Here is a 56573-nt window from a genome sequence, read left to right on the forward strand (position 1 = left end):
CGCATCTCGGCGGGGGCCTTCCAGTGGTTGGTCGGGCCCGCGTCCTCTTCCTTCTCGGAGCAGATGAACGTCCGGTCCTCGACCCGCGCGACATCGGTCGGGTCGGAAGCGGCGTAGTACGAGTTGGGGCGCTTGATCGGGTCGAGCTTCTTGAAGGTGCCCTTGCGGACGAGCTCCTCGCTCAGTCGCTCGTACTCGGCCTCGGATCCGTCACACCAGACCACGCTGTCCGGCTGGGTCAGTTCGGCGATCTCGTTGACCCACGAGATCAGGTCCTTGTGGTTGGTCGGGACGGGAGCCGCGATGTCGCGCGCCACGATTGCTCCTAAATGAGGGTTTTTGTTTTGGTGCCCCGTGGGGGCTGCGACCCGGATGCTTCACGGTGATGGAACCCCTGGCGCTCATCCGGTGCCGACCGCACTCATTTGATGATCCGACTGAGCCGCGCATATGTCCAGAGGGCCTCACACCTGAGCGGAGTGAGCATCGCCACTTGCCGGCAGGTTTCCCCCGCTCGCTCCGGGTTCACCGCGAGTACCCCCGCGACACCCGGCCACCCGCGTGAGATCATGGCCACTATTGCGGTTCACTTATGCGGGATTGACACGTAACTTACGGTTCCGTAGGTACGATTCGGCCCATGACTGCGTCCGTCCCCGACGCGCCCACGGACACGCCGGCCGCCGGCCCCGCGTCTGTCGCGCACTCCCTGTCGGAAGAGATCAAGCCCAAGCTCCGCGGCTGGCTGCACCTCGGCATGTTCCCGGCCGCCCTCGTCTCCGGACTGATCCTCACCGCGCTGGCGACCTCGACCCGCGGCCGCATCGCCTGCGGAATCTTCGCCCTGACGGCCTGCCTTCTGTTCGGGGTGAGCGCTCTCTACCACCGCGGCAACTGGAGCCCGCGGATGGACGGCGTCCTGCGCCGGCTCGACCACGCGAACATCTTCCTGATCATCGCCGGCACCTACACGCCGCTGACCATGCTGCTGCTGCCCGAGGCCAAGGGGCAGTGGCTCCTGTGGAGCATCTGGGCCGCCGCGGCGGCGGGCATCATCTTCCGGGTGTTCTGGGTCGGCGCCCCGCGCTGGCTCTACACCCCCTGCTACATCGCGATGGGCTGGGCGGCCGTCTTCTTCCTGCCCGACTTCATGCGGACCGGAGGCATCGCCGTCCTCGTCCTGGTGATCGTCGGCGGTCTGCTCTACAGCGCGGGCGGAGTGATCTACGGGATCAAGCGCCCCAACCCGTCACCGCGCTGGTTCGGATTCCACGAGGTCTTCCACTCCCTGACCCTCGCGGCGTTCATCGTGCACTACGTCGGCATCTCGCTGGTGGCCTACCAGCACGGCTGATCCCCCTCCTCCTCTTCTTCAGTGGCCGCGGCTCCCAAGCCGCGGCCACTGAGCGTTTCCGGGCACGACGAAGCACCCCTCCCCCGCTCCCCTCCCGCGCTCCGGTACTCCCGCGCCCCCTTCAAAGGAACTGAGAGCCCCTTTGGATTGACAGTACCCATCTTTTGAGAGTTACTCTCAATTCATGGAGACTTCCACGCACGACGACGCCGTACGGCTCGACCCACGCCGCTGGTGGGCCCTCGGGGCCCTGGTCGCGAGCATGCTCGTCCTCGGCTTCGACATGACGATCCTCAATGTGGCGCTGCCGACGATGGCCCGGGACCTGGGCGCGTCCACCGGGGAGCAGCAGTGGATGGCGGACGCGTACGTCGTCGTCTTCGCCTCGCTGATGCTCCCGGCGGGCCTGCTCGGCGACCGCTTCGGACGGCGCCGCATGCTCATCACCGGCCTCGGCGTCTTCCTCGCCGGCTCCCTGGTGGGCGCCCTCGTCGACGACGTCACCTGGGTGATCGCCGCCCGCGCCCTGATGGGGGTCGGCGGCGCGCTGGTGATGCCGCTCGCGCTCGCCGTCCTTCCCTCGCTGTTCGGACCCGACGAGCGCACCAAGGCGGTCGGAGCCGTCTCCGCCGCCTCGGCGCTCGGCCTGCCGCTGGGCCCGATCATCGGCGGCTGGCTGCTGGACCACTTCTGGTGGGGCTCGGTCTTCCTGGTCAACGTGCCGATGGCCGCCATCGGCGTCACCGCCTGCGTCTTCCTGCTCCCCGAGACCCGGGACCCCGCGTCTCCCAAGGTCGACGCCGTCTCCACCGCGCTCACCGCGGTCGGCCTCAGCGTCCTGATCTACGCCATCATCGAGGCCCCGACCCGCGGCTGGGGCGACCCGCTCGTCCTCGGCTGCTTCGCCGCCGCCGTCGCCCTGATCGCGCTGCTCGTCGTCCGCGAACGCCGCAGCCCCCGCCCGATGCTGGATCTCTCCCTGCTCGCCCAGCGCGGCTTCCTGCTCAACACGCTCGCCGCGACGCTCGTCATGTTCGTCCTGTCCGGCCTGATGTTCGTGCTGCCGCAGTACCTCCAGGCGGTGCTCGGACACGACGCGCTCGCGACCGGCGTACGGATGCTGCCGATGATGGGCGGGCTGCTGATCGCCTCCAGGGGCGCTCAGCCGCTGCTCGCCCGGTTCGGGGCGCGCGCGGTGATCAGCGCGGGTCTCGTCGTCCTCTCCTTCGCCGCGTTCCTCGGCAGCCGTACGACCGTCGACGACGGGTACGGCGTCACCGCACTGTGGCTGTCCATCGCCGGGCTCGGCTTCGGCTTCGCCGTGGTGCCCGCGATGTCCGCCGCCCTCGGCGCGCTCCCCCGCGACCGGGCCGGCAGCGGCTCCGGACTGCTGATGACGGTGCGCCAGGTGGGCAGCGCGATCGGCATCGCCCTGCTCGGCTCCCTGCTGGCGAGCACCTACGCCGACCGCCTCGACACCTCCGCGCTGCCGCACGCCGCCGCGGACGTCGCCACCGACTCGGTGGTCGGCGCCCAGGTCGTCGCCGGCCGGCTCGGCGACCCCGCCCTCGCCGCCTCCGCGAACGCCGCCTACATCCACGGCATGGACCTGGTCCTGCTGGTCAGCGGGATCGCGGCCCTGGTCACCGCCCTGCTGGCGGCGGCCCTGCTGCCGAGCCCCCGGCAATCCGCCCCCGCACCGGAGGAGGACACCGACATGGCCCCGGCCCCGGCGGATGCCGGACAATGAGGACCATGGCCGCCACCGCACAGAGTTCCACTCCCGCCGCGGAGCCCCAGCCCGGGCTCCGCGAGCGGAAGAAGATCAAGACCCGCATCGCGATCCGCGAGGCCACGTACCGGCTGATCGGGGAGCAGGGGTACGACGCGACGACGATCGAGCAGATCGCGGAGGCGGCCGAGGTCTCCCCGTCCACGGTGTTCCGCTACTTCCCGACCAAGGAGGACATCGTCCTCACGGACGAGTACGACCCGCTCCTGGAACAGGAACTGCGGGAGCGCCCCGCGGACGAGCCGTGGTTCGACTCCCTGCGCCATGTGCTCGGCAAGGCCATCGGCCTCAACGACTCCGAGGACCCCGAGGTCAGCCGGCTCCGGACACGGCTGATGGTCGAGGTCCCCGCGGTGCGTTCCCGGATGATGGAGAGCGCGTCCGTCACGGGGCGGCTGCTGAGCCGGGCCATCGGGGAGCGCGTCGGCCGGGACCCGGACAGCCTGGAGGTCCGCGTCTTCGCGATGTCCCTGATCGGCGGGCTGATGGAGACCTCCCTGTACTGGGCCGAGAACGGCCACCAGGACGACTTCGCCGGCCTTGTCGAGCGCGCCGTGAACGTCCTGGAGCACGGCCTCCCGCCGGGAAACCCGGAGGCCCCGGGTGCGCCCCGCGTGACATCCTGACCGCGTGAACGGACCGGAGATCCACATCGAATTCGCCCCCGAACTGGGGCTGTTCGTCCCGCACGCCCGCCGCGCGGGAGTCACCCCCGTCGGCACCGACGGCTCCTCCACGCTCGGTCATGTCGTCGAGTCGCTCGGCGTTCCGCTGACCGAGGTCGGCGCCCTGGTCGTGGACGGGCGTGAGGTGCCCTTCTCGCACATCCCGGCCGCGGGCGAGTCCGTGCGGGTCCGCCCGGTCGAACGCCCGCAACGGGTCCTCGGCGCACCGCTGCGCTTCCTCCTCGACGTCCATCTCGGCACCCTCGCCCGCCGTATGCGCCTGCTCGGCGTGGACACGGCGTACGAGTCCACCGACATCGGCGACCCGGCTCTCGCCGCCCGTTCGGCGGCCGAGCGGCGCGTGCTGCTCAGCCGCGACCGCGGACTGCTGCGACGCCGTGAACTGTGGGCGGGCGGCTTCGTCTACAGCACCCACCCCGACGACCAACTCCGCGACATACTGGGCCGGTTCGCACCCGAGCTGAAACCCTGGACGCGCTGCACCGCGTGCAACGGTCTGCTCGGGAAGGCCACCAAGGAGCAGGTCGCGGACCAGCTGGAGAGCGGCACCGAGCGGTCGTACGACGTCTTCGCCCAGTGCGCGGAGTGCGGGCGCGCCTACTGGAAGGGCGCGCACCACGACCGGCTGGAAGCCGTCGTGGAGCGCGCCCTCGCGGAGTTCGGGACCTGACGGGCCGCCGGCCGGGGTTCGCTCGCCCCCGGCCCACAGCCCGACTCCGGACCTAACGCTTGATCAGATCCTTTTTGCCGCAGGCCAGTCCGTCCTTGCTGGGATCGAGTCCGAGCGGATCGTCCTTTCCGTTGATCCGCAGCCGCCCGTAGTCGTTCTTCTTCAGCCACGCGCAGCGGGAGGCCGTCGTCTTCTTCACCCCGTCCGGGAAGACCGTCGGCACACAGACGTTGATCGTGCCGTAGTGGCGGTCGCAGCCGGAGATGGTGGTGGACACCTTCTGGGAGGCCCGCTTCTTGCCCGGTTCCGTGACGGTGCCCTCCAGGGAGTCGGCGAAGGAGTGGACATGTGCCGAGGCGGTGTCCCCGGCGAGCGCGGACGGCCCCTGGAGATGCACCCACTTGGCCACCGAGGGAACGCCGTTGGCGTCGACCGCGAAGAGCATGTACCAGCCGGGCGGCGCCATGTTGGGGTTGCTGGTCACATTGAGGTCGACGTTGTTGCCGTCCACGCTCAGCGGCAGGTCCACGAACCGCTGATTGGGGTCGGACGAGTGCGTCACCGCGGCGGGCCGGATCAACTCCGCCTTCACGATGGGCCGGTCGACCGTGATGCGCTGCGTGTCCCCATACACCCACTCGTTGTCGATCACCGAAGTGATCGTCGGACGGGTGCCCTTGAGGAGGTACGGCGGGGTGTAGATGGACACGTTGTGGTTCCAGGTGCCGTTGCCCGGGTTGTCACCGGTGGCCATCACCCGGCCGTCGGGCAGCAGGAACGCGGAGGAGTGATAGCCACGCGCCTGCGGGTCGGCGGTCACCGGGTCGAAGGTCGAGGTCGCGGGGTCGAAGATCGACGCCTCGTAGACGGGATCGGCGCGGTTGTGCAGTCCGCCGCCCGTCTCCAGGACCTTGCCGTCGGGCAGCAGTACGGCGGAGACGTACATCTTCCCCTGGGCCCCGGTCTGCGCCACCTTGCCGTTGCCGAGGTCCACCGTGCCCTGCGGGATCTGCGGGCCCACCGTGTACGCCGGGTTGGCGGCCTTGAGGTCGATGATGTCGGTGAGCCGGTTCGCGGCCGGGTTCGAGTCGATGTTGCCGCCGCCGATGGTCAGGACCTTCTGGTCCTGCGCGGGAGGCAGCAGCACGCTCGCGGACTGGTCGCGTTCGTCCTTGTTCTGCAGGCCGGGGACCGCGGTCGTGGTGTTGGCGTCGTAGTCGTAGATCGCCGAGCCGGTGCCCGGGGTGCCGTTGCCGAAGACATGGCTGCCCGAGTAGAAGAGCCGGCCGTCCTGCATGAGGATCATCGACGGGTACAGACCCCAGAACGACCACGTCTGGTTGACCTGCCACAGCGGCAGCCACTGCTGCTGGGCGTTCGACCACCGCTCGGCGGTCACCGAACCCGACGAGTCCTCGCGCAGACCGCCGAACGAGATGATGTCACCGTTGCCCAGCTCGGTGGCCGAGGGATACCAGTGACCGTCGTTCAGGTCGTTCGTCTTGCTGTACGTCTCGGTGACCGGGTCGAAGATGTACGAGTCCTTGTACCCCTCGTACCCGTGCCCGCCCGCGACCGGGAAGGCCTTGTTGCCGCTCATCACCAGCACCCGCCCGTCGGCGAGCTGGACGTGCCCGGCACAGAACATGTCCTTGGGCGTGGGGATCACCTTGTACGAGCCGGTCGCCGGGTTGTAGACCGCCGACGTGAACGTGCCCGCGTCGAAGTTCTCCTCGCTGTTCCCGGAACCCGCGATCAGCAGCACCTTGCCGTTCTTGAGGACGACGGAGTGCATGGAGCGCACCGGGTTCTGCGTCGGCAGGACCGTCCACTTCCCGTTCGCGCACTCCTCGGCCGTGCCCGTGCAGGTGGCCGGCGGAACGGGGTCGGCGACCTGCTCCATCGTGTAGTCGTCGGTGGTCGCGGAGCCCGTGCCGTACACGGAGACGCCCCAGGTGATGCGGTCGGTGCCCGCCGGGACGGCCGGAGTGCGCACCGTCGCCTGCGTCCAGGCCGCCGCCATGTCCAGGGTCTTGAGGTCGGTCCAGTACTGCCAGCCCGCCGTGGTGTCGTGCCGGAAGAGCGTGATGGCCGCGTCGGGGGTCGTCGTCTTGTAGTAGAGCCCGAGGTCGTACTGCTTGCCCACGGTGACCACCGGGGCGCACGCGGCGGACTCGGTGATCAGCGCCTTGCGGTCGCCGTCGACCCGGCGGGTCAGCGTCACCTTCATGGCCTTGGAGCCGGAATGGGCGTCGGTCACGGTGGCGAAGCTGAAGTCGTTGTCGCCCCAGCCGGACTTCTCCCAGCAGGACGGCATCCCGTCCGTACCACCGGTCTCGAAGCCCGGGTTCGTGATCAGGTTGACGGCCGACGCGGGCTGCGGCGATACGAGCAGCAGCCCGGCGGCCAGGCCCGTCACGGCCATCAGTGCGGTTCTCCGACGTGGTCTCACCCGGAATTTCACGCGGTTCTCCTCGCTGTGCGGCTCCCGCGCCCGCTCTGGCTGCTGCGGCGCGGCAGATAGACCAGCGCTTCGGTCCCGACGAAGCGCAGTACGAAGGTCGTCACCAGGGCCAGTGCCGTGGCGGACAGGGCACCCATGCCGAAGCGGTGGACGAAGAGCGCGATCAGCGGGATGCGCAGCACCAGATCGGCGTTGGCGAGCAGCGCGAACCGGCCCACGCGGTCCCACCGGCTGCGGTGCTTGCGGCGCTCGCGGAACAGCAGATGCTCGATGAGCAGGAAGTTCCAGGCCACGCCCAGCTGGTTGGCGAGGATCTCCGCCGGGACGTAGTGCACTCCGGCGGCGGTGAGCGCGTACAGGCCGAGCAGGTTCGGCACGAAGCCGGTGGCGCCGATCAGCCCGAAGACCACCATGCGGGCGACCGGCGAGGCGGTGCGCAGCCCGACGAGGTGGCGCAGGAACCGGAAGCCCTCCTGCGCGGTCGACTTGGACTCGCCCGCGAAACGGTCCTGGAAGACGAAGGGCACCTCGGTGACCTGGCGGGGACGGCTGCGCACGGCCAGTTCGAGCAGGATCTTGTAGCCGAGCGGCTGCAGGACCTCGGCCGTGACCGCGCTGCGGCGGATCGCGAAGAACCCGCTCATCGGGTCGCTGATGCCGCGCAGCCTGCGCGGGAAGAGCGTCTTGGTCAGCCAGGTCGCGCCCCGTGACACGGCGATGCGGTAGCCGCCCGCGAGTCCTTCCCGGCTGCCGCCCTTGATGTACCGGCTGGCGACCACGAGGCCCGCGTTCGCCCGCTCGCCCGAGGCGACCAACTCCGGTATCAGGGACGGCGGATGCTGGCAGTCCCCGTCCATCACGACGATCCACTGGGAGCTCGCCGCCTTGAGCCCCTCGACGACCGCGCCGCCGAGCCCGCCCTCGGGCACCTCGCGGTGCAGCACGGTCACCGGGAACGGGCAGTCCCGCGCGGCCTGGCGGATCACCTCGGGGGTGTCGTCCGTGGAGTCGTCCACGAAGACGACCTCGCAGGGCAGCCGCGCCGGCACCGACTCGGTGATCTGGTGCAGCAACTCCCGTATGTTCGCCGACTCATTGAAGGTCGGTACGACGATGGTGACGGCACCGGGCTCCGGGACCTCGGTGGCGCGTACCGCCGGGTCGCCGAGTTCGTCGGGGACAGTGCTCTCGAAGCTGCTCATCGACTGCCTCCGGAACGGGCCGTGGTGGTGGTCTCGGTGCTGACGGTGGTGTCGTCGATCCGCCGGATCTCGATGCGGTCCTCGCCCCTGCCGAAGGTGGCGACCGCCGTGGAGTGCTCGATCGCGGCCTTCACATTGGGCAGGTCCACCGCGTCGCGCCGTACCGTCGGGGAGGCGACCACGTAGTCGAGGTCCTTCCAGCCGTGCGGCATCGTCTTGGTGACCGCGGGGTCGAGGTCTGCCTTGTAGAACCAGATGGCGCCGAGGCCCGGCCGGTAGCCGTTGTGCACGAGGTCGAGCCAGAGCGCGTCGTCGACCAGGACCCGGGTGTCCTCCGGGTTCTTCACCTCGGTCTTCAGCCATGAAGAGGCCGCCCGGTAGGGGGCGTTGGCGTCGGCGGTCACGGCGGTGCGATCACCGTCGTACCAGTGGGGCACCACGTAGGCGCCGGCGGCCACCACGAGCACCGCCGCCAGCCCGCGGCGCCCCCACGTCACATACGTCCTCTCCTGGTCGGTCCGCCGTCTGCGCAGCACCGCGTGGGCGACGCTCGCGGTGCCTCCGGCGAGGACGAGGGCGAGGAAGGGGAGGGCCTGGATGACGTACATCGCGGGCAGGTAGCCGTTCGGGCGCAGGGCCACCACGGCGAGGATCGCCACGGTGAGCGCGGGTCCGGCCAGGGCGCGCGCGGTCACCGACCAGCGGAAGGTGACCAGGAGGAGCAGGGCGCCCGCGAGTCCGCCGAGCGGCAGGACCCGGTCGTAGTACAGCCAGGACTGCAGCACGCCGTACGAGCCGGTGCCCGACTCCAGGATGAACCCGGAGCCGGGGCGGCTCATCTGGTAGGTGATGCCCTCCCAGAGCGAGACGTGTCCGCCGCCCGGGAACAACTCACCCTTCAGCAGGGCGAAGAGCGGGTACGCCGTGCCGATCAGGACGCACGCGGTGACGGCGCCGGTGATCGCGAACTTGCGCGTGTCCCGATGGCTGTGCCGCCACATCGTGATGAACAGCGCGGGCAGGATGACCAGCATCGTCTCCTTGGTCAGCACCGCGGTGGCGGCCGCGAGGCCCGCGCCGAAGTGGTGCCAGAGATGACGGCTCGGCGAGGCGGCCAGGCAGAACGCGAGCAGCGTCCACATCACCGCGATGTTGTCGAGGAAGATCTCCCGCTGGAGCACGACCGAGAGCGGGGAGAGCCCGAAGAGGACCATCGCGAGGCCGGCCGCCCAGCGCGGCAGCGACAGCCGGCGCGCGAGGACGTACAGCAGGACCGCGCTCACCGCGCTGACCACGAGCATCGCGAAGCGCATCGAGCCGACGGTCATCAGCGAGGGGCTGATGTGCGCGGGTATCCAGGTCAGCATGGCTATCTGGATCCAGCCGAGCGGCGGATGGTCGTACCAGTACGTGTAGTGGGCCAGGCCCTTGCCCTGCTGGACGGCCCAGGCCTGGGCGAGGTAGGTGCCCTCGTCGTCGCTGAGGGTCGGGTAGGCGGCGATGTTCCAGCCCTGCACGACGAGGATCGCCGCGAGCAGCACCGCGCACAGGATCAGATCGGAGCGCGAGCTGCGAAAGCGTGAGGCCGGAGGGGACGTCGGGACGATTTTGGGCGCAGGAGGCCGCTGCGCGGGGACCGTGGGTGTGGTCGCCGCGGGAAGGGTGGAGGTCACGCAGGAACGTCCTCTCGGATCACTTCGGTGAGATGCGCGCCGACATGACTGGTCAACTCCCAGTCATTGCGCCCCCGTTGCTCGCGCCAGACGGCGCGTACGGCGGCACCCGCGAGCAGCACCTGATAGAAGGGACCGCCGACGACGAGCTTCAGGTAGTGCACGAAGCGGACGCGAAGCCCGTACTGCTTACCGAAGTCGTGCAGTCCGACGAGCTCGAAGACGAAGGTGACCAGAGCGGTCACGGCCGGCAGGAACGTGATGAAGGCGATCCCGACGGGCACGTCGAGGAAGAGCGCGACCGCCACGTTGAGCGGGATGATCACACCGGAGACCGCCTGGAGATACGGCGTCATCAGCGTGTAGCGGGCGAGCAACCGCTGCCCGAAGCCCGGCAGTTGCTTCCAGTCGCGCTTGCGGTAGACCTGCAGGAAGCCCTGGTTCCACCGGGTGCGCTGCTTGAGCAGCGACATCAGGGAGCCGGGCGTCTCCTCCTTGGTCACCATGTCGGAGTCGTACGCGACGACGACCTTCTTGCCGACACTGGACAGCCGGACGCCCAGATCGCAGTCCTCCGCGAGGCAGTTGGGGTCCCAGCCGTCGGCTTCCCGCAGGACCGCCGTCCTTACGAAGACGGTGTTGCCGCCGAGCGGGATGAACCCTTTCTGCGCGTGCAGATGAAGGCGCGAGCGGAACCAGAAGAAGTACTCCAGGCAGTTGCGCAGGCTGTACCAGCTGGAGTGGAAGTTGATGAGCTGCACCCCGCCCTGGACGACGTCCGCCTCCGTCGTGCGGAACGCGTGGTCGACGTGGGCGAGCAGCTCCGGATGCACCTGGTCCTCGGCGTCGAAGACCCCGACCACATCGCCGCGGCAGTGCGGCAGGGCCGTGTTCATGGCCTTCGGCTTGTTCTTCTTCTCGTGATGGTCGACGACGACACGCACGCGCGGATCGCGCGCCTCGGCACTCCGGGCCACCGCGGTGGTCTCCGGGTCGTCGTGCCCCACGATCACGATGATCTCGAAGTCGGTGTGGCTGGATTCCAGCAGCCGCTGGATGGTGTGGTCGAGCACCGCCTGCTCGTGCCGTGCGGGCAGCAGCAGCGAGAAGGACAGGCTCTCACCCCCGTCCGGACTGCTGAAGCGGGTGGAAGCGAGCACTTCGGGCGTACGCCACGCGTGCATCTGCCACCACAAGGTGAAGGCCGCCATCCAGAAGAGCGCCAGAGAAACGGCAGCGATGAAGACAGACGTGAGCAACAGATCCCCCCAGATCCCCAAAAACCCCCAGTCGCGACAGCGCGTCACTGCTGTCGCGTCACCGTGGCGAGACTATGGGCGATCTGTGAAGTGCACAGGTTGTTCTGGTGAAGAGCGTGTTTCATCACACTCGGTCGAGTTCCTGAACAATCCGCACGCTAGGGGCGTTTGGGCCGGTTGGGAATCACACGTTTCGGCCGTTCAGAGCCGTGCGAAGCCGGTCAGGATCGGTCGTCGGGGCGTCGCACGCGAAGTTACGGCAGACGTACGCGGCCGGCTTGCCGTCCACCAGCGGTCGGCCGGAAAGCAGCGGCAGCTCGTCACTCTCCGGAACCCCCACCGCCACGACGGCACCCGGCGCGGTCCCCAGAAGGGCCGCGCGCCGCAAGGCCGTTGTGGCCGGATCACTCCCCTCCCCCACCACCGCGACCTCCCGCGGACCGTCGAGCAGCGCCTCGGCCACCGCGAGCCCCCACCCGATGAAGCGGGGAGCCCGCGGCCCCAGCGCCTTCACGACACCCAACGCCCTTTCCGCCGCGGTGCGATGGGGTTCCGCACCGGTCTGCGCGGCATACGACAGCAGCGCTCCGGCCGCCGCGCTCCACCCCGAGGGCGTGGCGTTGTCGGTGGGGTCCTGCGGGCGGCGGATCAACCGCTCGGCGTCGGCGGCCGTGTCGTACAGCGCACCCGACTCGGAGTCCGTGAACTGCGCCAGGACGTGGTCGAGCAGGAACCCGGCGAATTCCAGCCAGACCCCTTCCCCGGTGACGGAGGTCAGCGCGAGGAAGCCCTCGGCGACGTCCGCGTAGTCCTCCAGCACCCCGGCGTGGGCGCCGACCCGGCCGTCCTTGCTGGTACGGGCCAGCCGCGCCCGGTCGTCCATGTGCAGCCGTACGAGGAGGTCGGCGGCGCCGATCGCGGCCTCCACCAGATCGGGGCGGTCGAAATAGGCGCCGGTCTCCGCGAGGGCGGCCACCGCGAGCCCGTTCCAGGCGGCGACCACCTTGTCGTCGCGTCCCGGGGCAGGCCGCCCGGCCCGCGCCGCGAGCAGCCGCTCCCGCAGGGAGGCGACCTTCTCGGCGTCGAACACCCCCTCCTGCTGAGGAAGTTGGAGTACCGAAGCCCCCTCCTCGAAGGTGCCCTCCTCGGTGACCCCGAAGTACTGGACCGCGAGTTCGGCGTCCGCGTCCCCGAGCACCTCGCGCAGCTGCGCGGGCGTCCACACGTAGTACGCGCCCTCGACATGCCGCCCGGTGCCGTCATCGCTGTCCGCGTCGAGAGCGGAGGCGAACCCGCCCTCGTTCGTACGGAGTTCGCGCACCAAGAAGTCGGCGGTCTCCAGAGCGACCCGCCGGGCGAGCTCGGATCCGGTGGAACGCCAGAGATGGGCGTAGACGCGGCAGAGGAGGGCGTTGTCATAGAGCATTTTCTCGAAATGCGGGACGACCCACTCGCGGTCGACGGAGTACCGGGCGAAGCCGCCGCCGAGCTGGTCGTAGAGGCCACCGCGCGCCATCCGCTCGCAGGTGTCGACCGCCATCTGCAGCGCGCCCTCGGCGCCGGTCCTCGCGTGGTGGCGCAGCAGGAACTCGATCACCATGGACGGCGGGAACTTGGGCGCTCCGCCGAATCCGCCGCGCGCTGCGTCGTAGTCCCGGGTGAGCCCGAGCAGCGCTCCGGCCAGCTCCTCCTCGCCCGGCACCTGGCTGTCCCCGAAGGACATCTCCCGCTCGGCCAGATCCCGCGTGATCTTCCCCGCGACCTCGGCGACCTCGTCCCGCCGGTCGGTCCAAGCGCTGGACACGCCCTCCAGAACCTGCCGGAAGGACGGCATGCCATGACGGGGCTCGGGCGGGAAATAGGTCCCGAAATAGAAGGGCTCAGCATCCGGAGTGAGGAACACGGTCATCGGCCAGCCACCCTGACCGGTCGCCGCCTGCACCGCCTCCATGTAGACGGCGTCGACGTCGGGCCGTTCCTCCCGGTCGACCTTGATGCTGACGAAGCGCTCGTTCAGATACGCGGCCGTCGCGTCGTCCTCGAAGGATTCGTGCGCCATGACATGGCACCAGTGACAACTGCTGTACCCGACGCTCAGCAGGACGGGTCTGTTGCTCGCCCGGGCCTCGTCGAAGGCCTCGGCCGACCAGGGCCACCACTGGACGGGGTTGTCGGCGTGCTGGAGCAGATACGGGGACGTCTCATGGGCCAGTCGGTTCACCCTTCCACTCTCCCACGCCCTCCGGGACGGCGAAGAAGCGCAGATGCATCGGGCGTGCCCCTTCGGGGGCATCTTCACGAGGGTGGCCGTACCGGTCGAGGAGCGCCCGGTATTCCCGTACGAAGTCCAGGAGTTCGTCCTTGGTCATCCAGTTGCCGGATCGCTGGACCTGGGCCCACCCCTCGGGACCCGCGTACTCCTTGTGGGCCCGGAGGTACAGCCCGGTGTCCATCTCGATCTTCAGGCGCGCCACGCCCTCGACGGCGGCGAACTCCTCGGGGGTCATCGTGGCCGGATCGGGCGTGGTGTGACGGAACGGCAGCGCTCGCCACCAGCGTTCACGGCCGCCCGACTTCTCCGCGATCTCCTCGATGAGGCGCTGGTCCGCCAGCTTGCGCAGGTGATAGCTGGTCGTGCCGGAACTCTCGCCGAGTTCCCTGGCGAGCACGGTCGAGTTCGCCTCGCCGTGCCGGCCGAGGTAGTCGAGGATGCGGCGGCGCAGCGGGTTGCCGAGGGACTTGTACAGGGCGGTGCGTTCGAGGCTGGTCAGCTCGGGGTCGGGCATACGACCACGGTATCCCCGGCCCGCTTCCCCCTGCAGAACAAATTCTGCAGAATTTTCTTTGCAGAACTTCCTCTGCGGTTCTATCGTGGAGGCATGCGGACGAATCGTGCTGTCATGCAAAGCAACTGGGCTCTCGTGCTGCTCGGCGTCACCGCCGTGGCGCTCGTGCCATGGACGGTGCTCCTCGTGCGTACGCTCCCGGCGAGCACCGAGGTGCGGAACTGGCAGGTGGCCTGGGTGGGACTCGACGTGCTGATGGCGGCGGGCTGCGCGGCCACCGCCGTGCTGGGGCTGCGCGGCGATCCGCACGCCCGGCTGACCGCTTCGGCGACGGCCGCGGTCGCGGTGCTCGACGCCTGGTTCGACATAACCACCGCGCAGCCGGGCGCTCCTCTCGTCCAAGCCCTGGCCTGCGCGGTGGCGGAGGCCGCGCTCGCCTGCGCCTGTGTCTTCCTCGCCCTCTCCAAGGGGCGTGCCCCGCGCGAAGTAAAGGACGAGTCCCGTGCCTCGGAAAGCGCGGGCTCCGGGACCGGTCGGCGGACGTGACCGTCGGGGATTGATCGTCGGCCCTCTCGCGTTCGCGTCCTCCCCGAAGGACACTCATAGGCCAGGGAGTTGCTGCCGGAGGGGGACGTGACATGCGGGACAGCCATCGGGCGGAGGCCGAGCGGCTGTTGGCCCGGGCCGTCGAGGAGGAGGTGCGTCGCTCCGGAGGGCGGGTGGACGGCGGTGTGCTGCTGTCGCGGGCGCGGGCCGCGCTCGACACGATGGCGGAGACCGCCGCCGAGGAGTACACGGCGTACACCCGGGCTCTGGACGAGTCGGAGGAGGGCCGGCAGACCTTCGGGCAGCGCTACGCGCGCGAGGGAGCCGGAACTCCCCTGCTGGTGGCGGCCGTCGGCGCGCTCGCGGCCGTCGTCGCCGACCTGGCCCTCGGCACCGGCGCCGGCACGGCCGTCGGCACCGGCGCGACGGTGGCCGTGGCGGGCGCCGCGGCCACCGTCCTGAAGGTGACGGCCTCGCACGTGCCCGCCGCGAGCCGCCGGGCCGGCGCCCTGGGGCAGCCCGGCGGCCCCGAGCAGCTGCGTCTGCAGTGGCTGACGGCCCTGGAGGTACGGGGCATCCGTCCCTTCCTCGACCAGCAGCGCGTCCTCAACGCCTCCACCGGCGCCAAGCAGGGTGCGCCCCAGCTGCGGCGCACCGACAAGAGCGCGGCGGCCCGCCGGCGCAGTGTCCTCGAGCAGTCCTTCGGTCAACTGCCGGAACCGGACGGCCCGTTCACCGGGCGGAGAACCGAGCTGTCGCGGGTGGCGCAGTGGGTGCACGCGGCCCGGGCGAGCACCGAGACGAAGCCGACGGTCGTGGTGCTGCACGGCGCGCCCGGCTCCGGCCGCAGCACGCTCGCGGTCCGGGCGGCGCACGCGCTCAAGGACCAGTTCCGCGGCGCGTGCGTGGTGGACCTGCGCGGCGACAGCCCGGACGACCCGCCGCTCACCACCCGTGACGCGCTGCTCCACCTGCTGAACCGGCTCGGCGCCCCCCGCGAACAGCTCCTCTTCCGCGAGCGCTCCTCGCAGGACCAGCAGGTCAGACGGTTGAGCGAGCTGTATCACCAGCATCTGACGGGCCTGCCGGTGACGATCGTGCTGGACGACGCGAGCGACGTCGATCAGGTGCGCACCCTGGTCCCCGAGCGCTCGGAGAGCCTGGTCCTGGTCACCGCGCGGAAGCCCCTCGAACTGCCCGCCGACCTCGCCGCCTGGGTGCACCAGCTCCCCGTCGAGGCGCTGGACCCGGCGGGTTCCGAGGAGCTGCTCACCGCGGCGGCGCAGGACGCGTCCGGCCCGTACGACGCCGAATCCACGGACCAGGTCCGGGAGTTGTGCGGCGGCCTGCCACTGGCGCTGCGCGTCGCGGGCTCCTCGCTCGGCCCCCGCACCCCCCGTCAGCTGGCCACCGACCTCGCGGCGTACGGTCCGGTGGAACCCGTGGAGCGGGTGCTGTGGCTGCGCTACACGGACCAGTCGGACATGGCACGCCGGCTGCTCCGCCGGCTGGCGCTGGCCGGCCGTGCCTCGCTGGGCGCGGCCGCGGCGGCGTCCCTGCTCGCGACGGACGAGCCCGAGGCCGTCCGTCATCTGACCGAGCTCTCCCGGGCGGGCCTGATCGACCACGTGCGCGGCAGCCGCTACCGCCTGCACGATCTCGTGCGGGCCTTCGCCTCGGCCCGCCTCCTCGACGAGGAGGAGCCCTCGGAGCGCACAGCGGCGCAGGAACGCCTGATCGTGAACTACGCGGAGCTCGCCGACTCGGTGATCCGTCTGGTGGACGGCAAGACGTCGACGCGCGCCGACCAGTTCGGACCGCACGGCTTCACCTCCCTGGACGCGGCGCTCCGCTGGCTGGACGACGAGTCGAGCTTCATCACGGCGGCCCTGCGGCACGCGGAGGGGGTGGACCAGGCGGCGGTGCTGCACCTCCTGGGCGCTCTGTGCGACTACTGCCTGCTGCGCGGCGACCTCTACCGCCTGGGCGAGATCAGCGAGTTGACGCAGGCCGTCGACCAGGGCCTCCTGGTCCGCTCGGTGCAGTGGCGTACCGGCATCGCGGCCCGCCAGCTGGGCGAGCTGGACAAGGCGCGGACGACCCTGACCTCGGTGGTCGACCTCTACTTCGAGGCCCACCACGACGCGGGGGCGGCCAGGGCGCTCTGCTCCCTCGGCATCACGCTGCACCATCAGGGCAACCTCGTCGAGGCCGCGGCCAAGCTCCAGGAGGCGATGGACCTCCAGGCCTCTCCCGAGCTGGCGGCCGACCGTGCCTGGACGATGCACGCGCTGGCGGCGGTCGAGCGCGACAGGTCCCGGCTCGCCCACGCCCTCGACCTCCTCACCCGGTCGCTGGTCCTGCACCGCGAGAGCGGCTCGGTGCACGGCGAGGCCTGGGCCCACTTCCAGCTCGGTCAGCTGGGCCTGCGGATGGGCGACGTGCCGCGCGCCGAGCGCGAGCTGCGCGAGGCACTCGACCTGTACGGCCGTACGCGCGACGCCCGGGGCGAGGCGTGGGCGCTCACCCAGCTGGCCCGCGCCCGGCTCGTCGAGGGCGACCCGTCCTCGGCGGTCGACGGGCTGCGCCAGGCGTCCTCCCGCCACCGCGAGAACGAGGACGCGCGCGGCGAGGCCTGGACGGTCTACTACCTGGGGCAGTCGCTGGAGGAGACCGGCAATCTGAACCAGGCGGTGCGCGAGCTGGAGCGCTCCCGGACGATGTTCTCCCGCATGCGGGACGTCTACGGCCTGGCCTGTGCCCGCCACCACTCGGCCCGCGTGACCCGCGACCAGCGCGCCGCGCAGACGGGCTCGCTGCGGAATTCGGGCTTCGCCCGTCAGCTCCTCGTGGATGCCCGCGCGGACTTCCAGCGCATCGGGGTGGCCCACGGCGAGGCGTGGACGTGTCTGGAGCTCGCCGTGGTCGACGCGGGAAACGCCCGTACCCAGCAGGCCCTGTCCCTGTGCGACGAGGCCGCCGGGCTGTTCGCCTCGTACGGCGACCGGCGTGGGGAGGACTGGGCCCGTTTTCTGCGCTGCACCCTGCTCCCGTACGCGGCCCCGGGTGGTTACGAGGTGGGCGCCGCGGTGGCCCAGGAGGAACTGTCGCAGCTCTCCCGCACCGGCCACTCGACCCGCGACGGCAGGCTCGACGACTTCATCGAGGCGTATCAGCTGCTGCTGGAGCGGGGAGTGGACCTGGACGCCGGGTGGCAGGCCTGGCGCCTGGGCATGGTGCCGGGACGCCACGCGCGCGACGTGATGGGCGTGCCGGTGGTGGCGTGAGGACGGCGGAGCAGCGGGCGCAGTGGGGGGCAGCGGGGGCTCTCACGCCGGGCCGCCGGCCACGGCTGGAAACGCCGCAGGGGCCGAGCACGGCTGCAGCACCCGCACGAGCGGGCCACGGCTGTGTTACTCGGAGGGGGCCAACCGCTGCCGTAGCTCCGGCAGAGGCAGGACACGGCTGAAGCGCCCGCGGAGGCCAGCCACGGGCTGAAGCTGTAGCACCTGCGGAGGCAGGCCACGGTTGGAGATCCCGCGCAGGCCCGCCACGGCTGAAGCACCCGCAGGGGCAGACCACGGCTGAAGCTCATGCCGGGGCAGACCACGGCTGAAGCTCCCGCGGGGTCCGATGCCCCCGCGGGTGCGCGCTCAGCCCTTCGCGGGTGCGGCCTTCCCGCCGGAGCCGGAGCCGGTCCGCTCCGCTCCGCCGGAGGCCGCGGTCCTGTCCTCGGGGTCCTGCTCGAAGGTGACCTTGCCCATGTGGCGGTTCATGGACTTCATCAGACCCCAGACGGCCAGGGCCATCACCGCGAAGACGATGAAGCCGAGGACGCCGGGGGTGACCTTGTTCTCGTCGACCTCCTTGGCGAGGGGGACGAGGTGCGTCAGTGCCAGGCTTGCGCTCATGTCAGGCATTGTCGCGGATGCCCGCAAAGAGGTCGTCCTCGGGGAGGGATGTATCGACGAGGGACTTGGCGAGCTCGTACTCCTCGGTCGGCCAGACCTCCCGCTGGATGTCCATGGGGACCTTGAACCAGCCGCCGTCGGGGTCGATCTGCGTGGCGTGCGCGATCAGCGCCTTGTCGCGGATCTCGAAGAAGTCCGCGCACGGAACGTGCGTGGTCAGCGTGCGCTCGGCGCGCTCGAACTCGCTCCAGCGCTTCAGCCAGTCCCCGTACGGAGACTCCATGCCGCGGTCCAGAAGCGCGTTGTGCAGCGCCTCGGTGCGTGGGCGGTTGAAGCCCTGGTTGTAGTAGAGCTTCTGCGGCTCGAACGCGGGACCGAATTCCGACTCCGGGTACTTCTCGGTGTCCGTCGCGCCCTCGAACGCCACCATCGAGATCTTGTGGGTCATGATGTGGTCGGGGTGCGGGTAACCACCGTTCTCGTCGTACGTGGTGATCACCTGCGGGCGGAACGAGCGGATCTGCTTGACCAGCTCACCGGCCGCCTTGTCGACGTCCTCCAGGGCGAAGCAGCCCTCGGGGAGCGGCGGCAGCGGGTCACCCTCGGGCAGGCCCGAGTCGACGAAGCCGAGCCACTCCTGCTTGACGCCGAGGATCTCGCGGGCCTCGTCCATCTCCTTCTTGCGTACCTCGTGGATGTGCTCCTCGATGTACTTGTCGCCCTGAAGCTTGGGATTGAGGATGGAGCCGCGCTCCCCGCCCGTGCAGGTCACGACCAGCACGTCCACCCCCTCGGACACGTACTTCGCCATGGTGGCCGCGCCCTTGCTCGACTCGTCGTCGGGGTGGGCGTGCACGGCCATCAGTCGCAGCTGGTCAGTCAAGACTCAATCCTCGGTCAGTCGGCTGTCGCCTGAGTAAGTCGGCTGTCGGCGCCCGGCGTGAATCAGCGCTGTGGGCGGCTTCTATAGTGACGGAATCGGGGGGCGAATAATTCCGGGGTCCCCCTCACGGACCTCAGCCGAGAGGACGATCATGAGCACGGCGAGCACGCAGCTGCCCGAGGGCCGGTACGGCCGCTCCGCGGACGAGCGCGCCGACCGGAAGCTCAAGATCATCGGTGGTGTCCTGGGCGTCGCCCTCATCGGCCTGGTCGGCTGGTTCGGCTACGACTACATCGGCGGGACCGAGATCAGCGCCCAGGTGATCAGCTTCAAGCCGGTCTCGGACAGCGCGGTCGAGGCCCACCTGGAAGTGCGCAAGGACGCGGGCGCGAGCGGCTACTGCACGCTGCGTTCACAGAGCGCCGACGGCGTCGAGGTGGGCCGCGCCGACTTCCGCTTCGACCAGGACTCCTCACGCGTCGACAAGGTGGTTACCCTGCGTACGACGGCCCGGGGCTCCACGGCGGAACTCCTCGGCTGTCACTCGGGCTGAGCGACACCGCCCACCCGCACCGACTGCGTCGAAACAGGTCGGCACCATTCTCGGCAACCCGTGACTGACCTGCATTGATGTAATTCTGATGTCTTATGTCCTCCCCTCCGAGCCACTGAATTGTTAGGCTCGTGGTTTCGCCCACCCGTGAGAGAACATGCTTCTGGGTAGGGCGATGCTTTGTATTCCCAGTACCTACGAGGAGCACCTGTGACCCAGACCAGCGAGAACGTCACCTGGCTGACCCAGGAGGCGTACAACCAGCTCAGGGCCGAGCTGGAGTACCTGTCTGGTCCTGCGCGCACGGAGATCGCCGCCAAGATCGCGGCCGCGCGCGAGGAGGGCGACCTGCGCGAGAACGGCGGGTACCACGCGGCCAAGGAAGAGCAGGGCAAGCAGGAGCTCCGTGTGCGCCAGCTGACCCAGCTCCTGGAGAACGCCAAGGTCGGCGAGGCTCCCGCGGCGGACGGCGTGGTCGCACCGGGCATGGTCGTCACCATCGCCTTCGACGGCGACGAGGACGACACCCTGGACTTCCTGCTCGGCTCGCGGGAGTACGCGAACTCCGACATCGAGACGTACTCTCCGCAGTCCCCGCTGGGCTCCGGCGTGAACGGCAAGAAGGTCGGCGAGGACGCCCGGTACGAGCTGCCGAACGGCAAGCCCGCCTCGGTGAAGATCCTCAAGGCCGTGCCGTACCAGGGCTGAGCCCAGGACCAGCGACGACGACGATGCCCCCGGCCGAGGCCGGGGGCATCGTCATGTCTGCGCCTGCTTCTACGTCCGCGTCTGTGTCCGCGTCTGCGTCTGTGTCCGCGTCTGTGTCCGCGTCCGCGTCACGCCGTCGCCGAGCGGTACTTGCGGACCGCGAGCGTCCGGAAGATCAGCACGATCAGGACGGAGTAGATCACCGAGGCCCAGATCGAGTGCCGCATGGGCCAGGCCTCGGACTCCGACACCCCCGGGTTGGCGAACAGCACACGGCAGGCCTGCACGGTGGCGCTGAACGGGTTCCAGTCCGCGACATGCCGCAGCCAGGGCGTCATGTTGGCGGTGTCCACGAACGCGTTCGAGATGAACGTGACCGGGAAGAGCCAGATCAGCCCGCCGGAGGTGGCCGCCTCGGGCGTCCGCACGGACAGGCCGATGAGCGCGCCGATCCAGGTGAACGCGTACCCCAGCAGGAGCAGCAGCCCGAAGGCGCCGAGGACGCGGAACGCGTCGGTGCTGCCGGTCGTGCCGACCCGCCAGCCGACCATCAGGGCGACGATCGCGAGGACGAGCAGGGTCAGCGCGGTCTGCACGAGGTCGGCCAGGGTGCGGCCGGTCAGCACCGCTCCACGCGCCATGGGCAGCGACCGGAAGCGGTCGATGAGGCCCTTGTGCATGTCGTCGGCGATGCCCGCGCCGGCGCCCGCGGTGGCGAAGGTGACCGTCTGCGCGAAGATGCCCGCCATCAGGAAGTTGGTGTACGCCTCGGCGCTGGTGCTGCCGCCGATCTTCATGGATCCGCCGAAGACGTAGGTGAACAGCACCACGAACATGATCGGCTGGATCAGTCCGAAGATCACCATCTCGGGGATGCGGGACATCCTGATCAGGTTCCGCTTGGCGATGACCAGGGAATCCCGGATGGACTGGGTGATCGGGTTCGAGGGCGCCGTGACCGGCACGGCGTCGCTGACGGCGCTCACTTGGCGGCCTCCTTCTTGCTCTTGCCGGTCCGGGCGTCCGCCACCCGGCCGTCCTCCTCGGCCTTCTCCTCGGCCACGTGGCCGGTGAGGGAGAGGAAGACGTCGTCGAGGGTGGGGCGGCGCAGGCCGATGTCGTCGATCTCGATGCCCCGGGTGTCCAGCTCGCGGATGACCTCCGCGAGGAGCTTCGCGCCGCCGGTGACGGGCACGGTGAGCTTGCGGGTGTGCTCCTCGACCGTGGTCTCGCCCTTGCCGAAGCCGCGCAGCACCTCGGAGGCGGTCTCGATGTGCTCGCGCTCGTGCACGACGACCTCGACGCGCTCGCCGCCGGTCTGCGCCTTGAGCTCGTCGGCGGTGCCGCGGGCGATGACACGGCCGTGGTCGACCACGCAGATGTCGTGCGCGAGGTGGTCGGCCTCTTCGAGGTACTGGGTGGTCAGCAGCAGCGTCGTACCGCCGGAGACCAGCTGCTTGATGACGTCCCACAGCTGCTGGCGGTTGCGCGGGTCGAGGCCGGTCGTCGGCTCGTCCATGAACATCACCGGGGGTGACACGACCAGGGCCGCCGCCAGGTCGAGGCGTCGGCGCATACCGCCCGAGTACGTCTTCGCGGTGCGGTCGGCGGCGTCGGTGAGGTTGAACTGCTCCAGGAGCTCGCCGGCGCGGACCTTCGCGGCCTTCGCCTTCATCTGGTAGAGCTGACCGACCATCTGAAGGTTCTCGCGGCCGGTCAGGTACTCGTCGACCGCCGCGAACTGCCCGGAGAGGCCGACCCTGCGCCGTACCGCGTCGGGGTCCTTGAGCACGTCGATGCCCGCGACGACGGCTTTGCCGCTGTCGGGGCGGAGCAGAGTGGTGAGACAGCGGACCGCGGTCGTCTTGCCCGCGCCGTTCGGCCCGAGCAGGCCGAGCACGGTGCCTTCCGGAACATCGAGGTCGACGCCGTCCAGAGCCCTTACGTCACCGAAGGTCTTCACCAGGCCTTCGGCGTAGATGGCGCCCGGCATGAGAGTTCTCCACGTCGTTGGGGATTTTCGGTCTTTACGCAATGAGCATATTTTTCCGGTTCGACCCCACTCGGGCGCCGACCGAGACGCGCACACCCTAACGCGATGTATCGCGTCGCTCAATGGATTTTCCCTGCCCGGGACGACCGGGGCTGTGACGACGGCTCCGACCTCAGCCGATGACCGTGTACCCCGCCTCGCGCAGCGCCAGATTCACCTCGGCGCAGTGCTCGGGCCCCTTCGTCTCCAGGTGCAGCTCGACCTCCACCTCCGTGAGCCCGAGCCGTGGATCGGTCCGTACGTGGCTCACATCGAGGACGTTAGCGTCCGCCACTGACAACACCCCGAGAAGTGTGGCCAGGGCGCCGGGCCGGTCGGTGAGCCGCAGCGTGACCGCCAGATAGCGGCCGCCCGCCGCCATGCCGTGCCGCAGGATGCGCTGCATCAGCAGCGGATCCACGTTGCCGCCCGACAGCAGCGCCACCACCGGGCCCTCGAAGGTCCCGGGAGCGCGCAGCAGCGCCGCGACGGAGCTCGCGCCGGCCGGCTCGACGACCAGCTTGGCGCGCTCCAGGCACAGCAGCAGCGCGCTGGAGAGGTTGTTCTCGGAGACCGTACGGACCTCGTCGACCAGCTCCTCGACGAGGCGGAACGGCACGTCACCGGGGCGGCCGACCTTGATGCCGTCGGCCATCGTGGCCGGGTTCTCGATCGCCACCGGCCGTCCGGCCGCCAGCGAGGGCGGGTACGCCGCCGCGCCCTCCGCCTGCACCCCGATGATCCGTACGTCCGGACGCAGCGCCTTCACCGCGAGGGCGACGCCCGCCGCCAGCCCGCCGCCGCCGACCCCCAGCACGATCGTGCGCACCTCGGGGCACTGCTCCAGGATCTCCAGACCGACCGTGCCCTGGCCCGCGATGATGTCGGGGTGGTCGAAGGGATGGATGAACACCGCGCCCGTCCTCGCCGCGTACTCCTGCGCGGCGGCCAGGGTCTCGTCGACCACCTGCCCGTGCAGCCTCACCTCGGCGCCGTAGTCACGGGTGGCCGCGACCTTCGGCAGCGGGGCGCCGGTCGGCATGAACACCGTGGACCGCACGCCGAGCAGCGAGGACGCGAGCGCGACGCCCTGCGCGTGGTTGCCGGCACTCGCGGCGACGACACCCGCGGCGCGCTCCTCCGGAAGCAGGCCCGCGATCCGCACGTACGCGCCACGCAGCTTGAACGATCCGGTCCGCTGCAGGTTCTCGCACTTGAACTGCACCGGCGCGCCCACCAGCTGGGACAGGTACCTGCTGCCCTCCATCGCGGTCACCCGCGACACACCCGTGAGCATCTTCTGCGCGCCGCGTACGTCGTCGAGGGTCACGCTGGGAAAGGAGTCAGCCGTGCTGTAGCTCATGACCACCAGTCTCGCAGTTCACGCGGGCGCACTCCCGTGGTGACCACGCTCCGAGACCAGGTTTGCGCAGCGCCGGTACGGCCCGCGCCCCGGCCGCGTAACCTGTCCCCCAACCCAGCTCCCCACGCATGAATTGAGCCCCCGGCCATGCCCACAACACCAGAAATGTCGATGGACATGACGACCGTCGGTGACACCGGTCTTCTCGAAGCCCTGCAGCACGAGGTCGCGGTCTTCGCGCGCCGTGCGGAACAGACCCGGCTCGGCGGGGTGGGGCAGGTGCGCAACTCCATGGACCGTGCCGCGTACCTGCTGCTCAACCGCCTCGACAAGGAAGGCCCCATGGGCGTCAAGGCGCTCGCGGCGAGCATGGGGATCGACTCCTCGACCGTCACCCGGCAGGTCGCCCCGCTGGTCGACACCGGGCTCGTCAAGCGCACCTCGCACCCCGAGGACGGGCGCGCCGTGGTGCTCCAGCTGTCCCCGCGCGGCCAGTCCCGCCTGGACGAAGTGCGCACTTCCCGGCGTCAGTTGATGGCCGAGCTGACACACGAATGGGCGCCGGAGGAGCGCGAGGCGTTCTGCGCGCTCCTGACGCGCTTCAACAGCGCTCTCTCCGCCCGCCAGGCGGCCCAGGGCATGCCGGCGCCGGAGTCCGAACCCGCCTCCTGAACCACGCGGGAACTCCGCGCCGGACCCGGTGTCCTTTGGCCTCCGTGCCCTCCACGTCCTTCCCCGCGCGCGTGCATGTGCGCCGGGCTCTTGACCGGAAGGCGGCACCTGGCCTCATATGAGACCGGGTCCTCGTCGTACGCGGTGCGACGGGCCGCACGCGGCCGCGGGCCCGTTTCCTCAGGGTCACCCTCAGGGGGGAGGCGTGGTGCGAGAACGGCGTGCGTCCCAAGACATCCGCCGGGCCCGGGAGTTCAAGGCGTTCGTCGCGGGCGCGGCCGGGCGGCTGCTGCACGCCGCCACGCTGCTCACGGCGGAACCCCGGGACGCCAACCCGCGCGCGCGGAAGCTGCTGACGCTGGCCCTGGCCCATACGTACGCCTCCTGGGACCGGCTGCACGGCGAGGACCCCTACGACAGCGCCCGACGGCAGCTGGCGGTGCGCTTCCAGCGCACCGCCTGGCATCAGTACGGCGGCTTCGGGCGGCTGCGCCCCTCCCCGGACAGCGTCCTGGCCCGCCTCACCCCCCAGGAACGCCTGGTCCTCGTCCTCAGGCTGTACGAGGGGGTCGCCGAGGAGCAGACGGCGGCCCTGCTCGGCCTTCCCACGGAACGTGTCCGGGTGATCTGCGCCCGGGCCATGGCGACGCTGCTGCACCCGCCGAGCGGCCCGGCGCCCACCAGGGTGGAGGTGGCATCGTCATGAACCTGCCGGACCGCGAGGCGACGGTACGACGGCTGCTGGAGCAGGCCCCGCCCCCGGTGCCGCCCGACCTGTACGGCGAGGCCGTACGCCGCGGAGGGCGCATGCTGCGCCGCCGGACGGCGGCCCGGCGGCTGCTGTGGCTGGTGCTGTTCGCCGCGGCCGTGGCCTTCGTCGTCTGGGCGACGATGGCCCGTCCCTGGGTGGAGCCGCCGTCCGAGACGACTCCACCGCTGACGGGCTGGTGACCGGCCGGACGGACGGTCGCCTCGCCTAGCCCAGGGCCTGCTGAAGGTCCTCGAGCAGGTCGTCGATGTTCTCGATGCCCACGGAGATACGGACGAGGTCGCCGGGAACCTCCAGCGCCGAACCGGCCACCGAGGCGTGCGTCATGCGTCCCGGGTGCTCGATCAGCGACTCCACACCGCCCAGCGACTCACCGAGCGTGAACACCTTGGCGCGGTTGCAGACCTCGACGGCCGCCTCCTCGCCGCCCGCGACCTGGAACGAGACCATGCCGCCGAACGCCCGCATCTGCTTCGCGGCGGTCTCGTGACCGGGGTGCTCCGGGAGGCCCGGGTACAGAACCCGCGTCACGCGCGCGTGCCGGGTGAGCATCTCGGCGACCCGGCCCGCGTTCTCGCTGTGCCGGTCCATGCGCACGGAGAGCGTCTTGGTGCCGCGCAGCACCAGCCAGGAGTCGAAGGGCCCGGCGACCGCGCCCATCGCGTTCTGGTGGTACGCCAGCTCCTCGCCGAGTTCCTGGTCACCGGTGATCAGGGCGCCGCCCACGACGTCCGAGTGGCCGCCCATGTACTTGGTCAGGGAGTGCACGACGACGTCCGCGCCGAGCGCCAGCGGCTGCTGGAGGTAGGGCGTCGCGAAGGTGTTGTCGACGACCAGCCGGGCGCCCGCCTCGCGCGCGATCTGCGCGACCGCGGCGATGTCCGTGATGCCGAGGAGCGGGTTGGACGGCGTCTCGACCCAGATGACCTTCGTCTTCGGGGTGAGGGCGGCCCGCACCGACTCGAGGTCGCTGGTGTCGGCGACCGACCACTCCACGCCCCACCGGGAGACGACCTTCGCGAAGAGCCGGAAGGTCCCGCCGTACGCGTCGTTCGGGATGACCACGTGGTCGCCGGGGCTCAGCAGCGTACGCAACAGGCAGTCCTCGGCCGCCAGTCCGGACGCGAACGCGAGGCCGCGGCGACCGCCCTCCAGGGCGGCGAGGTTCTCTTCCAGGGCGGTCCTGGTGGGGTTGGCGCTGCGGCTGTACTCGTAACCGCCGCGCAGCCCGCCGACGCCGTCCTGCTTGTAGGTCGAGACCTGGTAGATCGGCGGGACGACCGCGCCGGTGAGGGGATCGGCGGTGTTGCCCGCGTGGATCGCGAGTGTCTCGAAATGCTGACTGATGTGCCTGTCGCTCATGAGTCCCGAGCGTAGTGCTCCCCAGGCGTTCATGACGGCGCACACCCTCCCCGGCGACACCGCGCCCCGCCGGGAACCGGCCACGGGCGGCGTCGGACGACCGGTGCCGAGGCCGTGACGGGAGTACGGAGTGGTGAGAGGGGTGGTGGGAGGAGCGGCGGGAGGAGTGGTGAGGGACCGCTGCCGGGGCCGCGACGGGAACGGCTGCAGACCGATACCGAGGACGTGGTGGGAGAGGAGGACGTGGTGGGAGCGGTTGTGGGCCCGGTCTGGGACCGGTTGTGGGAAGGGTCTGGGACCGGTTGTGGGCCCGGTCTGGGACCGGTTGTGGGACCGGTTGGCCAATTGTCGGACCCGTCTGGTTCGCTTGAGGCATGGAGATTCTCTGGGTCCTGATGGCGCTGGCCATGTTCAGCCTGGTCCTGCTGCCGGTGTTCCGGCGCAGGCGCACCGGTGTACAGCTGGTCTCGCCCGGGGACCCGGACGCCGCGGACCCGGCGAACTACGGGTTCCTGCGGCAGGAGGAGCTGGACATCCGCATGCCGGGCCCGGACGCGGATCTGCTGAACGTCCTGGACGTGGTGCAGCAGACCCAGGACTACCGCGCGGCCTCGCAGCTGCTGGCCGGCACGGAGACCGAGGGAGAGACCCGCTGGCAGCGGGTCCAGGCCTTCGCGGGGGCCGCGTCGCTGGAGCTTCAGCAGCGCCCCGGCGGGGTCAGCGAGACACCCGGCGGGCAGTGGCTGCGGGTGTGGCGCGCCGAGGCCCCCAAGGACGCGGGCGGCGCGGCGGTGCACGCCGAGTTCCTGGTGCAGCAGGCCTGGCGGACGTCGACGCCGGGGACCGACGACTTCCGGATCATCATGGAGGAGGCGCGGGCCGCGTGCGGCGAGGCGGCGCTGCTGTCCCCCGGTGACCCGATCCCGTACATCGTCGAACTGTCGGTGGCCCGTGGACTGGCCTACTCCCAGCCGGAGTTCGAGAAGCTCTGGCTGAAGATCCTGGACCGCGCGCCCTCCCACATGGGCGCGCATCTGGCGGCCCTGCACTACTGGTGCGAGAAGTGGCACGGCTCGCGGGAGACGGCGTACGCGTTCGCGGAGGCCGCGGCGGCACGCGCACCGCAGGGCTCCCTCCTCGCGGCGATGCCGCTCTTCGCGGTCTTCGAGCACCTCCCCGAGGTGAACCTGGTCCGCAGCTTCTACCAGAGCGAGGTCGTGACCAAGGCCGTCCACGGCGCGCTGTACGCGGTCCACGCGGCCCGCCCCGACGACCCGATGCTCGCCCACGTCCGCCACCTGCTGGTCTTCTTCCTCGTCCGCGGCGAGCGCTGGTCCGAGGCGATGAACCAGCTGGTGCACGTCGACGGCCACGTCGGCGCCCTGCCCTGGACGCTGACCCACGATCCGGCCGCGGACTACGCGATATACCGCGCCCTGGCGGTGGCCGGCTACGAGGCGAACGGCGGAAACCCGGCGACGCTGTCGCACTGAGCGGGCGACGAACGCACGCGTGAAGGCGCCCCTCTCCGGCGGGCCGGGCGAGGGGCCCCCTTCGGAATGCCTGTCCACGCAGCCGCGTTGGAGGCAAGTGACGCCGCACCCACCCCTCCCACCACGGCCCCGGGCCATGGTGCCCGGGGGGTGCTGATGTGCCGGTGTCCCCGAGCCTCTGGCCCCGAGGCCCGTGCTGGTGTCCTCGCACCCCGTGGAGAGCGCATGTTCCTGTACAGCCGTACGCCTCAGCTCCCGACCGCCGAGCAGGCGCTGCTCGGCCGCCCCGAACCGATCTTCACGCTCCCCGACCGGCACACCGTCCTCGGTACGCCGCTGCGCGGTCCCTACCCCGACGGCCTGGAGGTCGCCGATTTCGGCATGGGCTGTTTCTGGGGCGCCGAGCGCGCGTTCTGGCAGCTCCCGGCGGGGGTGTACACGACGCTGGTCGGCTACCAGGGCGGCTTCACCGAGCACCCGGCGTACGAAGAGGTCTGCTCCGGCCTGACCGGCCACACCGAGGTGGTCCGTGTGGTCCACGACCCCGAGCTGATCACGTACGAGCGGCTCCTCCAGGTCTTCTGGGAGTCCCACAACCCGACCCAGGGCTTCCGCCAGGGCAACGACGTGGGCACCCAGTACCGCTCCGCCGTCCACACCCACACCCCGGCCCAGGCCCAGTCGGCGACCGCCTCCCGCGAGGCCTACCAGAAGGTCCTCACACGGTCCGGCCACGGCACGATCACCACAGAGATCCTCCCCGCGGAAACCCGCCCCTTCTACCCGGCGGAGGGCTACCACCAGCAGTATCTTTCGGGCAGCAAAAACCCGGACGGGTACTGCGGGCTGGGCGGAACGGGGGTCAAGCTGAGTACCCCGTTCGGGACCAACTGGGGTGTGTCGTGCCCGACGGGTCTCACGCCGGCTCCGACCGAGAACTGAAGCGGCCGTCTCCAGAAGGGCAGTTGACGGCACGCGTCGACTGCGCCATCTGACCGCAGATGGACACGGCCATACAAATCGGCCCGACTGGAAAGAAGTTGCTGCCTCTGACGGTCAAGAACGCCGCCGGCGCCGAGCGGTCACAGCCACTGACGTGGACAGGGCACTCGATCGGGTGATTGATGCCCCGGCGGGGGCGAGCGAGGACGAGGTGGCGGCTGCACTGGCTGCGGTGGGCGCTTCGCGTCCTCGCCTTCCTGCGCCGCCCGTCTCGTCCCGGACTCCGCTGCCGGGCCCTGGAAGCGCTTCACAGATCGTCTCCGAGGTGGAGGGGGTCTGAGGGGCGTTCGAGGCGTCTGAAGGATCGAGCGACACGGTGATCCCCCTCTCCGACCGGGAGGGGGATCAATCAGTTGGTCCGCGTTTTCCTACGCGGAGGTCTAAAGGGCCCGCCTTCGCCGGGACTCCCTTGACGCCGGACAGTGCCCACCGGCCTTGCTCGTTGAGTCGGCAACGATGCAGCCAAACCCGCCCATGACTGGAGGAGTCTGGTCAGGAGAGCGGGACGCCGGCGATGGCGATGCGCTCCATGACACGGCGCCGCGGGAAGTAGTCGCTGATCGCGTAGTGCTGGGTGGCGATGTTGTCCCACACGGCGACCGAGCCCGGCTGCCAGCGGAACCGCACCTGGTACTCGGGGATGCGGGCCTGGAGGACGAGCTCGTTGAGCAGTTCGCGGCTCTCCACGTCCGACAGGCCGACGATCCGGGTCGTGAAGGGCTCGTTGACGTAGAGCACCTTGCGGCCCGTGCGCGGGTGGTGGACGACCACCGGGTGTTCGACGGGCGGCAGGTTCTCGCGGTGTCCCGCGATCTGGCTCTCGGTCATCAGCAGGCCGTGGCTCACAACCCAGTCGTGCACGGCGGTGAGTCCTTCGATGCGGGCCTTCATGGACTCGGTGAGGTTGTCGTAGGCGGCCGCCATGTCCGCCCACATGGTGTCGCCGCCGGCGGGCGGTACTTCGACGGCGCGCAGGACGGAGCCGAGTGCCGGCGCGGCCATGAACGAGTGGTCGCTGTGCCAGATGTTCTCCGTGCCCATGAGCATGTCGTCCTTGGCCAGGCGGGTGACCTCGTTGGTGTCGCCCTTGGGGAAGAAGGGGTTCGGTTCCGGCTCGCCCCACAGACCGGAGAACGCGAGCTGGGACTGCGGGTCGAAGGCGTCCTGGCCGCGGAAGAAGAGCACCTTCCATTCCAGCAGGGCCTGTCGGATCTCCTCCGCGACGTCCTCGCCGATCGGGAGTGAGAGGTCGACGCCTTCCACCTCGGCGCCGATGTGCGGGGTGAGCGGGCAGATGTCCAGGAGCCGGTAGTCGGGCTGGGCCATGCCGGGCGTGATGCGGTCGAGCGTGCGCTTGCCGTAGTGCATCAGTGGCTTGTCGAGCGCGGGGGCGGGGGTGGTGACGACGCTGTCCATGAGTCCTCCGTAGCGAGCCGGAATATCGTTACCGGCAGTATCGTTATTGAGGCGGAGGGAGGCAAGGACCTGGCGGCAGGAAAATTGAGGCGGAATCCGTGGCCGGGAGGCCGTCAGTGAGTCGAGCCGACAGCGCGGGCGACGAGGTCCACCAGCGCGTCCACGAACCGTGCGTCGGGCAGCTCCTGCTCGCCGACCAGCCGGAAGAGCAGCGGGGCGGCCACCAGCGTGGCCGTGGCCCGGACATCGGTGTCGGGCGCCACGTCGCCGCGGGCGATCCCGCGCTCGAGGATGCGCCTCGTCTCGCCCATGATCCGCTCGGTGTACTCCGAGTACTGGCCCCCTGCCGTGCCAGTCTCGGCCGCCGCTCCGATCAGGCCGGAGATCAGCCGGTCGGACCCCGGCAGCCGGTATGCCTCCAGGCGGGCGGTGAGTACGAAGTGGAGCTCGGCGCGGAAGTCGCCCAGATCGGGCACCGCGAGGACGCCGAAGCGGGTTTCGGCAGCAGCGATGATCAGATCCTGCTTGGTGGGCCATCGCCGGTAGATGGCAGGCTTGCTCACCGCGGCCCGTGCGGCAACGGCGTCCATCATGACCGCCCCGATGCCCTCCTCGGTGACCAGGCCGACGACGGCTTCCAGGACCGCCCCGGTGACCCGCTCCTCCCGCGGCCGCCCCGGTGTCCGCTCCGTAGCGCGCGACTGTCTACCCACCATGCACCGAGCCTACGATCTCCACGGGACCATGCGGTCCACCAGGAGGTATGGGGCGGTCGAACCGCGGGACGAAGCAGGAGGGCGATGCGCCCGAGGCGGCGGGGCCATCGCCCTCCTCCCTGCCGCCTCGCGAACCATTCGTGTCTAGCCGAGGGGGTTGGTCGTGTCCCGCAGGGCGGCCAGGGCCGGGGCGTACATCCGGGCCTTGATGGTGCCGAGGGTGTCGCCGGCCTTGCCGGCCTGCGTCTGGGCGATCTCGATGGCGGAGGCGCGGACGGAGTCCTCGTCGACTGCCTGGTCGACGATGCCAGCGGCCAGTGCGTCGCCGCCTGCATAGCGGCGGGCGGTGAGCATCGCCTCATGGGCGGACTGCGGTGCCAGCCGGGACTGGATGAGTGCGGACATGCCCGGGGTGAAGGGGATGTTGATGTCCGCCTCGGGCAGGCACCAGTAGCCGCGGTCGGCACGCATCACGCGGAAGTCGTGTGCCAGGGAGAACATCGCGCCGGCCGCGAAGGTGTGTCCCTGCAGAGCGGCCACCGTGACAACCGGCAGGGACAGCATCCGCGCGAGGAGCCCCTGGACGGAGATGACGTAGTCCTGGTGCTGGTCGGCGTGGGCGAACAGCCACTCCAGGTCCAGGCCGTTGGAGTAGAACTTTCCCGTGGCGGCGGTCACCAGGGCACGGTGCCCATCAGCCTTCTCCACGTCGTCCAGTGCGGCGTTGGCGGAGGCGATCCAGTCGGGGTGGAAGCGGTTCTCGCCGTCTCCGAGGTCGAGGACGAAGACGTTGTCCTGACGGTCGAGCGTGGGCATAGCGGCTCCTTCAGAGCGGGTCGTTCGCAAGGTGACAGGTCAAGGCCGCGGCGCGACTGTTCAGGTCAGAGGCCGCACCGCCCGGGCAAAAAGGGCGACTACGGCAGGCTGACGACTACCGGCCTGGGCCAACAATAACGGAACTGCCAGTAACGTATCTAGAGGGTCAGGCCCTGGACGCCGGGCAGGAGGCTCGACGCGGACGTCGCCACCGATGAGGACTTCCGGGTGGGCAGGCGGCCCAGCATGATGAACGTACGCGCGGCTGTGACAGCGGAGCTCTCCCGACATCCGCCAGGGGGTCCGCACCCCTCTGACGGACGATCGGCGTGAATGGTCGGAAGGGAAGTTCCGGTGTCGTTGCGCCTCGCGTGATGGTCAAGACGCGCTCATGGAAGTCGCGCGAGGCGGTCTCGCGGGGGTAGCGAGAACGGAGTTCCCTGTCCAGTTCGTTGGCGACTAAAAGCAGGGAGGGAAGTGACCTGCGATCGGCTGCAAGGGCCATGGCTCCCAGGCCGACGGCTTCCTCTGTGTCCCCGGTGCGGGCGGCGGCGACTCCGAGAGTGAGGCGAGCCTCTGCAGCGCACATGGGGGAGACTTCGGTTCCGTCGGGTCCGGTGCTGATGCGGATCACGGACCGGGCGTGAACAGCGGCGCGTTCATCGTCTCCGAGTAGACGGTAGGCGTCCATCTCGTAGAAGTCCCATTTGTCTGGGTCGATGATGAAGTGGTGCTCGGGATGATCCGGGCGGGGCAGTCGATCCAGCCTCGCGCGTCCGGCATCCAGGGAGTCACGGACGAGCCGGGCGTCTCCCATGCGGGCGGCAGCGCGCGCTTTGTGCGCGTAGAGCTGCACGCCGACTGAGTGTGACTGGTCCGCGGAGTGGCTGGCCTCTACGGCGTCGAGCATGTCAGTCCAGCGGCTTTGGGTGAGGGCGAACCAGGCCTCGATCTCCCATGCCCAAGCCTTGATCTCGCCGTGTCCGGCTTCGTCGCCGATTCTCCCCCGCTTCGACGATGATCACTGTCCCGGCGTCTCCGATGACGACGGTGGCACTGCCGAAGGTGAAGCTCTCCGCGACCGTCGTGTCACCGGAGAGCGCGTACGCCTGCGCGTCGTTCACGAGGGACATCAGAGACATCGCGGGAGAGTGATCAGCCATGTGCGCATCTTCCTCGACGACCGGATATCGGCTTCCGACAACGCGGTTGTCACGTACCACCCGTCCCGCCAGAGGTTTGTGAGCAAGGCTTGACCTGGATCACCGAGCAGCGTCCACAGACCTGTGCTGCCATCTGACCCATGGGTGATGCTGGCGGTGTGCCCGGGCTGCCGGTCAGGGACGCAGGTGGGCCAGTAGTTCTTCATCGGCGGGGTATCCCTGCTCCTGGGGGAGCAGTCGGGTCGCTGAGTCCAGTTCGCCGTCCCTGACGAGTGCGTGGATCTCATTGGCGAGCGGAGTCACGTCACTGATGGACACGATCCAGTCGTCCGCGTAACGCGACGATGCCTCACCCGAGAGCCCCAGTTGCAGCGAGCGGTACGGCAGGGGACGCAGGTGCAGATCGCGTTCGGGATCCCACTGGACACGGGCCGGTGCGCGCTTGAGGTCACGCTGCCAGGCGGTGCGATCGGGATGCAGACCGCGAACGTAACTCGACAGGCAGGCATGGCGCAGCGCCCAGTCGAAGCCGTCACGAGTGATCTCGACGGCGAGGACGGTCTCCTGCCCGGTGTTCGTGCCCCAGTTCGAGCGGTACATCATCCACATGAAACTGGGTTTGATCCACGTCATGCGGCCAGGCTTCCACGCAGCGGGAAATCGGCCGTCGCGGATGGCGGGCAGTCCGATCTCGAGCGAGTACGCCTGGTAGACGGTGATCGTGGATGCCGTGTGGAGCGCGCGGATCCTGCGGTGCGGTTGTTCCATGGCGTACAGCGTGGGCTCGGCCAGGTCAGGTGACCACCGATTTTCGTACCCGTCTGACGGCGAGGGCTACGGTGCGGCGCCGCCATGTCAGCCTGCGTCGAGGAGCAGGGGTCCCCGCGTCCGGTTGTGCCGGGACGGGGGCACGCTGGAAGTCGGGGGCGGCACGGTGGAAGGAACCTTGCGGCCCCTTGCCCCTTGAGTACGGCTTGTCTGCCCGCCCGGAGTCCGGCTGGCCTGGGCCCCGTCGTCGTTGGGATGGTGCCGCGGCCGAGTCGTCCTGGCTGCTGGTTCGGGCAAGCGGAAGGGGCTGACTGGGAACACGCGCCATGGCGACTCCCGCCGAAGCGCCTGCGCCGGCCTCCGTGACGAAGGGGTCCCGAGCCGTGGCCACCCCCTTCCCTGCAGGCGTCTGCCTGCACACGCTGAGCGCCGCCATGTCACTCCTGTCGAACGGCCGAGCCGAGAGGAACGGGAGAGTCGCGGACGGAGACCGGGAGGAGGAACATCGGAGTCACGGAGGCAAAGTGGTGGTTATGGGGACGCCCTTGATGCATTTCAGTGAGAGTCCGGAGGATCCGTTCGCCCTGGGGCATGCCGCTTCGGCCGTGCTCGACGATCACGGCACAGTGGTCGGCTGGAGCGCACGTGCGCAGGAGCTGCTGGGCTACCGCGCCAAGGAAGTGATCGGACGGGCGTGGCGGGACCTCCTGGTCGACGCCCGTGACCTGCCGGTCGCGCGGTCCGTCGTCGTGGACGCCATGAGGGCAGGGGGCTGGTTCGGAGTCCTGCCCGTCCGGCACCACGACGGACGGCGTGTGGAGATGGGTTTCCGGGCCCGCGCGATCACCCGCGACGGAGATCGTCAAGAGTGGTTCCTGGTCGGTGCCCCTGCCGCGGAAATCGTTGCCTGGCAGCGGGACCGTGCGCTGCTGGACGGCCTGTACCGCCGGTCCCCGATCGGTCTGGCCATCCATGGCCCGGACAGGAAGGTGATTCGGGTCAACCGCGCGATCGAAAAGGCCAGCGGCATCACGGCCGAGGCGCCGGTGGGCCGTAGTTCCGGTGAGTTCCTTGTCGACGAGGACGCGGGTCCGGCCGAGGAACGGGTACGACACGTCCTGGAGACCGGCGAGCCGTTGATCTTCACGGAGCAGTCGGCGCGCACACGCCATGCTCCGGGGCAGGAACGGATGGTGTCCGTCTCCGCGTTCCGGATGGAAGACTCCTCGGGCCGGGTTCTCGGCGTGGCGGAGACGATCGAGGACGTGACCCAGCGCTACCGGGCCCGACGCAGGCTCACTCTGCTGAACGAGGCGAGCGCCCGGATCGGAACCTCACTCGACGTGACGCAGACGGCCCGGGAGCTGGCCGAGGTGGCCGTCTCCGGCTTGGCCGACTACTGCTCGGTGGACCTCCTGAAACCGGTGGCACTCGGTGACGAACTGCCCTTGGACATGGCAGGTGCGCTGCTGCGAGTGGCCCTTTCGCCCCCAGAACCACGGGTCCCGTTCCAGGAGGGCGACGTGGTCCCGCTCCTTCCGGAGTCCCCGCAGGCGCGGTGCCTGGCCGAGCGTCGGCCGATTCTCGAACGGCTGCTGTCCCTCCGCCCCGAGTGGTACGCCATGGACCGGCGGCGGATCGAGGTCGCCCTGGGTCTCGGCGTTCATTCCCTGATCGCGGTGCCCTTGATGGCACGCGGCCTGGTACTGGGCGTGGTGAGTCTGTGGCGAGTGCGCCATTCGGAGCCTTTCGAGGAAGACGATGCCGCGGTGGCCCATGAGTTTTCCTCGCGTGCGGCCGTCTGTATCGACAACGCGCGCCGCTTCACCCAGCAACAGAGCGCCGCTCTGACTCTGCAGCGCAGTCTGCTGCCGGGCACGGTGTCCGACCTGCCGGCCGTCGAGGTGGCCTGCCGGTACCTGCCGGCGAGCGGTGAACCGGGCATCGGTGGTGACTGGTTCGACGTGATCCCGTTGTCAGGGGCCCGAGTCGCCCTCGTCGTGGGAGACGTGGTCGGCCACGGCATCCACGCCGCGGCCTCGATGGGGCGCCTGCGCGCCGCCGTGCGCACCCTGGCCAGCCTCGACCTGGAACCGGACGAGGTGGTGGCCCGGCTGGACGATCTGGTCAGTCTGCTGGCCGCCGAGGGGGAGACGAACGCCGAGGGCAACCAGTCGGCGATCGAGCAGGTGCTCGGGGCCACGTGCGTCTACGCGGTCTACGATCCGGTCTCCCGGCAATGCTCCCTGGCCCGCGCCGGCCACCCGGCACCCTTGGTGTCCACGCCGGACGGCCAGGTGACCGTGCTCGACCTGCCCGCGGGTCCACCGCTCGGCCTGGGCGGGCTGCCGTTCGAGATGTACCACCTGGACCTCCCTGAGGGCAGCCTGCTCACGCTCTACACCGACGGCCTCCTGGAGGCGCGCGACGGCGACATCGATGCCGCGCTGGAGAACCTGGAGGAATGTCTCGCCCACGGTGCCGATCCCCTGGAGCGCACCTGTGACGGGGTGATCGAAGCGCTGCTGCCCACGGACCGCCGCCCCACCGACGACATCGCGCTGCTCATGGCCCGTACCCGGGTACTGCCGCCGGAGCACTTCGCCACCTGGCACCTGCCGCTGGAAGTGACCGCTGCCGCCCGCGCCAGGGAGCTGACCACGGCGAAACTGGCCGAATGGGGGCTGTCGGACATGGCCTTCACCACCGAGCTGGTCGCCAGCGAGCTCGTCACCAACGCCTACCGGTACGCGGACGGCCCCGTCACCCTGCGTCTCATCCGTACACACTGTCTGATCTGTGAGGTGTCCGACGCCAGCCACACGTCCCCTCACCTCCGAAGGGCCCTCAGCACGGACGAGGGCGGACGCGGACTCTTCCTGGTCGCGCAGCTCACGGAGCGGTGGGGCACCCGCTACACCCACGACGGCAAGACAGTCTGGACGGAGCAGCCTCTGCCACCCTCCTGACCCCCGCGGGCCTCCACGACTTCCACGTCTTCCACGACCACGGCCCAGGTCGTGGCGGAAGTCGAACGCCTGGCCGGCCAACTCGTCGAACTCGCCAGTACGGGAATCGACGTCAGTGATCTCGGCAACGGCCCAAGGCCGAGCGGCCTACGTCGTATGGACGCGGCCGGCGGATGGTTCTCCTTCCTCGTGGCCCCGCGCGCCCCACTCGTCATCATCGTCCGCATCGTGCCCCCGTTCGACGCCTTGTAGCGACTGCGCCGGCCCTCTCTCCCTCGCCCGAGCGGTGTCGTGAACCCGTGGAACCACCACACCCCCGGTCGGCCCGGCCCGGCCCCGCCGGCACGATCGGCACGATCGGGACCAGCTGACCGACCGGAACCGTGGCGGTCCGGGTCAGGGCCGGATCGCCGAACCGTGCAACTCCGATCGAGTGGACTCGCCGGAAGGCGGATCGGACAGGGGTCGCTGCCGAGGGGCCGGGTGGTGGTGTTGCCGTCTGCTCCCCTGACCCGGAAGAGGCGCCCCGACATGCGACGTACCACCTACCGCCGTCCGTTCGCCGCAGCACTGCTCGTGGCGTCCGTGCTGGCCCCGATGACAGCCACCCCCGCCGCGGCCGTCCACGCACCAGGGGTCCCCACAGCGGCCCTCCACCCGGCGGGCGCCGACCGGTACGACGAGGACCACTGTCCCCGGCACGGACTCGGCCCCGAGCTGACCGCCCGGCTCGACAAGGCGATCGAGGACGTCCGCCAGGAGGCGAACATCCCCGGTGTGGTCGTCGGACTGTGGATGCCGGGCAAGGGGAACTACGTCCGCGCGACCGGTGTCGCGGACACCGCCACCCGCGAGCCGATGCGGGTCGACTCCTACGTCCGGATCGGCAGCGAGACCAAGACCTTCACCGTCACCGCGCTGCTCGAACTCGTCGACGACCATCGGATCGGGCTGGACGACCCGATCTCCGACTACATCAAGGGCGTGCCGAACGGACGCCACATCACCCTGCGTCAGCTCGCCGAGATGCGCAGCGGCCTGTTCCCGTACACCTCCGACGCGGACTTCGAACACGACCTGCTGAGCAACCCGCAGCGCAGCTTCACCCCGCGGGAACTGCTCGCGTACGGCTACAAGCATCCGAACACCTTCGCGCCCGGCGCGGAGTTCCAGTACTCCAACACCAATCTCGTCCTGCTCGGCCTGGTGATCGAGAAGGTCAGCGGCCGCAAGATCGCCGACTTCCTCGACAAGCGGGTCTTCCGCCCGGCTCACCTGCGTCACACGCTGTTCCCGAAGGGGAACGAGTTCCCCGAGCCGCACCCGCAGGGCTACACCGACCAGACGCTGAACGGCGGCATCGCGAACGCCACCGACTGGAACCCCAGTTGGGCCTGGACGGCCGGAGCGATGATTTCCAACCTGCACGACCTGCGCCGCTGGGCCAAGGTCGTCGCCACCGGCACCCTGCTCAGCCCCGAGACCCAGGCACAGCGCCTCAAGACGCTGCCGACCGGCTTCCCGGGAACGAGCTACGGCCTCGGCATCTTCAACGCCAGCGGATGGATCGGGCACAACGGCTCCCTGCCGGGATACGAGACCGTGACCGTCTACCTGCCGTCGAAGAAGGCCACCCTCGTCCTCATGCTCAACACCGACGCCTCGGTGGACGGCCAGGAGCCGTCCACGCTGCTCGCCAGGGCCATCACGGAGATCGTCACCCCGAACAACGTCTACGCCGGGAACATCAACCCGAACTAGGCACCCCGTCCGGAAAGGCCGGAGCGCGACCGGAGGCCCGGGGCCGGAACGCGCCAGGAGGCCCGGCGGCCGGAGCACGGCAGGAGATGCAGGGGCACGGCAGGGGCGTCACCCGCTCCCGGTCGTGCCCCTGTCGCGTCGGCCGCCGACCCTTCAGAGTCCCCCGGCCATCCCCGCCACTCCCCCGACGAGCGCGCTGAGCAGCATCGCGGCGCTCAGCGCGCCGAACAGCACCAGCAGAGCACGGGGCGTCCGACGCCCACCCGCTCTGCTGCGGGCGGCCAGAAAACCCAGGAACAGCACCATCAGGCCGAGCAGGGAGATCGCCAGCCACCCGCACGAGGCGGCGACACCCGGCTGCTCGTATCCGGCGGAAGCCGTCCGCCGCAACGCGACCGAGCTGCCGATGGGCAGCCTCGTGTCGAACGTGGCATCGGCGTCCACGACGCTCCCGTCTGCGGAGCGGAAGATACCGCTGCAGTGCCGATAGCGGTGGCCGCCTCCGGCACGGTCCCAGAAGCAGGTCTCGACCCGGAGATGCCCCGGCGTGCCCGCCAGACCCGTGGCATAGCCGAGATGGGTTGCCGCGAGCCAGGTCACGACGGCGCCCGCGGCGAACAGGCCGGCGATCAGGAGCAGCGGTGGGCGCCCCGTCGGCACTCCCGCCCGGAGCCGACCCCGACGATTCACCCGTCCCCCCGACGATTCCCGACGATCTCCGTCGATCCCTGACCGATCCCCCACCGGGACGCCGCCTCGACTCCCGACCCGGACGCCGACTCGGCTCCCGAACGAAGTGCCGCCTCGGCTCCCGACCGGAACACCGATCCGGCTCCCGCTCGGGATCCGCTCGGGATCCGCTCGGGATCCGCTCGGAACACCGACTCGGCTCCCGCTCGGGACGCTAACTCCGCTCCCGCTCGGCGTCGTTCATGTCCCGGCAAAGATCGCGTGCGGGGGGCTAATCCACCACGATGCCGAAGTCCCGCACGAGTTCCTCCAGGCCGCCGGTGTAGCCCTTGCCGCCGAGGACGAACTTCCAGTCGCCGTCGGCCCGTCGGCGGAAGGAACCGAGTACCAGGGCGGTTTCTCGTGGCCGGCCGTCGGAGACGTCGAGCCGGTCCAGTTCGGCCAGGTCCGGATCGAGCAGCCGGATACCGGCGTCCGTGAAGCCGGAGAGGTCGGAGTCCGGGTTGATCTCGGGGTCGACGGCGGCCACGAGTACGAACCGGTCGGCCTCCGCCGGGAGCCCGTCGAAGGCGACGCGGATCGCGGCCTTGTCGGGCGCCACCGCGGCCAGTGCGCGCACCGAACCGTCGGGTGTCCGGGGGTTGTTGAAGAAGACGAAGTGATCGTCGCTGAGGACACGGCCGCCCCGGCAGACGAGCGCGCAGACGTCCAGGGCGACGCTTCCGGTCCACGACATGCCCAGGATGTTGTAGTCGTCGGACGGCCCGGGGTCCGACGCCGGCGGAGCCGACGGTGCCGGCCGCGCCGCGGCCGGACGGCCGCGCTCGCCCAGTCGTCCGCGCAGTCCGTGTCGGTGCAGCAGGTCGACGAGTTCAGGTCCCGGGATGAGCTCCAGGGGCTTGCCGTCGGCGAAGGCGTGCGAGCCGGGACCGAACCCCGACGTCGTCACGAGCACACCCTTGTTGGCGCCCGCGTCCTGCACCGTCCCGTACAGGTCGCGTACGGCGGTGGGCGGCACGGTGCTGCGGTAGCGCTTCACCTGCACGACGATCTTGCCGCCCCTGATCGGTGCCGGGTCGAGCGCGTCGACGTCCACGCCGCCGTCGTTCGAGCGCTGGGTCGTCACCGCCTGCATCCCCATGGCCCGGAAGAGATCGGCGACCAGCTCCTCGAACGCGATCGGATCCATGGCGTACAGGTCCGGTTCCTCGTCGCCGCCGTGGGCGACGACCCGGTTCCCGACATCCCGCGGCCGCCGGCTCGGCCGTACGGGAGTGAGCTGGTCCGGCCGGGCCGAGAGCTGTCCGCGCAGTCCGTCGGCCAGGCAGCTGCCCGCGTCCACCTGCGCCAGGTGCAGTTCGAGGAACGAGGAGCGGGAGACCATGACCGTCGTGAGGAAGATCTGGCCCGGTCGGCCCGTCGTGGGGTCGTGCCCGTCCACGAAACCGTTCAGGACCACCGACTCGAGTGCGCCCTGTTCATCCGCTCCGAAGAGTTCGTGCAGCACGAGCAGGGCGCACTGCGCGAGGACCTCCCGGTACAGGCTCCGGCGCTGGGTGACCGGACGCGGGGTCTCCTTGTCCTGATCGGTCCCGGACAGGTACCGGACGGACTTCACCTCGGGGACGACGCCGTAGGCGGGCAGTTCCCAGTCCAGCACCAACTGCCGGGCCGCGGTGTCGTAGGCGGCGGCGATCTGCCGCGGAAAGCCCTCCGGCCACGCGGAGGAGGAGTACAGGGCGGCGGAGAAGTACTCGATCACGGAGTCGGGATCCTTGCGGCGGACCCCTTCGGAGACCTCGACGACACCGGCGTTGTGCCGGCGTACGTCGGCCAGCTGGGCATCGGCCCACTGCTGGTACTCCCGCTGGTAGGACGTCAGTTGCCGCAGCCGGTGCGCCTCCGCGGCCTGGGCCGCGTGCCAGTCCCGCTCGAAGCGTGCCTGTGCTTCGGCCTGCGCCTGTGCCCGGCGACTCGCGGTCCAGCCGTTCTGCGTCTGGTACTGGCCGATGTCCGGCATGGCCACCGGCTGAGCCAGCGGCCCCGGGGCGAAGGGCTGGATCTGCTCGGGGCGCATGAGCGAGGCGGCCCGGAAGGCAGGAGCCCGGCACCCCGAGGCGAGAAGGCCCTGCAGCGAGGCGACCTGTGCGTCCAGTTCCTCGGTACGGCGTTGTGCCTCCGCCTGCCGGTACTCCCGGTACTCCTGGGCGGCTCGCCGCTGGTGGGCCCGCGCCTGCTGAGCTTCCTGTCTCCGCCGTCTGGCCTCGAGCTCCTGCTGGCGCTGCTGTTGCCGTTGCACCTCGGCCCAGACGCCGACAAAACCGGCAGAGCGACGACTCATGTGCTGCAGGCCCTCCCCAGGGTGTCGGCAGCCGAAAGGCCCCTTGGTTGTCCCCACAACCATGTGTAAGGAGGCGACTCTATCCAGTAATCGGCGTCCCGCACATCCACTCTGCGAGGCCCGCCCGCGCGGGGTATCGACGCAGGTCACATGACGCGGACGGCGCGCGCCCGAGCGCGGGGGCCACCTCCGCGGACGGGCCGCCCCCGCCGCCGGGGCTCTGCGGCCGGACCCGGCAGCCGTACGAACGGCCGGCGCCGGAAGCACGAAGGCGCCGTTCCGGTCGTACGACGGGAACGGCGCCCTGAGGCCGTGCACATGGGGCCGGCCATGACTGCCTGTCCGGTCAGGACGGCGAGGTCGGCCAGGACGGCGAGGTCGGCCAGGAGCGCTAGATCGTGGCGGTGTCGATCACGAAGCGGTAGCGGACGTCGCTCGCCAGCACCCGCTCGTAGGCCTCGTTGATCTCGGAGGCGCTGATCAGCTCGATCTCGGCGCCGAAGCCGTGCTCGGCGCAGAAGTCCAGCATCTCCTGGGTCTCCTGGATACCGCCGATGCCGGAGCCCGCGAGGGTCTTGCGGCCGCCGATCACCGAGAAGAGGTTGAGGCGGACCGGCTCCTCGGGCGCGCCCACGTTCACGAAGGCGCCGTCCGTGCGCAGCAGGGCGAGGTAGGCGTCCAGGTCCAGCGGGGCGGAGACGGTGGAGAGGATCAGGTCGAACGTGCCGCGCAGTTCCTTGAAGGTCTCGGGGTCGCTGGTGGCGTAGTAGTGGTCGGCGCCCAGCTTCAGACCGTCGTCCTTCTTGCGCAGCGACTGGGAGAGGACCGTGACCTCGGCGCCGAGCGCGTGAGCGATCTTGACGCCCATGTGGCCGAGACCGCCCATGCCGAGGACGGCGACCTTCTTGCCGGGGCCCGCGTTCCAGTGCTTGAGCGGGGAGTACGTGGTGATGCCGGCGCAGAGCAGCGGCGCGGCCACGTCGAGGGAGATGCCGTCGGGGATGTGGAGGGTGTAGTTCTCGTCGACGACGATCTTCTCGGAGTAGCCGCCGTAGGTGGGCTCGCCGTCCTTGCCGACGGCGTTGTACGTGCCCACGCCGCCGCCGGTGCAGTACTGCTCCAGGCCGGCCTTGCAGTTGTCGCACTCGCGGCAGGAGTCGACCAGGCAGCCGACGCCCACACGGTCGCCGACCTTGAACTTGGTGACGCCGGAGCCGACCTCGGAGACGATGCCGGCGATCTCGTGGCCCGGCACCATCGGGAAGATGGCCTCTCCCCAGCCCTCGCGGGCCTGGTGGATGTCGGAGTGGCAGATGCCGGCGAACTTGATGTCGATCAGGACGTCGTGCTCTCGGACCTCGCGGCGCTCGATGGTGGTGCGCTCCAGCGGGGCCTTGGCGGCGGGAGCGGCGTACGCGGCGACAGTGGTCATGCCGGGGTTCTCCTCGGGAGGGGGTGGACCGTGCCCGGCTGTCTTCCGTCGGGCACGGCATCCAGCCTGCCCGATCCCTCAGGATTCACCCAGGTCACGGCTCTGCGTATGTCCGCTGGTCCTACTACTGGCGGGGTCAGGCTCGCCTGCGTACGACGGGGAATACTGGATGGATGGATGAACAGCCCTCTGCGGGGCCCGCCGGTGAGGCGGCTCACCCGCTGGACCGGCGTGCCGAGCTCAGCGAGTTCCTGCGCAGCCGCCGCGCCCGGCTGAAGCCGGAGGACGTCGGCATGCCGGACTTCGGACGGCACCGCCGGGTGCCCGGACTGCGCCGCGAGGAGCTGGCCCAGCTGGCCGGGGTGTCCGTCGCCTACTACACGCGCCTCGAGCAGGGCAACGGACGCAATGTGTCGGCGGAGGTGCTGGACGCGATCGCGCGGGCGCTGCGCCTGACGGACGCCGAGCACAACCACCTCACGCACCTCGCGAAGCCCAAGCAGCACAAGAAGAAGCAGGCGGCCCGGCCGCAGCAGGTGCGGGGCGCCCTGCGTCAGCTGCTCGACACGCTCGACGGCGTCCCGGCGTACATCACCGGGCGGCGCTCGGACGTGCTCGTCTGGAACCGGATGGCCGCGGCCGTCTTCGGGGACTGGTCGGAGCTGCCGCCGCAGGAGCGGAACTGGGCGCGGATGGTCTTCCTCAGGCCCGAGTACCGGGACCTGTTCGTGGAGTGGGAGCAGAAGGCGATCGACATCGTCTGTCTGCTGCGCATGGACGCGGGCTGCCATCCGGACGATCCGCGGCTGGCCGCGCTGGTCGGTGAGCTGTCCGTGAAGAGCGAGGACTTCCGGCGGCTGTGGGCGACGCACGACGTGAAGGAGAAGAGCCACGGGGTGAAGCTGCTGCGGCATCCTCTGGTGGGCGACCTCGCCTTGCAGTTCGAGTCGTTCCGGCTGGTCGGCGATGCCGAGCTGGCGCTCGTCACCTATCACGCGGAGCCGGGGTCGAGCTCGGCGGAGGCGCTGCGGCTGCTGGCCTCGTGGGGAACCGACGCGACCCGCGCAGGCACTTCCTCACCCCAATAGAGGTCACCCCCGGTAGGCGTCACGGCCGCTGAGCGCCCGGTGGTCGCCCCGCCGCACCGGTGGGGGCGACGGGGCAGCCCGCGGGGGGCCCGGCCGGGCATCACGGCTGGTACGGCGGTGCGGCCCCCCAGGTCCACTTCGGTACCGGCTGCTCCGCCGGCGGCTTCGCGTCCGGGCCGGAGAAGTAGACGGCCAGGCGCGTGCCCCACTCGGTGTACGCGAGGAAGGCGGAGCGGAACTCGGCGTCGGTGGGGAGTCCCGCGTCGTCGGCCGCGTCCTGGAGCAGATTGACCCAGCGGCGGCGCTGCGCCTCCGTGATGCCCTTGCCCAGGTGCTTGGCGACCATGTGGCCGTGGCCCCCCTGGGTCTCGGAGTACGCCGGCGGTCCGCCGAAGACCTCGCCGAGCCAGAGGGCGACATGAGCGGCGTGCTCGGGGGCGAGGTCCGCGAACACGGGCGCGAGGAGATCGTCCTTCAGGACCTTGTCGTAGAACGCCTCGGTGAGGCGGGTGAAGGCCTCGGCGCCGCCCGCCCAGGCGTAGAGCGTGGGCACGGAGGCGCCCTGGCCACGCACCGACGTCGGCTTGTAGTGGCGCATCTCCTCGATGTTGCCGATGAAGGGGCGGATCTCGGCGAGGAAGTCGGGGAAGAGCTCGGACTTGCGGAAGCCCTCGACGTGGTCCTCCGTCGAGGTCCAGGTGATCCTCAGGACGAAGTGCTCGAAGTCCTCCTCGCAGCGCGCGAGTTCGTAGTCGACGCACTGCGGAGCCGCGGCGAGCTGGACCGCGGCCCGGGTGTAGGCGGCGAGGAACTCCGCCGACTGGTGCTCGGAAATCCGGTAACGGATGTATTCGACTGTCGAAGCGGTCATGCCCCCACACAAACACGAACGGCCACCGGAAGCCCTCTTTCCGGTGGCCCGTTCGCTCCTGGCACATATCCCCGCCCGCGTCGCGGACGGAGGGGGGTCGGCCCGTCCCGGCTACGCTCCCGCGTTCTCCTTGACGGTGATCTTCCCCTTGCGGATGGTCGCGACGCGCGGGGCCTTCCTCGCGATCGAGGAGTCGTGCGTGACCATGATGAAGGTGAGCCCGTGCTCCTTCCACATGGCTTCGAGTACGTCCATGATCTCGTCGCGCATGGACTCGTCGAGGTTGCCGGTGGGCTCGTCGGCGAGCAGCACCTTGGGCTGCTTGACCAGGGCGCGGGCGATCGCCACACGCTGCTGCTGACCGCCCGACAGTTCGGCGGGCAGATGTCCGAGCCGCTCGGCGAGCCCCACGGACTCCAGTGCCGCGGCGGCCCGTTCACGCCGTTCCTTCGTCTTCACACCGAGCGGTACGAGCGCTGTCTCGACGTTCTCCTGGGCGGTGAGCGTGGGGATCAGGTTGAAGCTCTGGAAGACGAAGCCGATGTTCTCGCTGCGCACCCTGGTGAGTTTCGCCTCGGACAGCTTCGCCATGTCGGTGCCGTCGAGTTCGACGCTGCCCGCCGTGGGACGGTCGAGCCCGCCGAGCATCTGGAGAAGGGTGGACTTGCCGCCACCGGTGGGGCCCTGGATGACGAGCCGGTCGCCGTCGCCGATCGTCAGGTCGATTCCGGCGAGTGCGTCGATCGTTTCCTTGCCCCGCGTATAGCGCTTGGTGACGCCTCTGAGTTCGTACATGGTGCAACTCCTGGGATACGTAAGTACGTGAGGGGCGGGGCCTATTCGACGCGGCGCAGGGCGTCCGCGGGGCGCAGCCGGGAGGCCCGCCAGCCGCCGAAGGCGCCGGCGATCAGGCCGCCGGCGACGGCCAGGGCGACCGCGACGACGATGGTGTCGACGCTGACGGGTGCGGTGAGCGCGACGTCGAGGGCCTTGGACGCGGTCTGCCGCGCCGGGCCGCCGAAGCCGCCTCCGCCGGGACCGCCGCCCGGGCCGCCGCCGCCCGTGTTCCCCAGCTGTGCCTGGAGGTTGGGGCTGATCTCGGTGACGACGTAGGCGCCCGCGAGGCCGAGGGCGATACCGAGGGCGCCGCCGACCAGGCCGTTGACGATGGCCTCGCCGACCACCTGACGGGTCACCCGGCTCGACTTCCAGCCGAGCGCCTTGAGGGTGCCGAACTCGCGCACCCGGCGGGAGACGGCGGAGGAGGTGAGCAGGCCGGCGACCAGGAACGCGGCCACGAGCACCGCGATCGAGAGCCACTTGCCGACGTTCGAGGCGAGGTCGGAGGCGGTGGACAGGGAGCCGGAGACGGTGTCCGCGAGGTCGGCGGAGGTGGTGACCGTCGTGCCCGAGATGTTCTTCTGGATGGTGCTCTTGACGCTGGAGATCTGCTGCGAGTCCGACGCCTTGACGTAGATCGTGGTGACCTTGTTCTTGGAGTCGCTGAGCGTCTGCGCCTGCTTGAGCGGGATGTAGAGGTTGGCCGCCGCGTCGCCGCTGTCGGGCGTCGCGATGCCGATGATCTTGTACTTGACGCCCTTGACGGTGACGGTGCCACCGAGCTTGAGCTTCTTCTCCTTGGCGTACGACTTGTCCGCGACGACGACCTTGGCGTTCGTCTCGGAGGTCTTGAACGTACGACCGCTGGTGATCTTCGACGAAGTCAGCGGGCCCAGGGCGGGCTTGGTGACGTCGGTGCCGTAGACCGAGTAGTTGTTGACGTCGAAGTCGGCGCCGCCGCCCTTGACGGTGCCCTGCGGCGAGGGCTGAGCGCCACCGCCACCCCGACCGCCCTGCTGGTTACCGCTGTTGGGGTCCTGCTGGAACTGACCACGGGTGAACTGGCCGTTGACCCGGATGACCTGGAGGCTCAGTCCGCCGACGGCGTCCGCGACGCCGTTCTGGGAGTCGACCTTGGCGACGGTCGAGGAGGCCAGGGTCTGGAAGCCCTGGACCATGACGCGGTCGCTGCTCTGCTCCTTGTCGGAACCGCTCTCCCTCGCGTCGAAGTTGAAGCGCGGGCGGTCGCTGGAACTGGCGGCCGGCGCGGCGGCCTTGGTGACCGTCATGTCGGTCCCCAGCCCGTACAGCGACTGGAGGACCTTGCCCTGGGCCTTTTCCATGCCCGAGGACACGGAACTGACCACGATGACCAGGGCTATGCCCAGGGCGAGCCCGGAGGCGACGACGAGGGCCGCCTTTCTGCGGCGGCGCAGTTCGCGCCTCAGGTAGGTGAAGAACATGGCCGCAAGCTAGGTACGGCGTGTGATGAAGCCATAAGGCCGAAATAAGAGAACGATGAGAAGGCTGTGGCCGGGCCCAGAAACCTTTGAGAAACGCCGATGCGGCGGCGGCCCGTGGGGGCCGCCGCCGCATCGGCGTCGGGTCGTGTCTCGGTCCCGGACCGTCAGATCATGCCTCGATCCCGGACCGTCGGGTCGCGCCCAGGGATCAGACGGCCGAACCGGCCTTCCAGGCCGCCCAGTCCAGGTTCCAGCCGTTGAGGCCGTTGTCCGGGGCGATGGTCTTGTCGCCGGTGTTCTTGACGACCACGACGTCACCGAGCAGCGTGTTGTTGTAGAACCACGCGGCGGGCGTGTTCGCGTCCTTGGCGCCCTTGGTGTCGGACAGGCCGACACAGCCGTGGCTGGTGTTGACGGAGCCGAAGATGGACTTCGCGCCCCAGTAGTTGCCGTGGATGAAGGTGCCGGAGTTCGACAGCCGCATGGCGTGCGGCACGTCCTTGATGTCGTACTCGCCCTTGCCGTCGTCCTTCTTGAAGCCGACCGTCGAGCCGTCCATCCGGGTCTCCTTGAACTTCTCGGAGATGACCATCTGGCCCTGGTAGGTCTTGTTCTCGGGCGAACCGGCGGAGATCGGGATGGTCTTGATCGTCTTGCCGTCCTGCGTGACCTTCATCGTCTTGGTCTGGGCGTCGACGATGGAGACCTGGTTGCGGCCGATCTTGAACGTGACCGTCTTCTGCTGCACGCCGTAGACACCGCTCGCGCCCTCGACGCCGTCGAGGTTCAGCTTGAGGGTGACGGTGGAGCCGCCGGTCCAGTAGTTCTCGGGGCGGAAGTCCAGGCGGTTGGCGTTGAACCAGTGCCCGACGACCTCCTGGCCGCTGCTGGAGGAGACGGAGATCCCCTTCTGCACGTCGGCCTTGTTGGTGATCGCCTTGTCGAAGTTGATCGAGACCGGCATGCCGACGCCGACGGTGGAACCGTCCTCCGGCGTGAAGTTGCCGATGAAGCTGTTGGACGGGGAGACCGTCGTGAACGACGCGTTCTCGTGGGCGGTGCGGCCCTCGGAGTCGGCGGCCTCGGCGGCGATCTTGTACGTGGTGGCGCGTTCCAGCCGGTTGAGGGGCTTCCAGCTCTTCTTGTCCGCTGATATCTGACCGGCGACGGCGGTGCCGGTCGCGGTCTTCATCGTGACGGACGTGAGCGAGCCCTTGCTGACCGTGACCGCCGTGCCGTTGTTGATCGAGGCGTTGTCGGAGCCGTCCTTGGGCGTGATCTTGATCTGGGCCTCGGAGGTCTTCTTGGCCGCAGCCTCGTCGACCTTGGCGGCCGACGTGCTGTCGCCGCCGTCCGATTCGCTGGCCTTGTCGTTGCCTCCGCTGCACGCAGAGAGCACCAGCACCCCGCCGAGCAGTGCGGACGCGGTCATCAGACGCTTGCGCCGCTTACTGTTCGTCATCACACGCTTCTCCATCGTTGCCGAATCCCGAAAAGACACAAGAGCCCCGTAACAATCTCCAACGCCAAGACCGGTTCGTCCCGTTCCACTTCTCGCGGAAGTGTGGTCCACGCCACGTCCGGGTGAACGGGACGGGAGTGACGCGAGGCGGCCTGTGCGTCTCCGGAGACGAGAAAACCCCGGGCGGCGGTTGCCGACCGGGGTCACTGATTTCCCGAGCCGCGTCAGCCGCGTACGTCTTCCTCGTCGTCCTCGTCAGCATCATCCTCGTCGATGTCCCAATCCGGCGAATCGGGGTCGTAGTCGATGGGCTCGCTGCTCCAGGACGCCTGGGCGAGCTCGATCCCCGGCACCTCGCTGACCAGGTCGAACGGGTCGACGAGATAAGCGAGGGCCTCGGCCGTGTCTTCCGTCACTGCGCCCTCGGCGTGCGACCGCTCGTCGGCCGGCATGGCCGCGTCCTCGCCGATCCGGCGCAGCGCGGCCTTGGTGACGGCGTCGGAGTCGTCGATCTCCAGCACCAGTTCGACCCGAAGCCGGACAAACCGTGATGTCTCAGGGGTACTCATGAGAGGGAGCGTACGGCCCACGCGATGCGCGACTTTCCCACGACCCGCGCCTTTCATTAGCATCGCCCCACACGGCCAATTCGCCAGCGCCACAAGGGGATCGATATTTCGTGTCCGCCGCACGTCGATCGTTGCTGACCGCCACCGCAGCGGGGACCCTCCTGGGTGCCCTCTGGTTCGTCCCGTCCGCCAACGCGACCCAGGACGTACCCACACCGAGCGGGTCGGCGCCCGCGTCCGCACCGGCAGGTACTACCACCGCGACACGGATCTCCACGGAGTCGGCCACCGCGCCGGACACGGAGTCCGACGGTGATCAGACCCTGCTCGCCGACACCGGCAGCATAGATACGACGCCGTATCTCGTCGGCGGCACGCTCTCCCTCGCCCTCGGCGCCGGATTCGTGACGTACTCCGTGCGCCGTGAGCGCACGATGGCCTACTGAGCGCACCGACCGCACTCCGGACAGTCAACCCACAGCACAGGGAAGCCATGCGAGAGCTGAGCGAGCTGACCGACGTCGAGGAACCTGCCTGGCCCCTGCTGTCCAAGGCGCTCGCCACCAGCGGGGTGTCCATGGAAGTCCTTCCGGTGGACCCCGACCTGGGCGGCGCCAGCCTGCTGCAACTGCAGATCACGGCGCGGTCCTGGCTGGGCGGCATGGTGCTCAACTGCGGTGGGGTGGTGCTGGACAGCGGGTGGCTGCGGATCTACGGCAGCCCGGCCGAGGACCCGACCGCGGGCCTGCCCGGCGGTTCGACGGACCTTCCCTCGCTGGCCGAGGTCAACGAGTTCCCCGAGCGGTTCGATCCGGCCTGGCGCCCCCGGGACGGCGGGCTCGTCGTCGGCCACGACGTGCTGGGCGGGGTGTTCGTCCTCAACGGCGCCGACCCGGAGGCGGTGGGCCGCCCCGGGCATCCCGGCGAGGTCGTGTACTTCGCGCCGGACTCACTGAAGTGGGAGGCGCTCGAAGTGGGCCACGGGGCCTGGCTCCAGTGGCTCCTCGGCGAGGGCACGGACCACTTCTACGACACGCTGCGATGGCCGGGCTGGCGGGCGGAGTCCGGTGCCCTGACCGGCACGCAGGGGCTGTCCGTGGTGCCGTTCCTGTGGTCGGCGGAGGCACGGCGCGACCTCATGTCGACGAGCCGCCGAGCGGTGCCGCTGGCCGAACTCCTCGCCCTGCACCGGGACTTCGGCCTGAAACTGGACAAGGTGGACCCGGGGTTCCTCGGCGACGTCTGAGGCACCGGACGGTGACCCGGCGTCCACGCGCGGCGGCCGAGGGGTCACGTGCCGCGACCGGACCCCCGTAGCGCTCCGGCGTCTCTGCGTGACGTCTCGCCCCGGCCGGTGTCCCGGGACGCCCACGCGTCACGTTCGGCACGTCACCGACGGCACGCGACCGGGCCTCGCCCGTGCGCGTCCTGGTGAAGAAGGCCGGAGTCATGCCACATGCCGCGGCCCCGCACCCCGGAAGGGGTGCGGGGCCGCGGCACACAGCCGATCGGGTCCGTTCTAGGCGGCCCTGCGTCCGCCACCGCTCTGGCCGCCGTTCTGGGCGCCACGCTGCGGAGCGCGCCCGCGCCCGCCGGAACGGCCGGTGCCGGCGGCACCGCCTTCCGTACGACGCCCCGCGCCACCGCCGCCTTCCGTACGACGGCTCGCGCCGCCGCCTTCCGTACGACGGCCCGCGACCGCTCCGCCGGCGCCCGTGCGGCGGCCGGTGGCCGCGCCACCCGCCGTGCCGCCCGCGACCGGACGTCCTCCGCCGCGCTGCTGGCGCCCCTGGCCGTCCGACCCGCCGCCCGTGCGCGTGGCCGTACCGGCGACCGACGGCCGCCTGGCCCCGCCCCCGGTGGCACGCCGCGCCTTGGGCCGCGACTTCGGCTGCTCGGCCTGCTGCGGGACCTCGATGACGACCGGCACGCCGGAAGGCTCGCGGGCGCCGGTGAGGCGGGCGAGTTCCTCGTCACCGGACTTGACCCGGGCGGTGCGCGGCGTGATGCCGGCGTCCGCCATCAGGCGGGTCATCTCACGCTTCTGCTCGGGGAGCACCAGGGTGACGACGCTGCCCGACTCTCCGGCGCGGGCGGTACGGCCGCCGCGGTGGAGGTAGTCCTTGTGGTCGGTCGGCGGGTCGACGTTGACCACGAGGTCGAGGTCGTCGATGTGGATGCCGCGGGCCGCCACGTTGGTGGCGACGAGCGCGGTGACCTGACCGTTCTTGAACTGGTCGAGGGTGCGGTTGCGCTGCGGCTGGCTGCGCCCGCCGTGCAGGGCGGAGGCCCGGACACCGCTGGCGAGCAGCCGCTTGGTGAACCGGTCGGCGCCGCGCTTGGTGTCGACGAAGAGGATCACCCGGCCGTCACGGGCGGCGATCCGCGTGGCGACCGCCTTCTTGTCGGTCTCGTCGGCGACATGCAGCACGTGGTGCTCCATGGTCGTCACCGCGCCCGCGGACGGGTCGACGGAGTGCACCACGGGGTCGGTGAGGAACATCTTGACGAGCCGGTCGATGTTCTTGTCGAGCGTGGCGGAGAAGAGCAGCCGCTGGCCGCCCGGCTCGACCTGGTTGAGCAGCGCGACGACCTGCGGCATGAAGCCCATGTCGGCCATCTGGTCGGCCTCGTCGAGCACCGTGATCGATACCTGGCCGAGGGCGCAGTCGCCCCGCTCGATGAGGTCCTTGAGCCGCCCGGGGGTGGCCACGAGCACCTCGACGCCGCGGCGCAGGGAACCGGCCTGCCGGCCGATCGACATCCCGCCGACGGCCGTGGCGACGCGGAGGTTGACCGCGGTGGCGTACGGCGTCAGCGCGTCGTCGACCTGCTGGGCGAGTTCGCGTGTGGGGACGAGGACGAGGGCGAGCGGGTTCCTCGGCTCGGCCCGGCGACCGGCCGTGCGGGCCAGCAGGGCGAGCCCGAAGGCCAGCGTCTTGCCGGAGCCGGTGCGTCCCCGGCCGAGCACGTCGCGCCCGGCGAGGGAGTTGGGCAGGGTGGCGCCCTGGATCGGGAACGGCTCGGTGACGCCCTGGGCCGCGAGGGTCTTCGTCAGGGCGGCCGGCATGTCCAGCGCGTCGAACGACTCGACGGCGGGCAGCGCGGGTGTAATGGTCTCGGGCAGGGAGAACTCCTGCGGCGGGGCGACCTTGCGGGCGCCACCGCGGCCCGCGCCCCGGCCGGTGTTGCGGCCGGCGCTCTTCGCGGAGCCGCCGGTCTGTGCGGCGCGTGCGTTTGCCGGCCGCTTACGGACGGGACGTTCGGATCGAGTCATGCTGGATCTGGATTTCCTTCCTGGGCCCCACGGACTGCACACACAGCGCTCACCACCTGCATGAGCTGTCACAGCGCGAGCCGGGCCCGCACCCGAAGGTGCGGGACCCGGCTCTGGAAAAGCGCGCTCGAACTAGGCGGGGAGAATGTTCTCCGCCTGCAGGCCCTTCTGGCCCTGCGTGACCTCGAAGGAGACCTTCTGGCCCTCGACGAGCTCACGGAAGCCGGAGCTGGCGATGTTCGAGTAGTGGGCGAAGACGTCGGGGCCGCCGCCGTCCTGCTCGATGAAGCCGAAGCCCTTTTCCGAGTTGAACCACTTCACGGTGCCAGTAGCCATGTTGTTCTCCTGAACAGGTAGTGGGCCCCCATCCGGAGATGCACCGGGTAATGCCGGAGATGCCGGTAAAACAAAACGCGCCTGCGGAGGATTCCGATCAGGCGCACAAAGTAAATGGGTACCAAAAACGTATCAATGAGACAGTAGCACACCCTGGGACGGGGGTGCGAGGCGGGGTATGTGGGCCGGGGACGTGCCCGGCCCACGTACGACAAGCCGTCGCATCCCGTCCGGACGCGGGTTCTGGACGGGATGCGGCAGAGCGCGCTCTAGGCGAGCGGACCGGTCACCGGCTCGACCGTGGCCACCACACGGCCGGCGCGCACGAACGCGTCCGCCGCCTCCAGGTCGGGGGCGAGGAAGCGGTCCGGGCCGGGGCCCTGGACGCCGGCGGCGCGCACGGCGTCGATGACCGCCCGCGACGCCGGGGCGGGGGTCAGGCCCTCGCGCAGTTCGATCGCGCGCGTGGCGGCGTACAGCTCGATCGCCACGATGCGGGTCAGGTTGTCCACGGCGGTACGCAGCTTGCGCGCGGCCGACCAGCCCATGGAGACGTGGTCCTCCTGCATGGCGGAGGAGGGGATGGAGTCGGCGGACGCCGGTACGGCGAGCCGCTTCATCTCGCTGACCAGCGCGGCCTGCGTGTACTGGGCGATCATCAGGCCCGAGTCGACGCCGGCGTCGTCCGCGAGGAACGGCGGGAGGCCGTGCGAGCGGTTCTTGTCGAGCAGCCGGTCGGTGCGGCGCTCGGCGATGGAGCCGAGGTCGGCGGCGGCGATGGCGAGGAAGTCGAGGACGTAGGCGACCGGGGCGCCGTGGAAGTTGCCGTTCGACTCGACGCGGCCGTCGGGCAGCACGACCGGGTTGTCGACGGCGGAGGCCAGCTCGCGCTCGGCGACCGTGCGGGCGTGCGCGAGGGTGTCCCGGCCGGCGCCCGCGACCTGCGGGGCACAGCGCACCGAGTAGGCGTCCTGGACGCGCGGGGCGTCGTCCTGGTGGTGACCTGTGAGCTCCGAACCCTTCAGCACGGCCAGCATGTTGGCGGCACTGGCACCCTGGCCCGGGTGCGGGCGGATGGCGTGCAGCTCGGGGGCGAGGACCTTGTCCGTGCCGAGCAGCGCCTCGAGGGAGAGCGCGGCGGTGACATCGGCCGACTTGTAGAGCGTCTCCAGATCGGCGAGGGCCATGACCAGCATGCCGAGCATGCCGTCGGTGCCGTTGAGGAGGGCGAGGCCCTCCTTCTCGCGCAGCTCGACGGGGGTGATCCCGGCCTCGGCGAGCAGCTCGCCCGCGGGCCGCACGACACCGTCGGGACCCTCGGCGTCCCCCTCGCCCATCAGGGTCAGGGCGCAGTGGGAAAGGGGCGCCAGGTCACCGGAGCAGCCGAGCGAGCCGTACTCGTGGACGACCGGGGTGATGCCGGCGTTCAGGATGTCCGCCATGGTCTGCGCGACCTCGGGCCGCACACCGGTGTGGCCGGAGCAGACGGTCTTGAGCCGCAGGAACATCAGCGCGCGGACGACCTCGCGCTCCACCCGCGGGCCCATGCCGGCGGCGTGCGAGCGGACGATGTTGCGCTGCAGCTGGGCGCGCAGCTCCGGGCTGATGTGCCGGCTCGCGAGGGCGCCGAAGCCGGTGGAGACGCCGTAGACGGGCTCCGGCTTCGCGGCCAGCGCTTCCACGATCTCGCGGGCCGCGGCGAGGGCCGCCACCGCCTGGTCGGAGAGCTCGATCCGGGCGCCGTCGCGCGCCACGGCGAGAACGTCGGACGCGGTCACTCCGGACGTCCCCACCACCACAGTGTGCATATCCATATTCAGGAGCGTACGCAGTGAATTCGATGATGTCACTAGTGGGTGGCCGGTTGACCCCTTACCTCGGCGTACGTCACAGCGGACGCCAGGGGCCGCCTGACGGACAGGGCCGCCGGGCCGCCTCACGGGCCGGGCCGCCCGCGTCGCCTCACGGGCCGGGCTGCCCGTGCCGTCCCCGGAACCTCCGGCGTTCGCCCGCCGTGGGAGACGGCGCGTCCGCGAGACGTACGACGGGATCGTCGGGGCCCTCGCGCCCGGCGACCACGGGTTTCGCCGCACGGACGGCCTTCGCCCGGTACTGGGCCGCGTCCGCCAGCCGGAACAGCCGGCGCGCCGACCGCACGGGGCCGATCGGGTCCTCGGTCGAGGCGACCCCGCACGCCACACCTTCCCCCAGCTCCAACTCGGCCGCCCGGCGGCAGAGTTCGTCCGCGATACGGACCACCTCGTCGGCCGGCGGGCCCACCGCCACCAGACAGAACTCGTCGCCGCCCAGCCGCGCGGCGAGGGTGCCGGGGAGCATGGCCCCGCACAGCGAGAGCACCGACCCGAACCGTTCAAGGAGCCGGTCGCCGACGGCGTGCCCCCGGGTGTCGTTGACCCGCTTGAGCCCGTTGAGGTCGCAGACGACGAGGCTGACCACGGAACCGTCGCTCTTGTGCCGCTCGACGGCCTCGTCGAGACGTACGTCCACGGCCCGGCGGTTGGCGAGTCCGGTCAGGGCGTCGGTGTAGGCGAGGCGCCGGGCCTCCTCCAGGCGCTCGGTCTGGGCGATCCCGGCGGCGACGACGGAGGCGAGGACGGTCGCGAAGTCGGCGTCGGCCGGACCGAAGACGGGGGCGCCGGCCGAACGGGCCACGTAGAGCTCGCCCCACGCCCGCCCGTGCAGCACGATCGGCGCGACGACGCAGCAGCCGCGCCCGCGCCTGCGCAGGGCGGCCACGCGCTGGTGGCAGTACCCGGCGAGACCGGCCGCCGGGCCGTCGGCGGTCTCGACCCAGGCGTTGGGCTCGCCGCCGCCCGCCCACCGCTCGTGCAGGAACTCGGTGATCTCCGGGAACTGGTGCACCGGATAGGCCTCCCCGTCGGGGAACTCGTCCTCGTCCGGGGCGCGGTCGCCCACGTTGGCGAGCACCCGCAGCCGGCCGAGTTCACGCTCCCATACCGAGAGCGCGGCGAAGCTCCCGGTCAGCGCGTGGCACGCGCCGAGCGCCGCGGCCCGCCACGACTCCCGCGGAGTGTGCGCCGCCGCCATCCCCTGAGCCAGCGCCACCACGGCCCTCAGCCGACTGTCCTCACCCATCACCCCAGGCTAGGGATATTTGCCCACATTTGGGACATTGGTATGGCGAACAGGGGTCCGGGCCGGGAGGGCCGGGCCGGGGGCGGCACGCCGCCAGGGCTACTCCCCCGGCCACTCCGGCTTGCGCTTCTCGTTGAAGGCGGCCACGCCCTCGGCCCGGTCCCCGGAGAAGGCGACGGACCGCCAGGCCGCGTCCTCGACCTCCAGGCCGGCCCGCAGGTCGAGTCCATGACCGAGACGCAGGGCGCGCTTGGCCGCGCGCAGCCCCACCGGGGAGTTCGCGGCGATCCGCGCGGCC

Annotated in this window: 49 protein-coding genes (2 of these 49 running past the window's edge); 19 read left to right on the forward strand and 30 right to left on the reverse strand. The window is 70.3% G+C overall.

Features of this window, described 5'->3' with window-relative positions; all coding sequences use genetic code 11:
- Nucleotides 1-317, reverse strand: the 5' portion of a protein-coding gene (locus OOK38_RS08315) for a phosphoenolpyruvate carboxykinase (GTP) (protein ID WP_266762201.1). 1510 nt of this gene lie to the left of the window's left edge; 317 of the gene's 1827 nt are visible here — the first part of the coding sequence; it begins with the start codon at nt 315-317; the stop codon falls past the left edge of the window.
- 323 nt (nt 318-640) lie between these two features.
- On the opposite strand from OOK38_RS08315, the gene OOK38_RS08320 reads away from it, so the two are divergent.
- From OOK38_RS08320 to OOK38_RS08335, 4 genes are all read left to right on the forward strand, one after another.
- Nucleotides 641-1354: a hemolysin III family protein gene (locus OOK38_RS08320; RefSeq protein WP_266762199.1), complete on the forward strand. Its 714-nt coding sequence runs from the start codon at nt 641-643 to the stop codon at nt 1352-1354.
- Between the two features lie 184 nt (nt 1355-1538).
- Nucleotides 1539-3104, forward strand: coding sequence for an MFS transporter (locus OOK38_RS08325; RefSeq protein WP_266762197.1), 1566 nt, complete (start codon nt 1539-1541; stop codon nt 3102-3104).
- A 5-nt stretch (nt 3105-3109) separates the two neighbouring features.
- Complete coding sequence (locus OOK38_RS08330; RefSeq protein WP_266762195.1) at nt 3110-3772, forward strand: TetR/AcrR family transcriptional regulator; 663 nt, start codon at nt 3110-3112, stop codon at nt 3770-3772.
- A gap of 4 nt (nt 3773-3776) precedes the next feature.
- The gene (locus OOK38_RS08335) at nt 3777-4502 is read left to right on the forward strand and encodes a Mut7-C RNAse domain-containing protein (RefSeq protein ID WP_266848287.1); all 726 of its coding nucleotides are present in this window, start codon (nt 3777-3779) and stop codon (nt 4500-4502) included.
- Nucleotides 4503-4554: 52 nt separating this feature from the next.
- Here OOK38_RS08335 and OOK38_RS08340 read toward each other — a convergent pair whose 3' ends face one another.
- From OOK38_RS08340 to OOK38_RS08365, 6 genes are all read right to left on the reverse strand, one after another.
- Complete coding sequence (locus tag OOK38_RS08340) at nt 4555-6927, reverse strand: galactose oxidase early set domain-containing protein (RefSeq protein WP_266762191.1); 2373 nt, start codon at nt 6925-6927, stop codon at nt 4555-4557.
- A gap of 35 nt (nt 6928-6962) precedes the next feature.
- Entirely contained in the window at nt 6963-8168 is a 1206-nt protein-coding gene (locus OOK38_RS08345) for a glycosyltransferase family 2 protein (RefSeq protein WP_266848289.1), read from the reverse strand.
- Nucleotides 8165-9841, reverse strand: coding sequence for a glycosyltransferase family 39 protein (locus tag OOK38_RS08350; RefSeq protein ID WP_266762188.1), 1677 nt, complete (start codon nt 9839-9841; stop codon nt 8165-8167). Before OOK38_RS08350 ends, OOK38_RS08345 begins: the two co-directional genes overlap by 4 nt.
- Nucleotides 9838-11100: a glycosyltransferase gene (locus OOK38_RS08355; RefSeq protein ID WP_266848291.1), complete on the reverse strand. Its 1263-nt coding sequence runs from the start codon at nt 11098-11100 to the stop codon at nt 9838-9840. The genes OOK38_RS08350 and OOK38_RS08355 overlap by 4 nt, the downstream gene beginning before the upstream one ends.
- A 184-nt stretch (nt 11101-11284) precedes the next feature.
- Nucleotides 11285-13321, reverse strand: coding sequence for a thioredoxin domain-containing protein (locus OOK38_RS08360; RefSeq protein ID WP_266762185.1), 2037 nt, complete (start codon nt 13319-13321; stop codon nt 11285-11287).
- Nucleotides 13302-13886, reverse strand: coding sequence for a helix-turn-helix transcriptional regulator (locus OOK38_RS08365; RefSeq protein WP_266762183.1), 585 nt, complete (start codon nt 13884-13886; stop codon nt 13302-13304). The genes OOK38_RS08360 and OOK38_RS08365 overlap by 20 nt, the downstream gene beginning before the upstream one ends.
- Before the next feature lie 114 nt (nt 13887-14000).
- Here OOK38_RS08365 and OOK38_RS08370 point away from each other — a divergent pair, with 114 nt between their 5' ends.
- On the forward strand, nt 14001-14432 hold the full coding sequence (locus tag OOK38_RS08370) for a hypothetical protein (RefSeq protein WP_266762181.1): 432 nt from the start codon (nt 14001-14003) through the stop codon (nt 14430-14432).
- 92 nt (nt 14433-14524) lie between these two features.
- On the forward strand, nt 14525-17719 hold the full coding sequence (locus OOK38_RS08375) for a tetratricopeptide repeat protein (protein ID WP_266848292.1): 3195 nt from the start codon (nt 14525-14527) through the stop codon (nt 17717-17719).
- A 366-nt stretch (nt 17720-18085) separates the two neighbouring features.
- Here the strand turns inward: OOK38_RS08375 and OOK38_RS08380 are convergent, their stop codons facing one another.
- Together OOK38_RS08380 and mca are read right to left on the reverse strand one after the other, a co-directional pair.
- Complete coding sequence (locus OOK38_RS08380) at nt 18086-18352, reverse strand: hypothetical protein (protein WP_266762177.1); 267 nt, start codon at nt 18350-18352, stop codon at nt 18086-18088.
- Entirely contained in the window at nt 18345-19226 is an 882-nt protein-coding gene (gene mca, locus OOK38_RS08385) for a mycothiol conjugate amidase Mca (protein WP_266762175.1), read from the reverse strand. The genes OOK38_RS08380 and mca overlap by 8 nt, the downstream gene beginning before the upstream one ends.
- A 151-nt stretch (nt 19227-19377) precedes the next feature.
- Here mca and OOK38_RS08390 point away from each other — a divergent pair, with 151 nt between their 5' ends.
- Nucleotides 19378-19779, forward strand: a complete 402-nt coding sequence (locus OOK38_RS08390) for a DUF4307 domain-containing protein (RefSeq protein WP_266762173.1) — start codon at nt 19378-19380, stop codon at nt 19777-19779.
- 210 nt (nt 19780-19989) lie between these two features.
- Nucleotides 19990-20487, forward strand: coding sequence for a transcription elongation factor GreA (greA, locus tag OOK38_RS08395; protein ID WP_266762171.1), 498 nt, complete (start codon nt 19990-19992; stop codon nt 20485-20487).
- 128 nt (nt 20488-20615) lie between these two features.
- Here the strand turns inward: greA and OOK38_RS08400 are convergent, their stop codons facing one another.
- The 3 genes from OOK38_RS08400 to ilvA form a co-directional block, all read right to left on the reverse strand.
- Nucleotides 20616-21473 (reverse strand): ABC transporter permease, encoded by an 858-nt coding sequence (locus tag OOK38_RS08400; RefSeq protein ID WP_266762169.1) that lies wholly within the window; start codon nt 21471-21473, stop codon nt 20616-20618.
- Nucleotides 21470-22480 (reverse strand): ATP-binding cassette domain-containing protein, encoded by a 1011-nt coding sequence (locus OOK38_RS08405; RefSeq protein ID WP_266762168.1) that lies wholly within the window; start codon nt 22478-22480, stop codon nt 21470-21472. The genes OOK38_RS08400 and OOK38_RS08405 overlap by 4 nt, the downstream gene beginning before the upstream one ends.
- A gap of 172 nt (nt 22481-22652) precedes the next feature.
- Nucleotides 22653-23882, reverse strand: coding sequence for a threonine ammonia-lyase (ilvA, locus tag OOK38_RS08410; RefSeq protein ID WP_266762166.1), 1230 nt, complete (start codon nt 23880-23882; stop codon nt 22653-22655).
- A 165-nt stretch (nt 23883-24047) separates the two neighbouring features.
- Between ilvA and OOK38_RS08415 the strand changes: the two genes are divergently transcribed.
- From OOK38_RS08415 to OOK38_RS08425, 3 genes are all read left to right on the forward strand, one after another.
- Complete coding sequence (locus OOK38_RS08415) at nt 24048-24554, forward strand: MarR family winged helix-turn-helix transcriptional regulator (RefSeq protein ID WP_266848293.1); 507 nt, start codon at nt 24048-24050, stop codon at nt 24552-24554.
- 208 nt (nt 24555-24762) lie between these two features.
- Nucleotides 24763-25260, forward strand: coding sequence for a sigma factor-like helix-turn-helix DNA-binding protein (locus OOK38_RS08420; RefSeq protein ID WP_266762163.1), 498 nt, complete (start codon nt 24763-24765; stop codon nt 25258-25260).
- Nucleotides 25257-25505 carry a hypothetical protein gene (locus OOK38_RS08425; RefSeq protein WP_266762162.1) on the forward strand — a complete coding sequence of 83 codons (249 nt, stop codon included), beginning with the start codon at nt 25257-25259 and terminating at the stop codon, nt 25503-25505. The genes OOK38_RS08420 and OOK38_RS08425 overlap by 4 nt, the downstream gene beginning before the upstream one ends.
- Before the next feature lie 25 nt (nt 25506-25530).
- Here the strand turns inward: OOK38_RS08425 and OOK38_RS08430 are convergent, their stop codons facing one another.
- Nucleotides 25531-26685, reverse strand: a complete 1155-nt coding sequence (locus tag OOK38_RS08430) for a cystathionine gamma-synthase (protein ID WP_266762160.1) — start codon at nt 26683-26685, stop codon at nt 25531-25533.
- Nucleotides 26686-27059: 374 nt separating this feature from the next.
- On the opposite strand from OOK38_RS08430, the gene OOK38_RS08435 reads away from it, so the two are divergent.
- Both OOK38_RS08435 and msrA read left to right on the forward strand, forming a co-directional pair.
- Nucleotides 27060-28178, forward strand: coding sequence for a hypothetical protein (locus OOK38_RS08435; protein ID WP_266762158.1), 1119 nt, complete (start codon nt 27060-27062; stop codon nt 28176-28178).
- Nucleotides 28179-28403: 225 nt separating this feature from the next.
- Nucleotides 28404-29120 (forward strand): peptide-methionine (S)-S-oxide reductase MsrA, encoded by a 717-nt coding sequence (gene msrA / locus OOK38_RS08440; protein ID WP_266762157.1) that lies wholly within the window; start codon nt 28404-28406, stop codon nt 29118-29120.
- A 552-nt stretch (nt 29121-29672) separates the two neighbouring features.
- On the opposite strand, the gene OOK38_RS08445 is transcribed toward msrA, so the two are convergent.
- The 4 genes from OOK38_RS08445 to OOK38_RS08460 form a co-directional block, all read right to left on the reverse strand.
- Nucleotides 29673-30596, reverse strand: coding sequence for a TauD/TfdA family dioxygenase (locus OOK38_RS08445; RefSeq protein WP_266762156.1), 924 nt, complete (start codon nt 30594-30596; stop codon nt 29673-29675).
- Nucleotides 30597-30709: 113 nt separating this feature from the next.
- The gene (locus OOK38_RS08450) at nt 30710-31312 is read right to left on the reverse strand and encodes a TetR/AcrR family transcriptional regulator (RefSeq protein ID WP_266762154.1); all 603 of its coding nucleotides are present in this window, start codon (nt 31310-31312) and stop codon (nt 30710-30712) included.
- Nucleotides 31313-31456: 144 nt separating this feature from the next.
- Complete coding sequence (locus OOK38_RS08455) at nt 31457-32128, reverse strand: enoyl-CoA hydratase-related protein (protein ID WP_266762152.1); 672 nt, start codon at nt 32126-32128, stop codon at nt 31457-31459.
- Between the two features lie 1337 nt (nt 32129-33465).
- On the reverse strand, nt 33466-34059 hold the full coding sequence (locus tag OOK38_RS08460) for a DUF4291 domain-containing protein (protein ID WP_266762149.1): 594 nt from the start codon (nt 34057-34059) through the stop codon (nt 33466-33468).
- A gap of 548 nt (nt 34060-34607) precedes the next feature.
- Here OOK38_RS08460 and OOK38_RS08465 point away from each other — a divergent pair.
- The 3 genes from OOK38_RS08465 (at nt 34608) to OOK38_RS08475 (ending at nt 38789) form a co-directional block, all read left to right on the forward strand.
- Nucleotides 34608-37028 carry a SpoIIE family protein phosphatase gene (locus OOK38_RS08465; RefSeq protein ID WP_266762147.1) on the forward strand — a complete coding sequence of 807 codons (2421 nt, stop codon included), beginning with the start codon at nt 34608-34610 and terminating at the stop codon, nt 37026-37028.
- A gap of 51 nt (nt 37029-37079) precedes the next feature.
- Nucleotides 37080-37280 carry a hypothetical protein gene (locus OOK38_RS08470; protein WP_266762146.1) on the forward strand — a complete coding sequence of 67 codons (201 nt, stop codon included), beginning with the start codon at nt 37080-37082 and terminating at the stop codon, nt 37278-37280.
- Nucleotides 37281-37559: 279 nt separating this feature from the next.
- Nucleotides 37560-38789 (forward strand): serine hydrolase, encoded by a 1230-nt coding sequence (locus OOK38_RS08475; protein ID WP_266762145.1) that lies wholly within the window; start codon nt 37560-37562, stop codon nt 38787-38789.
- A gap of 153 nt (nt 38790-38942) precedes the next feature.
- Here the strand turns inward: OOK38_RS08475 and OOK38_RS08480 are convergent, their stop codons facing one another.
- The 3 genes from OOK38_RS08480 to OOK38_RS08490 form a co-directional block, all read right to left on the reverse strand.
- Nucleotides 38943-39449, reverse strand: coding sequence for a hypothetical protein (locus tag OOK38_RS08480; RefSeq protein WP_266762143.1), 507 nt, complete (start codon nt 39447-39449; stop codon nt 38943-38945).
- 301 nt (nt 39450-39750) lie between these two features.
- Complete coding sequence (locus OOK38_RS08485; RefSeq protein WP_266762141.1) at nt 39751-41820, reverse strand: restriction endonuclease; 2070 nt, start codon at nt 41818-41820, stop codon at nt 39751-39753.
- A gap of 391 nt (nt 41821-42211) precedes the next feature.
- On the reverse strand, nt 42212-43252 hold the full coding sequence (locus tag OOK38_RS08490) for an NAD(P)-dependent alcohol dehydrogenase (protein WP_266762139.1): 1041 nt from the start codon (nt 43250-43252) through the stop codon (nt 42212-42214).
- Between the two features lie 173 nt (nt 43253-43425).
- Here OOK38_RS08490 and OOK38_RS08495 point away from each other — a divergent pair, with 173 nt between their 5' ends.
- Nucleotides 43426-44340 carry a helix-turn-helix domain-containing protein gene (locus tag OOK38_RS08495; protein ID WP_266762137.1) on the forward strand — a complete coding sequence of 305 codons (915 nt, stop codon included), beginning with the start codon at nt 43426-43428 and terminating at the stop codon, nt 44338-44340.
- Between the two features lie 100 nt (nt 44341-44440).
- On the opposite strand, the gene OOK38_RS08500 is transcribed toward OOK38_RS08495, so the two are convergent.
- From OOK38_RS08500 to OOK38_RS08520, 5 genes are all read right to left on the reverse strand, one after another.
- Nucleotides 44441-45211 carry a group II truncated hemoglobin gene (locus OOK38_RS08500; protein ID WP_266848296.1) on the reverse strand — a complete coding sequence of 257 codons (771 nt, stop codon included), beginning with the start codon at nt 45209-45211 and terminating at the stop codon, nt 44441-44443.
- Between the two features lie 111 nt (nt 45212-45322).
- Nucleotides 45323-46006: an ABC transporter ATP-binding protein gene (locus tag OOK38_RS08505; protein ID WP_266762133.1), complete on the reverse strand. Its 684-nt coding sequence runs from the start codon at nt 46004-46006 to the stop codon at nt 45323-45325.
- A gap of 41 nt (nt 46007-46047) precedes the next feature.
- Nucleotides 46048-47514 carry an ABC transporter permease gene (locus OOK38_RS08510; RefSeq protein ID WP_266848298.1) on the reverse strand — a complete coding sequence of 489 codons (1467 nt, stop codon included), beginning with the start codon at nt 47512-47514 and terminating at the stop codon, nt 46048-46050.
- 208 nt (nt 47515-47722) lie between these two features.
- Nucleotides 47723-48991 carry an Ig-like domain-containing protein gene (locus tag OOK38_RS08515; RefSeq protein WP_266762129.1) on the reverse strand — a complete coding sequence of 423 codons (1269 nt, stop codon included), beginning with the start codon at nt 48989-48991 and terminating at the stop codon, nt 47723-47725.
- A gap of 209 nt (nt 48992-49200) precedes the next feature.
- Nucleotides 49201-49545, reverse strand: a complete 345-nt coding sequence (locus OOK38_RS08520) for a hypothetical protein (RefSeq protein ID WP_266762127.1) — start codon at nt 49543-49545, stop codon at nt 49201-49203.
- Nucleotides 49546-49655: 110 nt separating this feature from the next.
- Here OOK38_RS08520 and OOK38_RS08525 point away from each other — a divergent pair, with 110 nt between their 5' ends.
- Both OOK38_RS08525 and OOK38_RS08530 read left to right on the forward strand, forming a co-directional pair.
- Entirely contained in the window at nt 49656-49991 is a 336-nt protein-coding gene (locus OOK38_RS08525) for a hypothetical protein (RefSeq protein ID WP_266762125.1), read from the forward strand.
- 47 nt (nt 49992-50038) lie between these two features.
- Entirely contained in the window at nt 50039-50791 is a 753-nt protein-coding gene (locus tag OOK38_RS08530) for a DUF2625 family protein (protein ID WP_266762123.1), read from the forward strand.
- A 273-nt stretch (nt 50792-51064) separates the two neighbouring features.
- Here the strand turns inward: OOK38_RS08530 and OOK38_RS08535 are convergent, their stop codons facing one another.
- The 5 genes from OOK38_RS08535 to OOK38_RS08555 all read right to left on the reverse strand — a co-directional run.
- Nucleotides 51065-52822, reverse strand: coding sequence for a DEAD/DEAH box helicase (locus OOK38_RS08535; RefSeq protein WP_266762121.1), 1758 nt, complete (start codon nt 52820-52822; stop codon nt 51065-51067).
- Nucleotides 52823-52954: 132 nt separating this feature from the next.
- On the reverse strand, nt 52955-53158 hold the full coding sequence (locus tag OOK38_RS08540; protein ID WP_261702157.1) for a cold-shock protein: 204 nt from the start codon (nt 53156-53158) through the stop codon (nt 52955-52957).
- 269 nt (nt 53159-53427) lie between these two features.
- Nucleotides 53428-54966, reverse strand: coding sequence for a histidine ammonia-lyase (gene hutH, locus OOK38_RS08545; RefSeq protein ID WP_266765831.1), 1539 nt, complete (start codon nt 54964-54966; stop codon nt 53428-53430).
- 154 nt (nt 54967-55120) lie between these two features.
- Nucleotides 55121-56275: a sensor domain-containing diguanylate cyclase gene (locus tag OOK38_RS08550; protein ID WP_266762119.1), complete on the reverse strand. Its 1155-nt coding sequence runs from the start codon at nt 56273-56275 to the stop codon at nt 55121-55123.
- A 99-nt stretch (nt 56276-56374) separates the two neighbouring features.
- A protein-coding gene (locus tag OOK38_RS08555; RefSeq protein ID WP_266848300.1) for an enoyl-CoA hydratase/isomerase family protein crosses the window boundary here: on the reverse strand, nt 56375-56573 show its final stretch. The gene runs 629 nt beyond the window's last position; the window shows 199 of its 828 coding nt (coding positions 630-828); the start codon falls outside the window, past its right edge; it ends in the stop codon at nt 56375-56377.

This window comes from Streptomyces sp. NBC_00568 (genome assembly GCF_026341855.1).
GTDB lineage: Bacteria > Actinomycetota > Actinomycetes > Streptomycetales > Streptomycetaceae > Streptomyces.

What these genes read in the sequence shown, in the direction of transcription:
- OOK38_RS08460 (WP_266762149.1), bottom strand. Translation starts at nt 34,059, where the DNA reads ATGGAACAACCGCACCGCAGGATCCGCGCGCTCCACACGGCATCCACG.
- OOK38_RS08430 (WP_266762160.1), bottom strand. Translation starts at nt 26,685, where the DNA reads ATGAGCGACAGGCACATCAGTCAGCATTTCGAGACACTCGCGATCCAC.
- OOK38_RS08325 (WP_266762197.1), top strand. Translation starts at nt 1,539, where the DNA reads ATGGAGACTTCCACGCACGACGACGCCGTACGGCTCGACCCACGCCGC.
- msrA (WP_266762157.1), top strand. Translation starts at nt 28,404, where the DNA reads ATGTTCCTGTACAGCCGTACGCCTCAGCTCCCGACCGCCGAGCAGGCG.
- OOK38_RS08495 (WP_266762137.1), top strand. Translation starts at nt 43,426, where the DNA reads ATGGATGAACAGCCCTCTGCGGGGCCCGCCGGTGAGGCGGCTCACCCG.
- OOK38_RS08415 (WP_266848293.1), top strand. Translation starts at nt 24,048, where the DNA reads ATGTCGATGGACATGACGACCGTCGGTGACACCGGTCTTCTCGAAGCC.
- OOK38_RS08450 (WP_266762154.1), bottom strand. Translation starts at nt 31,312, where the DNA reads ATGGTGGGTAGACAGTCGCGCGCTACGGAGCGGACACCGGGGCGGCCG.
- hutH (WP_266765831.1), bottom strand. Translation starts at nt 54,966, where the DNA reads ATGCACACTGTGGTGGTGGGGACGTCCGGAGTGACCGCGTCCGACGTT.
- ilvA (WP_266762166.1), bottom strand. Translation starts at nt 23,882, where the DNA reads ATGAGCTACAGCACGGCTGACTCCTTTCCCAGCGTGACCCTCGACGAC.
- OOK38_RS08365 (WP_266762183.1), bottom strand. Translation starts at nt 13,886, where the DNA reads ATGCCCGACCCCGAGCTGACCAGCCTCGAACGCACCGCCCTGTACAAG.
- OOK38_RS08530 (WP_266762123.1), top strand. Translation starts at nt 50,039, where the DNA reads ATGCGAGAGCTGAGCGAGCTGACCGACGTCGAGGAACCTGCCTGGCCC.
- OOK38_RS08490 (WP_266762139.1), bottom strand. Translation starts at nt 43,252, where the DNA reads ATGACCACTGTCGCCGCGTACGCCGCTCCCGCCGCCAAGGCCCCGCTG.
- OOK38_RS08435 (WP_266762158.1), top strand. Translation starts at nt 27,060, where the DNA reads ATGGAGATTCTCTGGGTCCTGATGGCGCTGGCCATGTTCAGCCTGGTC.
- OOK38_RS08485 (WP_266762141.1), bottom strand. Translation starts at nt 41,820, where the DNA reads ATGAGTCGTCGCTCTGCCGGTTTTGTCGGCGTCTGGGCCGAGGTGCAA.
- OOK38_RS08340 (WP_266762191.1), bottom strand. Translation starts at nt 6,927, where the DNA reads ATGGCCGTGACGGGCCTGGCCGCCGGGCTGCTGCTCGTATCGCCGCAG.
- OOK38_RS08500 (WP_266848296.1), bottom strand. Translation starts at nt 45,211, where the DNA reads ATGACCGCTTCGACAGTCGAATACATCCGTTACCGGATTTCCGAGCAC.
- OOK38_RS08345 (WP_266848289.1), bottom strand. Translation starts at nt 8,168, where the DNA reads ATGAGCAGCTTCGAGAGCACTGTCCCCGACGAACTCGGCGACCCGGCG.
- OOK38_RS08465 (WP_266762147.1), top strand. Translation starts at nt 34,608, where the DNA reads ATGCATTTCAGTGAGAGTCCGGAGGATCCGTTCGCCCTGGGGCATGCC.
- OOK38_RS08520 (WP_266762127.1), bottom strand. Translation starts at nt 49,545, where the DNA reads ATGAGTACCCCTGAGACATCACGGTTTGTCCGGCTTCGGGTCGAACTG.
- OOK38_RS08390 (WP_266762173.1), top strand. Translation starts at nt 19,378, where the DNA reads ATGAGCACGGCGAGCACGCAGCTGCCCGAGGGCCGGTACGGCCGCTCC.
- OOK38_RS08445 (WP_266762156.1), bottom strand. Translation starts at nt 30,596, where the DNA reads ATGGACAGCGTCGTCACCACCCCCGCCCCCGCGCTCGACAAGCCACTG.
- OOK38_RS08510 (WP_266848298.1), bottom strand. Translation starts at nt 47,514, where the DNA reads ATGTTCTTCACCTACCTGAGGCGCGAACTGCGCCGCCGCAGAAAGGCG.
- OOK38_RS08330 (WP_266762195.1), top strand. Translation starts at nt 3,110, where the DNA reads ATGGCCGCCACCGCACAGAGTTCCACTCCCGCCGCGGAGCCCCAGCCC.
- OOK38_RS08425 (WP_266762162.1), top strand. Translation starts at nt 25,257, where the DNA reads ATGAACCTGCCGGACCGCGAGGCGACGGTACGACGGCTGCTGGAGCAG.
- OOK38_RS08505 (WP_266762133.1), bottom strand. Translation starts at nt 46,006, where the DNA reads ATGTACGAACTCAGAGGCGTCACCAAGCGCTATACGCGGGGCAAGGAA.
- OOK38_RS08375 (WP_266848292.1), top strand. Translation starts at nt 14,525, where the DNA reads ATGCGGGACAGCCATCGGGCGGAGGCCGAGCGGCTGTTGGCCCGGGCC.
- OOK38_RS08535 (WP_266762121.1), bottom strand. Translation starts at nt 52,822, where the DNA reads ATGACTCGATCCGAACGTCCCGTCCGTAAGCGGCCGGCAAACGCACGC.
- OOK38_RS08320 (WP_266762199.1), top strand. Translation starts at nt 641, where the DNA reads ATGACTGCGTCCGTCCCCGACGCGCCCACGGACACGCCGGCCGCCGGC.
- OOK38_RS08455 (WP_266762152.1), bottom strand. Translation starts at nt 32,128, where the DNA reads ATGCCCACGCTCGACCGTCAGGACAACGTCTTCGTCCTCGACCTCGGA.
- OOK38_RS08515 (WP_266762129.1), bottom strand. Translation starts at nt 48,991, where the DNA reads ATGGAGAAGCGTGTGATGACGAACAGTAAGCGGCGCAAGCGTCTGATG.
- OOK38_RS08540 (WP_261702157.1), bottom strand. Translation starts at nt 53,158, where the DNA reads ATGGCTACTGGCACCGTGAAGTGGTTCAACTCGGAAAAGGGCTTCGGC.
- OOK38_RS08475 (WP_266762145.1), top strand. Translation starts at nt 37,560, where the DNA reads ATGCGACGTACCACCTACCGCCGTCCGTTCGCCGCAGCACTGCTCGTG.
- OOK38_RS08550 (WP_266762119.1), bottom strand. Translation starts at nt 56,275, where the DNA reads ATGGGTGAGGACAGTCGGCTGAGGGCCGTGGTGGCGCTGGCTCAGGGG.
- OOK38_RS08370 (WP_266762181.1), top strand. Translation starts at nt 14,001, where the DNA reads ATGCAAAGCAACTGGGCTCTCGTGCTGCTCGGCGTCACCGCCGTGGCG.
- OOK38_RS08380 (WP_266762177.1), bottom strand. Translation starts at nt 18,352, where the DNA reads ATGCCTGACATGAGCGCAAGCCTGGCACTGACGCACCTCGTCCCCCTC.
- OOK38_RS08405 (WP_266762168.1), bottom strand. Translation starts at nt 22,480, where the DNA reads ATGCCGGGCGCCATCTACGCCGAAGGCCTGGTGAAGACCTTCGGTGAC.